Genomic DNA, 57,671 nt, shown 5'->3' with positions numbered 1-57,671 from the left:
ATAACGATTGATGGCCATGCTCTGGTAGGTGGTTTGGGCCTTAAAAGCCTTGCAGAAGCTAAACGCTTGAATGCACTGCTTTACCCATAGAGACATGACATGTTGTTAAGACGCATCCCCCTTTCAACGACGTTATCAGTGCTTAGTGGATTTTTAGCATTTATTGCTATCGCCTCTATTACCGTTGGCCCAATGAACATTAGCTTTGCTGACAGTTTGCGTAGCCTAACGGGAGGCAGTTCTGATCTCGCTCCTCACATTCAGTTGGTCATTAACGAAATCCGATTGCCTCGCACCATTTTGTGTATGTTCATCGGCGCCATTTTGGCAATTTGTGGTGTGGTTATGCAGGGCTTGTTCCGTAACCCATTAGCCGAGCCTGGTATCATTGGTGTGTCTGCTGGCGCTGCTCTTGGTGGTGCATTCGCTATTGTTGTATTTGCTGAATTTAGCCAAAACTATCCGCAACTAATGAACTTAGCGGCTCTGCCTCTTTTTGCTTTCCTTGGAGGTGCACTAACGACTATTCTCGTTTATAAACTCGGCACAAGTAAGTTTGGTACCTCAGTTACAATTATGTTGTTAGCCGGCGTTGCCATCAGCGCGCTCTCGGGGGCTGCGATTGGCTACATGAACTTTATCGCAGATGATCAGATGCTGCGAGATTTGACGCTTTGGTCGATGGGCTCATTAGCTGGTGCAAATTGGTCAGGGATTGCTCTATCTGCTATAACACTCGTCATCCTATTGCTCTGGTTTCAGAAGAAGTCGATGGCGCTGAATGCTCTGTTGTTAGGGGAATCAGAAGCAAGACACTTAGGAGTTCCGGTTCAAAAACTCAAACGTCAGCTTATTTTACTTTCTGCACTGGGTGTTGGTATTACGGTGAGCATCAGTGGTGCAATTGGCTTTATTGGGCTCGTGATTCCTCACTTAGGGCGCATGCTCGCTGGGCCTGACCATCGAACGCTATTACCAATATCTGCCTTAATGGGAGCACTGCTTCTTACTGCCGCAGATATGTTTGCTCGTGTTGCCGTGGCACCAGCTGAATTACCAGTTGGAATCGTGACCGCATTGATTGGCGCGCCCTTTTTCATCTACTTATTGTTCCAGCAAAAAGGGAAGATTTTGTAATGAACCAGATCGTTTTATCGGGGAAAAACATTTCGATGACGTATGGCAACCGTGTGGTGCTCGATGACATCAACATTGATATCCGAGCTGGTGAAGTGACCGCCCTACTCGGCCCCAATGGCGCAGGTAAAAGTACTTTGCTCAAGCTTCTATGCGGTGAGATCTCTTCGAATCATCACATCACCTACTTCGGTAAACAAAAGCATGATTGGGAGCCTGAAAAAAGCGCCAAACATATTGCAATGCTCCCGCAGCACAGCACCTTAACCTTCCCATTTCTAGCCAGAGAAGTCGTAGAGCTGGGGGCAATACCGCTATCACTGTCCAATAAAGAAACCACTAAACTGGCTTTACATTACATGGAACAAACCGACGTATTGCATTTAGCAGAAAGCCTGTACCCGTCTTTATCTGGTGGAGAAAAGCAACGACTGCATCTAGCACGAGTGATGACACAACTACATCAATCTGGCGAAAAACGAATCTTAATGCTTGATGAACCTACCTCAGCGTTGGATCTCGCCCATCAACACAACACGTTAAAAATTGCTCGTGAAACGGCAAAAGCACAGAACGCTGCGGTGGTTGTGGTGTTACATGACTTGAATCTAGCCTCTCAGTACGCAGACCGCCTTGTACTCTTGCATAACGGGAAACTAGTTTGTGATGACACGCCATGGAATGCACTAACGTCAGAGCGCATTGAGCAAGTTTATGGCTATCGCTCTATTGTGACAAAACATCCGACGCTAGACTTCCCTCAAGTGCATGCCGCAGCATAAAGCGTATCTCCTCTAAGCCGTCTCGAAAACACTTTGATACGACAAAGGCCCGCAATATGAGAGTTGCGGGCCTTTGCTTTAATAGTGGCAGAATTTGTTGCTTTAAAGGCTATTACTTGCTCATTTGGATCAATGAACGACCAATCAACCACTCAAGCTCTTTGTCACCACCCGCACCAAACTGGCTTTCAACCATTTTGTATAAGCGGTCAATACCATTAGCAGCAAATTCTTGCGCATTTTCAGCGGTGACAATGTGATGGAATAGCAGTCGTAAAATCGCGAGGAACTCAGCATCTTCCAGCGCTTTAATCCAACTTTGTGAAAATGCATTTAATCCTTTATCAAACTCTAAGTGTTCAATAAACATTTTAAAGATACGGCCATCCAGTGCGGCGGTGAAGTCCGTTTTCTTAGGGAAGTGATGGCTAATACCGGTACGCGATATACCTGTCTGCTGGCTTAGCGTCGTGTACGACATTTTGTCGTAACCTAATCTGAGTAGCTGATCAATAACGGCATCCATGATCTTTTGGATAGTGATTTCGGTATCTTCTTTACTACGCTTTGGCATATTTTAAGCTCTTCTCTTTGTAAATCCATCTAACTCACTATTAAATGAGGCCAGAATGAAATCATTCTTAGCATTATACCCGGCTCGCCGATGCGGTTCGATTAGCGAAAACCTAGAAATCAGGTTGCTAAGCGCTGCACTTGAAAGCGCTTTGGGTATATGTATTGCGACTATTTAATATCATGTCGAGTTCCAAACCATAACGTCTTTACACTGCGTAATGTGTAATTTTCAGTTATGTTTTTGTCAATACATGCTACTCAAAATAAGGCGAAAAGTTAGTCTCATCAAAACCTTGCGCCAATTATTCATCGAAACTATTCAAAGACCAAGAATGATAATTATTAAAAATAATCAATCAAGAAATAGTCTTATAAATTAACCATTAGTTCAACTGGACTGAGCAAAATCTCGTCACTATGTTCGTTAATTGATTTTAAATGTTGATATATATCACATTAACGTTCTTGATGATTTAGTAATCCAATCTTTAACCCTTACTTAACAAGTGCCTATTCTGTTCCTTTTTTAAACAAAAGTCGTCATTTTTGTAGATACAGATCAAATACCTGATAGAATACCCTTAGTATTTACAAGAGGATTCGTTATGAGTGTCGAATTAGAAAAAAACCAAGTATGTGAGGCCTGCGGCTGTGCTGGCGAGATTGGCTTTATCATCAAAGAAGGTGACGAAGTTGCCGACGTAACGGTTTTCGCACAGACAAAAACAGAGCTAGAGTCTGAACTACAAAAATACATCGAGCTCGCTAAATCAGTATGTGTTGATGTTGAATACAATGTTTCAGAAATAACCGAAGAATCGAACCAAGCGACGGCTCGATTCAAATTTGAAGTAAGTGCTGAAAAACTTATCTTTGAATTAAAAACTCGCTCACTCGCGCGTTAATGAAAAAAGCGAGCATGATGCTCGCTTTTTATTTTTCCAATCTCTTAATCTTAAACCGCTCTAAATGAAACAGACAACTTCGGCGCGTTTATTTATCTTTTTTGAACACGACCCACTTTAACGAGCCATTGGTTTCAAAATCGTTCTCAGCGGTACACATCAGTAATACGCCTTCAACATTAATCACGGCCCCTGTGCTGTAGGCTTTATCATCGTAGTAACAGATATGCTGACCTACCTTACCGTCAGCAACTATTAGCGCTTTGTTTTCTGGTGTACTGTATGATTTAGCAAAAACGGAACCCGACAGCAGTACTGCAAAAACACCAGCGGTAAAAATAGATACACTTTTTAACTTCATGAAAATCTCCCTCAAACCTCAATAATACTAACAAGGACCCTTGTGAAGTTCTTGGAAGAATCTCATATTATTCAAATATCTACTGATATTTTTCTCACCTCTACGCTTGAATCTGCTTCACATTCAATCATTTAATTTATCTCATTTTAGTAAGCTTGAAGTTACTTAGCGCAGTAAAGAAGCGCACACTTTTAGCGTGCATCTCTAATTTGAATATTTAAGTTATGAATCAAAAACTGTGAGCAAAAAATGCATAATAGGTTTATTTAAGTATAAGATAAGCACCTGTTGATCTCGGTATTTAACTAACTCTTTGACTATGCGTTTTGTTTCCCTATGCCTTACTTCAATCCTGCTCTGCTCGTCTCCTTTGGCATATGAGCTAGATTACTATTCTAAGTTTGGTCACATCGATAATTACGGCAATCTTGATCTTAGAAACAAGCCTTATACCCAACTACCCTCTGGCCTAGTGGTAAAGGGCAACTTAAACATCTCACAAACCCCTATCAAAACCTTGCCTAAAGGGCTTGATGTTGAAGGCAGTCTGGAAGCAACTAACAGCGCACTCAAAGTTATTCGCTCAGGAACAAAGATAAAAGGCTATGCAAACCTACTAGGTAGTAAGATCGAAAACTGGCCTAAAGGCATCAGACTAGGCGGTTACCTAAATCTGACAGATACACCGTTAAAAGCGCTTCCAGCTAAACTTCGAGTAAAAGGTGATCTAAGTGTTATTCGCACTCCCATTTCTGAACTTCCTGAAGGATTGGTGGTTGATGGTAATCTTTATATTGGAGGATCAGCGCTGAAAGTATTTCCAGACACAATGACGGTGAAAGGGAATATCTATTTAGGTGGTAACAGGATCACCAAATGGCCTAGCAATTTAACCCTTGGTGGCGCCGTCGCACCTTAAAGAGCAGATAAACAAAAGCCCCGGCAGACCGAGGCTTTAAGGCATTCTGAATCAACAGAGTTCAGTGACGAAAGTTACTCTTGGTTATTCACAGGATTGGCATAGCTCGCCACCAAATAAGGTCTTGCGCCTTCAGGTAGCTGATCCAACTTATCCGCGAGATGACGCTTAACTGCTTCCGTAATGATGCTCGAATCTTCATGCCCAGCAGCTAACAAGTTGATTGGGTACAACTTGTAGTTGTTGTGAATTTGGCGGTCGATTTCACCAGCAAGAGATTCCGGCGTTTCAAACTCTTGCTCAATCACATCACCAAACGCAACATGTACACGGCCTTTATAGCCAACGATACCTTGAATGATGCTTTCGATATCTTCAAATTCGCCTTTTTCATAGCGGCCATTTTCTGCTTTTTCGTACAGCTCTTTTGCTTTGGCAATGTCACATGGATCATTTTCATAGGAAATCGAGACAGGAACGATTTTCAGAGAACGCGTGTACTCACCAAAGCTGATCTTTTGTTTACGACCTTCAACATGGAACATTTTTAAAATCGCAGGATCAGTAAAGTCGTTTCCATCTTTAGCACGGCCTTCCTTTTGGGCAATCCAAATTGAATTGCCAGTATCAAGCGAATGTTTGATATAGCTTGAAAGTTGTCCCAATGCTTTCATCATTTCTCTAGGCGCTTTAGCAGAGCGCTTAACGATGAAGCTCTTATTGAGTCGCATCAATTCTGTCGCACATGGCTTCTTCAGCAGGTTATCGCCAATCGCTATACGAACTGTACGGTGCCCACTTTGGTACAAGCCATAATTTACGAGCGCAGGGTCCATCGCAATATCACGGTGGTTAGAAACGAATAGGTATGACGTGTTTTTATCCAGCTTATCCAAACCAGAAAAAGTGACGCCATCCGTTGTCTTATTCAATGTATCTTTCAGATACTTCTTCACTTCAATCTGAATTGCTTCGACAGAATCAAGCTTGCTCCACTTGGCTTTCAGGTAGATGCGCAGGATCGGGCTCATTAGCGTTTTGAACCACGCTGCTTTATTAGCAAAGCGATGTTCTAGGATAGCAGTGATAAATTCATCATCTTGGATTAGACGATCCAGCGCTGCTGGAATTTCTTCGTCGTTGTAAGGACGAATTTCAATATAAGGATCGGTATTGGCTGTCATTGTTCATTACATATCAAAAAAAGCTGGCACATTTTACGCATAGTTTTGCTGACAAGCAGCATTTCAACCCATACTTTTAACATGGTCATACCAGTTAAGCCACCATTTATCATGCTAAAAAATTCTCTCAGCAGGTTGGAATCGTATGGGTTTAACGTTACCCTTAGCGCCAAAAAACACTGGTACTCATAATGAACTACGCAATTGAATTTCACGACGCTAAATACCCCTTTCTTGATGTAGCTGCGCGTAAAAAAGCACTGAAGCACAGTCTATTGTCTGTCATCGAAGGGTTAGCCGTCATTAAATTGGGTAAGCAGGAGTATGCCATTGAACCAGGCCAATATTTTTGGATTCCTCAAGGATGTTTGAGCTCCCTCACCTTTTTACCTAATTCTCGTGTATATCGTTGTGATTTTTCTGTGCGTTTAAATGACGACTTCTCACAACAGGCGGGCTTTGTGAAGCCTTCACCGCTACTAAAAGCGCTCGTCGAGAAGCTAGCAACAACAGCCGAACGCTCGGATCTGCAAACCGATCTACTGACAGTAGTAAGGCATGAAGTATTGACGCTGTCTCCTAAACTAGCGCACTCAACATTAACAAGAACCATCAATCAGTGGACACCTGGCTGTGACATGAATATTTCTAAAGAGCTTTGCTTGGTACTAACACTACGTGAAGCAAGAAAAATGAAACTGTCGGGGAAGAAGGAAGAGCAGATTGTTGACTCTCTTTTTGCTGGTAACACCGAAGAATATGAACAGCTTTGCTTTTTAGTCTTTGGAGAAGCGCTATAACTTGCTCTTTAACAAGCTACGTTTTCAGCATTACGTAGAGTTACGGATACAGAAAGTAGAGATTCAAGTAAAAACAAAAAGGGCGTACATTGATAATGTACGCCCTTTTTTCATTTGCTTGAGGTGTCTAGAAAGGTACTTCTATCTGCATCATCCAGTCAGCGTCATAATATTCGTGCCAACGATAATCAAACCGCATTCTTGGCTGTCCGTCGGATTTATCACCAAAACCAACGCTGAACATCAACCCGTGACTACGAAGCCACTCTTCTGTATCCATTTTACTCTCTTCGTCTCGGAGCTCTTCCGGCATCCAAAAACCAAGACCAAAGTAATTCTTTTCTAAGTTTTGAGTTAGAAGTGGGGTGTCTTCCGGCTTAATCGCCCACTCCTCCCAATAGTTTTCTGTTGGTCCTTCAAGCTTCGCTTCCGCTGCATACCAAATCAATGCTTCAGTACTTAACACGCCGATGGAATCTAAAATTTCTTCACAGATTGGAAGCGTGTTATCTTCAAACACCACGGAACGATCAGAAAAATAGTTACACGCGGAATGAGCTTGTGTCACCACAAGCAGCGCACATGCACTAAATAAAACTACTCTGACCATGAAAATCTGACCTCTCAGTTCCCAGACAATGTTTCTCTGTATAAGCCTTTACTAAGTAATAAATCACGTACGGAAGGTGTTGTATAGGCGCCGATCTCTTCACCCTCGGCCAATGCTTTGCGAATATCTGTGCTTCTGACTTTTACTTTTTCAGGACATGCCATAACAGTCCAACGTTCCGTAATCTCTTCAGCTCTACTAAATTTAGCAAATTTGAAGAAATTATCAGGACCAATGACAAAAGTTATATCGGCAGTTGGGTAAATTTCTTGAATTTTTTCTAACAACGCATAGGTCGTCACACTTTGTCCAGGTTGGTATAAAGCTTGCTCTGCATCAGAACGCTGAACATTAGAAAGCCCCATATCCTTGATGAACGCGTCAACCATTTTGCACCGAGTTGGGTAATCAAGCATGTTCTTGCCCCAAGCGTGTGCAATGCTTGGCTCAAGTAACACAAGATCAAAGTGGCTCAAAGACTCAATAACACTTTTATGCCCTAAACTAGGTGGGTTAAATGCACTACCAAAAATGGCGATTTTTTTCATATCCGGTGATTACCTGGTTGAAGAGAGTTTTCTAATCTGATGATTTCGGTATGATACTACTAATCTTTACAGCTTTTGACCCTAAAGTCGCGTTTAATGAGCCTCAACTGTATGGTTTATCACCATTTGAGCAAATGTGCTTTAGAGTCTGAAATATTTGCAGGAAAAGGAACCCTAAATGGAACAATCCATCCGTGACGAAATGCGCGTACTCCCTTCAATTGATCCGCATTTTGAAATTGAACGCCGTGTCGCTTTTATTAAGCGTAAATTGCAAGAAGCGGGCTGTAAGTCTCTTGTTCTTGGCATCAGCGGTGGCGTTGACTCAACGACATGTGGTCGTTTAGCTCAGTTGGCTGTAGACCAGCTGAACGAAGAAGCGGGCAACAATAGCTACCAATTTATCGCAGTTCGCCTGCCTTATGGGGAGCAAAAAGATGAAGATGAGGCTCAGCTCGCTCTGTCTTTTATCCAGCCAACCCATTCTGTATCGGTGAACATCAAAGCAGGTGTTGACGGGCTTCATTCGGCTTCTCACGTTGCATTAGAAGGCACAGATCTTCTACCAACTGATGCAGCAAAAGTCGACTTCGTAAAAGGCAATGTAAAAGCGCGTGCTCGCATGGTTGCTCAATACGAGATCGCGGGCTACGTAGGCGGCCTTGTTCTTGGTACTGATCACTCAGCAGAAAACATCACTGGTTTCTACACTAAATTTGGTGATGGCGCTTGTGACATGGCACCATTGTTCGGATTAAGTAAGCGCCAAGTTCGTGAAGTAGCTGCTACATTGGGTGCACCTGAGCAACTAGTTAAGAAAGTGCCAACAGCAGACTTAGAAGAGCTTGCTCCACAAAAAGCAGATGAAGATGCCCTAAGCCTAACTTACGAGCAAATCGACGACTTCTTAGAGGGCAAACCTGTTCCACAGCAAGTGAGTGACCGTCTGGTAGCGATTTACAAAGCAACGCAGCACAAACGCCAGCCAATCCCGACGATTTACGACTAAGCGATATTTTCAGCTCTCTTTAAAACTCAAAACGCTGCTAAAAATAGCAGCGTTTTTTTGTCTAGGAACAGTTTTTGTCGAAGGACAAAATTGCTCTCGCCTAGTTGGTTACTGTTACGTCCGTCTCTGGCACAGCACAACACGCCAATACGGTTCCCATTGCACGTTCCTCATCTGTCAACGCAGGCACGTCCGGATGATGTACTTGACCCGACGTAAGCTGAACCTTACACGCGCCGCATAAGCCAGCACGACAGCTATTGCTAACAACCTTCCTTGCGTCTTCAAGCTGATCTAACAACGTTTTCTGATTATTCCCTACAACTTTCGTCCCATTGAAATCGATCGCTATGCTCTTCTCTGGTCTTGAAGTGACTGAAGATACGCCAAACGCTTCTTGATGGTAGTTTTCTTCTGGCAGCCCTTTTCTTAGCAGGAGATTTTTCGCTTTCTCCATAAAACCATCAGGACCACACACAAACACTTGGCGCTGTTCAACATCTTTGATTTGCTTAATGTGTGACAAACTTAAACGCCCTTTCAAACCAAACCAATCAACAGCAGGTTGCGTTAAACAGACTTTTACTTCTAGCCCTGGGTGCTCACGCTTTAACTGCTCCAACTCTGAGCGACAAGGAATATCATTCTCGGTGCGACATTGATGGTAGAAAACCACATTATCCAACTGATTGTGATCCGCTAAGTAACGCACCATTGATAACATTGGTGTTACTCCGCTACCCGCAGAGAGTAACAGCAGAGGCTGCGCTTCATGCGTTTTAAGGTGGAACTGACCGTCAGGTTGTTCTGCCTCTAAAACATCACCGACTTGTAAGTTGTCTAAGAGTGAGTTAGAGACTCTTCCGCCCGCGATACGCTTTACAGAAATAGCATAACGACCCGGGCGAGAAGGACTGGATGATAAGGTATAGCGTCGACCCACTTTCTTACCATCAATATTCACCTCTATTGGCAGGTGTTGTCCTGGCAAGTAATTAGGCAACGAGCCTTTGTTTGGCTCTAACCATAAGGTCACAAAGTCTTGGGCAATTTCTTCACGCTCAACACATGTAAGCTTCATGCGCACTGGCGAGTTATCTGCGTAAAACTCCGGCTCTTTGTACTCCAATACTTCAACTTTATCGCCTTGACGAATAATGCCTTCATTTCGCGCGACAAGATTCTGGCCAAAGAACACACCACCGACATCGTTTGCACGGAACTGTTGCAAGGTTTTGAGCGGCTCTTTGCTCTCACGGAATGTGCCTCTTTGGGTATTCACCGTAGTCAGGATACAGCGCTCGCAAGGTTTGAGAGACTCAAACTCTACCTCACCGATTCGTATGCGCTTCCATGAATCTTCTTCAAATGGTTTAGTATCAGAGACAACTAAGTTAGTACGAAACTGACCCATTGAGTGTAGTTCTGAACTTCTTCGGTTCAGCTCATCAAGTGAAGCTTGACTGATCACTAAAACCGGATAACCATCAGCAAAACTGACGTTTTGACCTAGCTTTTCACGGACACGATTCGATTGCTCACCACTAAATAACAACTCAACGCGCAGCCCCAAAACACGACTAAACCAGTCATCTGCATCATCTGTCGTGGTATAGGCAGTAAATGTATCTTTCCAAACCGTTGCAGGTGTCTCCTGCATTTTGAAATCTTGGTAACGGATTTTAAGTGGCTCCATACCCAAACTACTAAACACCACTCCATCGGACAATAGGGCAGACTTAATGGTTACCATTTGCGGATACTTTCGCGCGGTGATCATCGAGCCATCAGCTTTCGCAATCATAAAGCGACGATCGAAGCTCAATCCTTGCTTCTCAACCCATACGGACGACAGCGATAAACCGCCAACTGACTTAACCGGAAAAACATTAATTTGGGATAAAACGGGTTGCGACATGGCCTTCTTCCTACGGGTGTTTTTTATTTGTTGCGGTATTGTATACTCAAATCACATTAAGTTGCAGAGTCTACTGCCTCTTCATCCATCGCAACTTTCTCGAAACCATATTCTTATAAATTTGGTTTTAGTGACAAGTATTTACTACACTCAATATTCGCGTTTTTTAACACCGTTCTGACCAAATACCGTTTGATAAAGTGTGATACGACACACATAATTCACCCAAGTTATCACTACTCCCATTTATCGATTTGGAGCTTAATTATGGATACAAGAAAACTGGTTCTGATTTTGTTATGTATCTTTCTTCCGCCTGTCGCGGTGTTTATGGAGAAAGGTCTAAATAAAGACTTTTTGATTAATCTAATATTGACGTGTTTCTTCTTTCTACCAGGTACGATCCACGCGCTTTGGTTAACAATGAAGTAACCACTTACACTCTCACTCTTTATAAAATTGAAAAATGGGATGAAATATGAGGGCAATTCCTCTATCATCCTGTCGCCTAAGCGCAAGCGTTTGCTCAAAAGCAAATACGGCGCTTAGGCTCCAATCAGACAACTTTTCAATGGTGGGAGCAATTAATGACAACACTGACTATCACTCGTCCTGACGACTGGCACGTTCACTTACGCGATGGGGAAGCTCTTAAAGACACCGTTCGCGACATCAGCCGCTACAATGGCCGTGCGCTGATTATGCCAAATACCGTCCCACCTGTTACCACAACTGAGCTCGCCCTAGCCTACCGTGACCGAATTATTAAAGAGCAACATGGCGAACAGTTTGAGCCTTTAATGGCGCTTTACCTTACAGATAACACGACACCAGACGAAATACGTAAGGCTAAAGCCACCGGAAACATTGTTGCTGCCAAGCTTTATCCTGCAGGCGCTACCACAAACTCAGATTCCGGTGTGACCAATGCGAAGAACATTTATCACGTTTTAGAAGCGATGGAAGAAGTCGGAATGTTACTTCTGGTTCATGGCGAAGTAACACATCACGATGTTGATATCTTCGACCGAGAGAAAGAATTCCTTGATACTGTCCTCGCTCCTATCGTCAATGACTTCCCTAATCTTAAAATCGTTCTAGAACATATCACCACCGCCGACGCAGCAAACTTCGTTAACAACGCCTCAGACAACGTAGCGGCTACCATCACTGCCCACCACCTTCTTTTCAACCGTAACCACATGCTTGTGAGTGGTATTAAACCTCATTTCTACTGTTTGCCAATTCTTAAGCGCGGAACCCACCAGCAAGCGCTGATCGAAGCAGCAACTAGTGGTAGCAAGAAGTTTTTCCTAGGTACAGACTCAGCGCCACATGCGAAAGGGGCAAAAGAATCGGCTTGCGGTTGTGCTGGTTCTTACACTGCACACGCAGCGCTAGAGCTTTATGCAGAAGTCTTCGAAAAAGAAGACAAGTTGGAAAACTTGGAAGCTTTCGCAAGCTTCAACGGTCCTGATTTTTACGGCATTGCACGTAACACAGATACGGTAACGTTAGAAAAATCCGCTTGGGATGTGCCAGAAACGATGCCATTTGGCAATGATATCGTTGTGCCTATTCGAGCAAATGAACAGATCGAGTGGAAAGTGAAGTAAGTACTTTACTGACATTTCACCTATAAAACAGGGTCATGCTTTTTGTAAAAAGAAGTCATGACCCTTGTTATTATCGTCTCATGTTTTAGATGTGATTATTGACCACGAAGCTTTTCAACCATCGTCCATACCGCAACCACAACCAACCCCGCCACAAAGCCGATAATACCGTTCAATAAAATAGGCAAAATGGCTGTAGCAACCGAATGACCACTAAAGTTCATAATAATCGGCTCTACAAAGTGATGAATGGCTGGCACGTTGTGCACCACAATTCCTCCACCCACCAAAAACATCGCAGCAGTTCCTACAATGGTTAACAACTTCATCAACTTTGGTGCAAAAGCGACCAAGGCCCCTCCGACTTTCGCCACCCAACCTTTACCGTTTGAGCGACTTTCAAGGTAAAGGCCTAAATCATCTAGCTTCACAATCCCAGCGACTAGTCCATAAACTCCAACCGTCATAATCACTGCAATTAAACTGACAACTAAAATTTGCGTAACAAGACTGGCTCCTGTCACGGTACCTAACGCAATCACGATGATTTCTGCTGAAAGGATAAAGTCTGTTCGAATCGCACCAGAAACTTTACGCTTTTCATACTCTTCTATCGACTCGCCAGTATTAACTAGCTCCTCTTTTTCTTCGTGCGGATGCGAGTGAGGAAACACTTTCTCAAGTACTTTCTCTGCCCCTTCAAAGCAGAGAAATAAGCCGCCAATTAGCAATAATGGCATAATAAGCCATGGAATAATCGCGCTAATAAGTAAAGCTGAAGGAACTAAAATCAATTTATTTTTGAATGAGCCTTTTGCAACCGCCCAAACCACTGGAATCTCTCGCTCAGATGCAACACCAGACACTTGTTGAGCGTTTAACGCTAGATCATCTCCCAACACACCTGCGGTTTTCTTTGCAGCCATTTTTGACATTAAGGCGACATCATCAAGCACCGTGGCAATATCGTCCAACAGTGTGAGTAAACTTGCTCCAGCCATTTTTTGTCTCTTATATGAAATTGAGTAAGTAACAAAATGTAACACCAATGAATCACTCATCAAAGTGATGATTTTGCAAAGAATACCACCCCAAATGGTGTTTTATATTGCCGTAAAGATAAGACAGGTCTAGTCTTGTGATACCTTTCAGCAGTCAAAAGAAAAAGTATAGATGAAAAGTGGATACATTTACCCGATCGGTACTCCTGGCCAACCTTGGAAAGAAGAAGAACGTAAAGCTTGGTTAGCAACGCAAGAAGTAAAACGTAGCTACCAAGATGAAGTCGTCAGTAAAATCGATGCCCTACGCGAGCGTTTTGATGTTGAACAATATGGTGCGCTCTCATACAACGAGGCACGCTTCCCTCTGTTTTGTATCAAAACACGCAATTGGGATTCAACTAAACCTGCTGTGTTGGTCACAGGCGGCGTGCACGGTTACGAAACCAGCGGTGTACATGGCGCATTAAAGTTTGTAGAAACAGAAGCAGAGCGCTATGCAGAGCATTTCAATATTGTCGTTGCACCCTGCGTAAGCCCTTGGGGTTACGAGGTGATCAACCGCTGGAATCCAAACGCGATTGATCCAAACCGCTCTTTCTATAAGGATAGCCCTGCCGAAGAGTCCGCTAACCTCATAAAGCTAGTTGCAACTTTAGGCGATGTGTTAATGCACATTGATCTACATGAAACGACAGATTCTGACGAAACTGAGTTCCGTCCAGCCTTAGCTGCTCGTGATGGTATTGAGTACATTGAAGGTATGATCCCAGATGGCTTTTACACGGTGGGAGATAGTGAAAACCCTCAGCCTGACTTCCAAAAAGCGGTCATTGAGTCAGTTGCAAAAGTGACTCACATTGCACCAGCAGATGAAAACGGCGAAATCATTGGTTCACCCGTCGTACAGTTTGGCGTTATCAACTACCCAATGGTAAAGCTGGGCCTATGTGGCGGCGTAACAAATTGCGTTTACGGCACGACAACGGAAGTGTACCCAGACAGCCCAACGGTGACCGACGAAGAATGTAACGATGCGCAAGTCTTCGCTATTGTGGGTGGTCTAGATTACCTAAAAAATAAGCTTGTATAACCCGAACTAACAGCGCCTTGCAATATAAGTTCGTATAACTTTTTAGCACAAAAGCTTGCAATCTTTCATATGAGATACATTTCAACATTAACAAATGACCACATTAATATGGCTACTTCTGAAGAGATTAAAACGCCATGACTTCATGTGGCATGATTGATATTACATATGAGTTGCGTTAAAACGCAAGCACTGGATAAGCTGCATGCTCAATATGCACCTCTGCTGTTAAAGCTGTACTCGCCACCTACAGTGTAAATTAATGAAGTTTTACTAGTTTAGGTCACCCTAAACTAGTAAAACCGATTAAGCAGATTAATAGCAATATATTAAGCCTGATGTTCTTTAACTCTTGTTCGTTGAGGTACTCTCGAACGTTCACTTTTCTAGTAACCTAATCAAAGACAATCGATAATTCTAGTTTCTACGTCATCAACAAATCGCCTAAAGAACACTTCGACCTTCTTTCCCTTATAAAAGGCACACGAAAGATCTTGGGTCACCTCAAATATTAATCTACCCTGCGGCCAGTCGACAAAACAAAGCTGAACAACGAAAAAGTCGACATAGATTTTTATACTTGGAAACATCGCCTTGAATAAACTCTCTTTAGCAGAGAATACCGTAGTTATAAATTCAGCGTAATTAGAAAACAGCGTAGAAAACGCATACTCCTTCGCACACAAAACATTAGGAGAAATAGAGCGCGCAATTTCATGGGGTAACCACTCCTGCCTATCAATACCAAAATACCCCTTTTCATCGGTGGCAACTATCGCCACGGCACATGTAGCACTATGACTAATGGAACCATAATAGCCTTCCGGCCATAGAGGCTCTCTATGAGCTCCAATTTGGGGCAGCTCTACGTTTGACGCCTCAAGTAAACACATTGCCATTTGTACGCATGCGCGACCAGCCATAAACTCACACTGCCTAGACTGAACGGCTCGGTGTAAGTTCGAAGGCAAACTCACACCTAGTGCCATTAAGTTACTTCTAAACTTGGTGGAATAGTCAATGTTCAAAGACACTTTTACGATGTTCTTGGCGATCCATTCCGTTTCAAACTTCAAGTTAAGTGCGTTGGCTGCCAGAGTAGATTTCATCTCAACCAAAAGTGCTCACCTCAATAATAGAACTGGTGTATAAATATCTAACATGACGAGCTTTCCAAATGCGCCAAACCATAAGAAATGCGTATTCTTTCAGTTGTCCAAGGTTGCCCCTCCATCAACTCGCAAGTCATGCATCGTGATATGGTTTGCTGCATCCGAAAGTAAAAACAAAATAGTGTTAGCAATGTCCTCTGGTCGAGCCAACTTTGCAAGTGGGATGCCCAACCTAAACTGACTTGAATCACCCGCGATCACTTCAGCCTCAGCATAATTTTCAGTCCACAACTGTCTTTGCATTGGCGTATCTGTTGAACCTGGGCTGACAATGTTGCAGCGAATACCAAACTGAGCAAGTTCGATTCCCATGCATTTCACCATCATATGAAGCGCTGCTTTTGAGGCTCCATAAGCACCAATCGCGTTCCTTGGTGTATTAGCTGCATTAGAACCAATAATCACCATGCTTCCAGAGCCTTGAGATTTCATCCCCTTGGCAAGGGTTTGCATTAATGCGAGGACACCAAAAGTATTTATCTCAAAAGTCTGCTTCACCACATCGATAGACAACTCATGGAGAGCTCCAACATGTAGCACTCCAGCGCAACAGACTAAATGGTCAAATGCAGCTTGTTGCTGCCAAGACTCCACTATCTCAACAATTCCGCTTTGATTGTTTAGATCTAACCAACGGCATTCAAACTGCGTAGGGTATCTTTGAGCCAAAACTTGCGTATTTTTATTCAAGAGGTCTATTTGCTTATCTGCCACGAGCACTCGAGCACCTGCGTTCAGTAAATGTTCTAAAGTTGACAAACCAATGCCAGTTGCCGCTCCAACAAGCAATATTCTTTGATTATCTAATGACATCATGATTTCCACTAAAAACAATGAGTCTACTTCTTAGAAAGTAAACTCTTTTAATGTTGGGGACTTAAAAAATTGACATACTAGGCAAGTGACATTCACTGGCCGTTACTATGGCAATACTGTCAATAATACGTTTTAGGTTAGTGTTGCCTGAAGTACGGCCTGGCTGATGAGGACTTCTTTCATTTTCTGTCCAATGCTAGAAACCTGTTCAGCGTTGTAACGAGCAGTCTGATAAGTAACAATTAAGCGCAAACTACGCGCTTCGTTGACCACGTTTTCCATAATTTCAAAGTGTAAACCAAAAAGTGACTCAGTTTTATTTGGGAGGATTTGCTGGTACGAAACCGATTCACCCTGAGGATTTTGTAGTGAGCCATACAATGCATTATCAGCATGAATCTGAGCATACACATCAAACAATAATCCGTTGTTGGGCTCAAAACCAAGCTCGCGTTGAACCATATCAATCGGCACTGTTGCGTGGGGCAAAGAGTCATTGATGATTTCAGTTACATGTTCAATCAGCCTCACAAAAGATTGCTCAGGGTCAAATACCACTCGGTGAGCGACCATTGTGGTGTAGTAGCCGACTGAGCCGAAGTATTTTGCATCATCGCGTCCTGATGCAGATGTACCAATCACCAAGTCCTTTAAGTCTCCTGCGTCCTGCAGAGCATGTGCAATAGCAGAATAAATAACACTGAAAATAGACGAGTTGCACTCTCTAGCTAAGGCAGAGACAGCCTGATGAGCGAGTGAACCTAAATCGACTTCTATCCAATTTGCTTCAATTGCATTAATAACAGACGCCTTTTGCTCAGGTTTATGTTCGGTCAGGCAGAGGCCTTGAGTAGCGTCTTGCAAATGCTCCACCCAGTAACGCAGATCTTCTGGACTTGCGCCACGATTCTTCTGCGCGACAGCATAATCATGGACGCTAAGCGCCGGTTTTGTCCAAACGGGTTCTAAGCCTTGAACTCTCGACATGTATGCATTTGAAAGCTCAGACATCAAACTATTTAATGACCACTCATCGATGATCATATGATGAATCAGAAAAGACAATATCTGCTTTCCTGTTTGCTTATCTCTAAAGAATCGTACGCGCAGAGGAAGCTCTTTAGATACATCAAACACATAAGCCGCTTCAGAAGCCAAGTTCGCATTACCAGCGTCTGTGCTTCCCCAAAACCAAGAGTAATTTGGCAAGTCTTTCTCATCAATTATACGCTGCCCTACGCCACTCTCGTCATCAACAAACAAACTCCTGAGGCCAGTGTGGCGAATCAATAAATCTGAAAATGCGAGCTCAAATGACTCCTCGTCCACTTCTCCATCAAATCGCATTGCGAATGGCAAATTAAAAATCGCACACTTGCCAGTAGCAACATGTGCGTCCCATAAGAATTGTTGTGCGAATGACAATGGATAGCAACTTGATACCGTTGCCTCCTGCATTTCGAGTTCTTCTGAAGGCGTTGACAGCGGCGACTGATGAGGCACCGAAGCACACTGAGCAAGAGCTTTCACGCTCGGAAATTTAAAGAAGTCATTAAAGCTAACTTCGATACCATGATTATTCATTAGGTTCCCAATAATTCTAGTTGCCAACAGTGAGTGCCCACCAATTTCAAAAAAGTCGTCATCTAATTCAACATCAGGGTCATCGAGACTATCCCTAAATTCAGCTAATATTATTTCTTCAATATTACTTTCAGAGTCATCATGGTAATAAAACTGAGCGATATCTATACCTTTCGGATTAAAACCAGCACAATAAGAGTGGTTATTCAAAGCTTCGTAGTTAACACTTAATAAATTAATGATAGTTGTATTGTTAATATGTGGTTCTAATATCGGATGAGTAACAATAAACAAATACTTCTCTTGCTCAGTTTGTAAAATAACTACTCTAAATGGCGACTGAGACTCTGGGTCCCACTCGCGCATTTTCATTGCTTTGATCAACTCTGGCAACTGCTTACTGGCTAAATCTAAAGTGTCAATGAACTGGCTTTCTTCCGATAGATGCCACTTCTCTAACTCAAAGTCTTCAGATAATCCGTATCGAAGGTTTAATCGCATATCGACTAAAACAAGCTTGTGTAACGCTCGTTCAATTAGAACGTTTTTGCTTTTTTTATCAATAATATAGCAAAAAACCCTCCATTCAATACTCTGTGAATCTTGAAGCTGTCGCATCCAAACTTGCTCTTCATATTCGCCGATTGGAAGTAGGACTTTAGGCTCTTTAGTGACGTTGTTCATATAAAATCTAACTCTTACTTGGCCGCTTGACATGTTAGCGACCTGATTTTTTAGGATTATGTGTTAATTTGCTTACACATCGACAATAATGGTGATAGGATTGATTATCATTTAGATTTGCATTTCACGTCAAGCCAATAATTATATTGAGTTGAAAAGGGAGTTTTTTGTCAGCTAATCCGAGTTAACTGACGAATTAATCCGTTAAATTTTAAGTTGTAAAGTGGCTCTGACAACATTTTGAGAATTAAGTTGTGATCGTATTGTTTATTAAAGAAAACCTTGGTTATGATTTATTGAAATTGGACTTCATCTCAGTAAAAAGTATCCATTATGCGTATTCCTCCCCACTTTTATTCCAACTAGAAACTAATTGCAACTCTTTGCCTTTTTGTTTCGGGGCACGTTTTTCATGAATACTCGGATAATTATCACATTTACTTTATTGTGCTTAACTTCAATTTTCGTCGGCGCAAACCAACTAGATTGGTCGTTATTGCTGACCATGGATGACAAAGCTTGGCTACCGATTACTGCTAGCAGATTACCAAGGCTAATCGCACTAATTCTTACCGGATCTGGTCTCGCAATATGTGGTGTTATTCTTCAACATATTGTTAGAAATCGTTTTGTTGAGCCGGGCACCACAGGCGGTATCGATGCGGCAAAGCTCGGTATTTTGGTATCTATCGTCATGCTTCCATCCTCAGACAAGCTTGAACGTATGCTCTTCGCCGTACTATTTTGCTTCGCCGCTGGCCTTATCTACATTGCCATCGTACGAAAAATTAAATTCAGTAACTCTGCGTTAATACCTGTGATTGGGCTTATGTTTGGTAGTGTACTAAGTGCCATAGCGGAGTTTTATGCTTATCAAAACAACATCTTACAGAGTATGTCCGGTTGGTTAATGGGAGATCTCTCCAAAGTGGTCCAAGAACACTATGAAATAATTTTCTTGATTTTACCCATCACCCTACTGACTTACTTATATGCACATAAGTTTACTGTGATGGGAATGGGCGAAGATGTTGCGTCCAACTTAGGAATTAATATTGCGTTCACTGCCGCCTTGGGTCTAATGCTAGTTTCCGTGACAGTTGCTATAACAGTGGTGACCGTAGGTGCCATTCATTTTATCGGTTTAGTCATACCTAACCTAGTCGCACTAAAATATGGCGATCACCTTAAAAATACCCTACCAATCGTTGCACTAGGCGGCGCTTCGTTACTTATTTTTTGCGATGTCATAGGCAGAGTTGTTGCCTTTCCTTTTGAAGTCCCAATTGGATTAACAGCCAGTGCTATCGGGGGAGTTATGTTTCTTGTGTTTCTTTTGAAAGGAGCACGAGTATGAGATCACATTACTCAAACATGCGAGTGAGCATTATACTCGTTTGCATACTATCTATCGCCTTTATCTTTACAAGCTCTGGGTGGGATTTTGATTACGTCATCCCCAAGAGACTGATTAAACTTGGTGCCATAGTTATTGGGGGCAGCTGCGTGGCCATCTCTGCTGTTATTTTCCAAGCTTTGGCTGGTAATCGTATTCTTACGCCATCCATTATGGGATATGAGTCGGTTTATCTGGTTTGGCAAACCCTACTCTTATTACTAGCGGGCACTTCTGGCATCGCTACATTAGGCGTTGTCGGTAATTTCGCTGTCTCTGCAATACTCATTCTGTTGTATTCCTTAGCGATTCAATCTTGGGTACTCAATAGATTTAAACATGACATGCACCAAGTTCTGCTGATTGGCTTTGTTTTGACAATGGTGCTGACAACTCTTGCTCAATTTATCCAGCTCAGAATAAGCCCTGGAGAATTCTCTATCCTTCAAGGATTCAGCTATACCTCGTTTGAGCGAGCGAAACCTTCTACGTTACTTTTTTCCAGTATTGCGTTAAGCGTTTTGGCACTCTTTGCTAACAGATGGTCACGCGAGCTAGATGTGATAGGTCTAGGTCGAGACCAAGCGATGTCATTAGGACTAAATGATAAGCAATATGTACCAAAGTTCTTTGCTGTAATCGCCATTTTGGTAGCAATTTCGACGAGCTTGATTGGCCCAACGGCTTTTATGGGAATTTTTATTGCCAATATTGCTTATTCCATTACTAGCGCACCGAACTACAGACACATATTGCTCGTTGCTTGTGCTATTGCAATTGTCATGTTCTTGTCTGGTCAACTTCTGGTAGAGCACTTATTTAACTTTAAAACCACCGTCTCTATTTTGGTGAATGTCCTTTGTGGGGGATATTTCCTAGCCATCACGATAAGAGCAAGAAGCCAAATATGAAAACTGTTACTCGCCTGTTTAAAGACAACTCACTGACAAAAAGGAAATACCCCATGTTTAAGAGCCCCCTACGTTTGAGTATCGTGCTTGCTTGCTGCGCTCTAGGAACCTTATCAGGTTGCGAGCCGGAAATAACTAAAATTGAAGATACTCAGCCATTAGAAAAGCTCATCGTGATTGAACACAATCTCGGAGCAACTACTATTTCTCATCGCCCTCAACGAGTGGCAGCATTAGATATGAACGAAGTGGACTTTTTAGATCAGCTAAATGTTCCAATCTCAGGAATGGTGAAAGACTTTGTTCCTCACTTTCTAGCGAAATACAAAGACACACCTGAGATAGCGGATCTTGGTGCGATAGTTCAGCCTAATATGGAAAAGATCTATGCCCTAAAACCAGATCTCGTATTGATGACTCCGCTACATGCTAATCAGTATGAAGAACTCTCTCAACTCGCTCCGACTTTACATTTTGACATCAGCTACCGTAATAGTCGTGACCATCACGTCGATACCATTAAGAAACACCTTGTAGAGCTTGGTGAGATCTTTGAAAAGCAAGAGCTAGCCCAACAGAAAGTTGCCGAAATCGATGCAAAAGTCGCAGAAGTGCGCGCTGTTACGAAAGAGCGTTCAGAAAAAGCTTTGGTTGTCATGCATAACAATGGTGCTTTCAGCTCATTTGGCGTTGAGTCTCGTTATGGCTTCGTTTTCGATGTTCTGGGGGTAAAAGCAGCGAGTGAAAAAGTGGAGACAGGTTTGCATGGTCAGCCAATTTCTAGCGAGTTCATTAGCCAAGCTGATCCAGACATTCTTTACATCATTGATCGAACAGCAGTAATGGAAGGAAAGCCTGTCATTGATGCGGAACACTTAGCAAACCCGCTACTCCGTCAAACCAAAGCATGGAAAAACGACAACGTCGTTTTTGTTGATGCCGATGCTTGGTACATCACTTCAGCAAGCATCACATCTCTGAAAATCATAATTGATGACATCCTAAAAGGTTACCAAAGCTAAATCTAATAACAATGAGTTGGATCTTAAGTAATTCAACACTCAACCGACGTCAGAACGGATGTGAGCTAGCCCAAACAAAGAAAAGGAATCTATAATGACTCATGACTATCATCAGATAGCGATGGACTCTTCACAGAAAAACAAACCAAGCCCGTGTCATATCGCCCTCTTTATTTCACTTCAATTTAGTACTTTTGTCGTACCAATTAGTATCGCTCAAGCTGAAGAAGTCGTAGATGAATCAATGACAGTTTATGGTGAAGCAAACAGAGTTTATGCCGCTGGCAAAGTTTCTCACGCGAGTAATATGGGAATGCTTGGCGACAAAAACTTCATGGAAACGCCTTTCAATACGATTGGATACACAGAAAAACACATTCAAGACCAACAAGCACGCGATATCTCAGATGTAATCTCAGCTTCTGATCCCTCTGTTTTCACCAGCGGTGAAACCGGCTTAAACAAAGAAAGTTTCAAAGTAAGAGGTTTCAACTCAGACATTAGCGACGTTATGTTTAATGGATTGTATGGTATCGCTCCTTATTACCGAACCTCTCCTGAAATGTATCAACGTATTGATGTACTTAAAGGTCCTGCTTCTTTGCTCAACGGTATGCCACCGAATGGATCTGTTGGTGGCACCATCAACTTAGTGACAAAAAGAGCACAAGAAACACCAATCACATCTTTCACCGGCAGCTACTTATCGGACACTCAATTCGGAGGACATATCGATATTGGACGTCGCTTTGGTACAAATGAAGAATTTGGTATTCGTTTCAACGGTGCATTTAAAGATGGAGACACCGCGATAAACAACCAAAGCAACAAAACTCAACTTGCATCATTAAGCCTTGATTGGCGTAATGACATTGCTTTCCTTGAAGCAGATTTTTACTACAGTACAGAGCGAGTTGAAGGTGCAAACCGTGGGTTAAGCATCGCTTCTGGTCTCAAAATCCCATCACCTCCTCCATCTGACACATTATTGACGCCAAGTTGGGCCTACAATAATAGCGAAGATAAAGGGATGATGATTCGCGGGGAGCTAAACGTTAGTGACTCTGTAACTGTATACAGCGCATTGGGTGGTAGCCGTACAGATTTTCATTCAAATGTACCGCAACGAATCAAAATCATCGATAACGAGGGTAACCTAGAGGTATCTCTCGGATCAGTTAAGCTTGAGAACAAACGAACTTCAGGTGAGATAGGTGTTCGTAGCAACTTTGACATTGGCCCAGTAGAACACCACCTTGTACTGAATAGTACTTACTTTAGAGAAGATAAAAATGATTCTCCAACAGGTAATAATAATCCAGCCCCTTGGAACTCGAATATTTATGATCCTGTTTGGGGACCAGAAAATTCAGTTTACGACAACTACTATGGTTTACCTGTCGATTCAACTCAGGTCAGCTATGGCATTGCCGATACGTTATCTTTTGTTGATGGGAAATATCAAATCACGCTCGGCTTGCGTTACCAGAGCATTGATTATGAATCTGGAATAATAATGAACGGAATGTCGCTTCCTACCACCAAGTTTAAGGAAAGTACTTACACTCCCGCACTTGCAGCATTATACAAAGTTTCGAGCTCAGTTTCGCTTTATGGTAACTACACCGAAGGCTTAACGAATGGGAAAACAGCAGGCTCTAGCGCTGCAAACGCAGGAGAGGCTTTTGAACCCCAAAAAACCAAACAGACTGAAGCAGGCGTGAAGCTTGACCTGGACGGCTTTGCTCATACGTTCAGTTTATTTGAGATTAAAAAGCCAAATGGGTACCAAGATCCGGATACCAACATTTTTTCTTTCGGTGGTGAACAGCGCAATCGCGGTATTGAATGGGGGTTCTACGGCACACTATCAAAGGACTATACGCTCATCGGTGGTATCGCCTATACAGATGCAGAGATTACAAAAGCAACAGATGTGACAGAGGAGGGGAAACAAGCAACTAAGCTACCCGATTTACAAGCTAAACTCGCATTAGAATGGAACCTCCCTGCGATGCGTGATCTCACGCTTATCGGCCAAGCGAACTATATGTCTGAACAGTACATTGATGCACAAAACACTCAGGCATTACCTGCACAGACTATTCTTGATCTTGGCGCACGCTACAACTCAAAAATTGCTGAAACAAGCGTGGTTTGGCGCCTTAGCGTAAACAATGTACTGGATGAAGATTACTGGACAACCACCCACTATGCGGACCTAGCTCTAGGCGCACCACGCACAGTGATGCTGTCAGCTACTGCGGATTTCTAATCCCTCTCACCGCCCCCTTAGGCTTCCATCTTAGGGGGTTCACTCCTCCACTTGGCTATTTACGAGAATTCACAATGAACCAAAGCAAGTATTTATCTCCTAGCAATAACACAATATTGCCCTTAACTTCTTATCAAAGCTGGCAGTTATCGACCCAAAGGCAACGTAGTGAACAGCAAGCCATCACCAACTTTATCTATCAAGAATTCGAATACAATGATACATCAAAGGAAGCACTAGAACGTTGTCTCGTAACACTTATAAACCATCACCCTATGCTGCATGCCAGAATCAGTGATGATTTTTACTTACATATTGCTAAAAATAACTACACTAAAGCGTTCAATGTGAACGAGTTAAGCGAGGTATCGGAAGAAGAAATAGAAAAGCAACTGGCACTTACTCGTACCGCGCTAATCAAAAGTAATTCACAAGCGATTCTCTGCATCTCAATTAGTCTATTGCCACTAAATAGAATTCGGCTTCATGCTCGCTTCAACTCTGTCGTTGTTGATACGCAAAGTGTTTCGATATTTTTTGAACAACTGGATCAAATGTTAGCAGGAAACCTACCCTCATTTTCCTGCCAAACAGAAGCTCTCACTGCACATCACGATTTGGTCACTAGCGAGTTAACAAGCATGACTTTTAGTTCTTCCGAATGGGAAGAACATATATTAAAACTACCTAAGTCCGTAAACCTCCCAACAGTTTGTGAACCAGACAAATTGTCTGAGACAGGCATAAGCAGACGAACTGTGAGTATTCCGTCTGAAAAGTGGCAACAGCTAGCAACAAGAAGCAAAAATCATAGCGTAACACCAGAGCTAACGCTGGCGACCATTTTTGCTGCAGTTTTATCTCAATGGGGGCATCAAGAGACTTTCATGTTAAGGTTTGATACTAGCCCCAAAAATAGAACAAAGGGGATTATCGGCCAATTCACGCAGCCTCTACTTGCCAACTTATCTGGTTTCGGTCATAGTTTTCTTTCTCTTGTTCGAGAAAACCAAAAACACTTCAAACACACGTACCCTCGTCAACTGAAACCTATTTTTTCACTTGTTCATCAGCTATCTCGGCTTTCAGACGCTCATCGCGCCCCCGCCAATATCGCTTTCTCTAGCCAGCTTACAGAAACCAATCGAAGAGAGTTGTGGGGGTGCCGCCAATCAGCCAATACTTGGCTATCGTTACATGCGGAGTTAAAGAAAGACGAACTTGTTCTGTATTGGGATAGCCATGATGCACTATTCCCAAAAAATATGATCCAAGAAATGTTGGTTAGCTACACAGGTCTCCTTGACTCTCTCAGTCAAAGAGACAGTGATTGGACACACTCCCTACCAATCTTGCTACCAGAAAATCAAATTTCTACTCGTAATGCGTTCAACTCATCTGAAGCCCACAAATTGCCAGAAGGCTTACTTCATCATGGTTTTTGGAAAAACGTTGAGACCTTCCCAAACGCAATAGCGGTTATTCATGGTCATGAGTCTCTCAGCTATCAGACTTTAGCAAGCTATGCGCAAAGCTGCGCAGGGGCGCTAGCAAAGGCTGGAGTTGCACCTGGGGATAGGGTTGCTGTGAGTATGAACAAAGGAGTCGGCCAAATCGTCGCTGTATTAGGCATATTATACGCTGGTGCTGTTTATGTGCCAGTTTCACTCGATCAGCCACAAGAAAGGCGCGAGGGTATTTACCAATGCGCTGGTATAAACGTAGTTCTTACAGATAAGTCTGATGCAAAGGACTCAATGCTATCTAGCCAATTATCGTATTTAGATTGGCAAGCAACAATTAAGAGCATACCAATGACCGCTTCACCAGAAATTGAGCCGAATAAGCCTGCTTATATTATCTATACCTCAGGCTCAACTGGCACACCGAAGGGAGTTGTCATCTCTCACCAAGGCGCCCTAAATACCTGTATAGCCCTCAATCAGCGTTACCAAATCAATAGCAATGATCGAGTATTAGCTCTTTCTGCTCTCCATTTTGATCTCTCTGTATATGACATTTTTGGTCTACTCTCTGCCGGAGGTGCAATAGTACTAGTGAATGAGTCTGAAAGAAGAGACCCAAGAGCTTGGTGTCGAGTCATAGAGAAGAATAACGTCACCATGTGGAACAGCGTACCTGCACTTTTCGATATGTTATTGACTTATGCGTCTAGCTTTAGGTCCTCTGCGCCTTCTGAACTGCGCTTAACAATGCTTTCTGGAGATTGGATCGGATTAGACTTACCAGACCGCTATCGTCAGTATCGACCTGACGGGAAATTTATCGCGATGGGAGGAGCCACTGAAGCATCAATATGGTCGAATGTCTTTGATGTCCAACATGTACCACCAGAATGGCGTTCTATTCCTTATGGCTACCCTCTTCCGCGACAACAATATCGTGTAGTTGATGACTTCGGACGCGATTGCCCAGATTGGGTTGCTGGAGAACTTTGGATTGGTGGAGATGGCGTCGCTCTTGGTTATTTTGACGATAAGCTAAAAACTCAAGCGCAGTTTTTACATATTGATGGCTGTGCTTGGTATAGAACTGGGGACATGGGTTGTTATTGGCCTGATGGCACCCTTGAGTTTTTGGGACGCAGAGATAAACAGGTAAAAATAGGTGGATATCGAATTGAACTGGGTGAAATCGAAGTTGCACTCAACAACATTCCCCAAGTACAACGTGCGATCGCCATCGCTGTAGGTAAGCAAGATAAGACTCTCGCAGCATTTATCGTCCTTGATCCTGAACAAGAAAACGCCAAGCGACTAGACACAAATGAAGTACAAAACCTACTGAGCGATCAACTACCTAACTATATGATTCCTCATAGAATAGTGTTTCTAGACGCATTGCCGTTAACGGCAAACGGCAAAGTCGACCACAAAACTCTCTCTCAAATGACAAGCCGTAAAAAGAACAAATCGTCTGCTGTAGATCAACCACTTGTCACATCCAGTGAACATAAGTTAGCCGAAATTTGGCGCAAGGTACTCGGCGTGCATGAGTTCTGCAAGTCGAGTGATTTTTTCCAAATGGGAGGAGACGCCTACGCAGCAATTGAAGTACTTAAACATTGCCACCAAGCGGGTTATCCAATCAAATTATCTGTATTGTATCGCTATCCTTCGCTTGAAACTCTCGCTCTCATTATGGATAAGTGTAAATCAACAACGCCTCAAGGAATTTCATGATGAGTCCATTAATCGCGATTGCTTCTTCTGGCACGCATCAGGATACACACTATATTGTTTGCCCCTTTGCAGGCGGTGGCAGTGGCAGCTTTAGGGCTTGGCGGAATCTGAATCTATCCAAAGAATCCGTATCAATCATGCTTTACCCTGGCAGAGAAACCAGAATTGATGACGCTACTCTTGAAAGTATCGAATCATTAGCCGAAGAAATGGTTCAAGCCCTGTTGGCAAGCCGTATCCCCATAGAAAACACAATCATTGTTGGTCACAGTATGGGAGCGCAAGTCGCTTACGAGGCAAGCAGAAAACTCTTGCTCCAAGGTCACTCCCCTAGAGGTCTTATCATCTCTGGTTGCCAAGCACCTCATATTAAAGGTCGAAGACTACTCGGCGAATGTGATGATACAACCTTCATTACTAATCTAATCGAAATGGGAGGATGCGATATAAGTCTTGCTGATAACCCGCAATGGTGGCCAATATTTCTTCCGGCTTTACGAGCAGACTTTACCGCCACAGAGCAGTATCTTTTTTCATCACCACCACATAGAGATGCGCGGCTTTTTGTCCCCACTCTTTTGGTTTCGGGAGATAAAGATCAAGAAGCCTACTATTCAGAAGTGGAGGAATGGAAGCTTTGGTGCAATAACGTGATTGAGCATCTTGTTGTCAAAGGAGGCCATTTCTATGTTACTGAGCACCCAGAAATGATGCTTGATTGTTTGAGAGCCTTATCAATTGAAGTTGCAGAGTAATAGTTTACTTAACCAACTGGTCATCTTTAAGGTGGCCCATAAAGAGGACCTGCGTTTAAAATGCATGTCCTCTTTTTTGTCAAAGATCGCTAGTTTGCCACTGGAGTACCATAAGTCTGGAAAGCAGATTTTTCTGGCAGTCGATAAACGTTCTGCCCCAAAGCTTGGTTTACGATTGAAGCATTTCTGTATGCGCCAATACCTAGATCTGGTCCACCAACACCATGTTGGAAAGTCTCCGGGTTTTGAACAAAGACACGTCCAATACCTTGGTCACAACGCTGAGCAACAAAGTTAGGCTCAACTATCAAATCACCATATTCATCAGTGGCTAGCACCAAGCCTTTTAACTCGTCCAGCCATTTAGGCCACTGATGCGCATACCCAGTTGCACAAATAACTGCATTAGTATCAAGAGAAAAAGCTCGGTCTTGCTGTGATTGATAACACCTCACTTTGATTGACTGAGAGCGTTCGGTTACTTCGACCTCATTTACTTGGCTATTAGAGTACAAGCTTAATCCAGGCTCATGACCTCCAATGGATCGCTCATACAGAAGATCAAAAATCTCTGCGATAGTGTATCCACTTATGCCTTTATAGAGCTGCCCCTGCCCTTCAACGATTTGACGACGTTTTTCGCGAGAAAGAGTTTGAAAGTAGTCCATATATGCTGGTGTAAAGCACTCTTGTCCCAACTTAGACGCTTCCATGGGATGGAAACCAGCAGAACGAGTGACCCAGTTAATCCTTACTCCGGCATCAATTTGCTCAGGACTTAAATCACGATATAAGTTGAGTACGCATTCCGCGGCACTTTGCCCAGATCCTACTACCGTAACACTATTAAACTTTGCTAATTGCTCACGCATATGAGCAAACTCCGCAGAGTGTTGAATCAAAGTATGATTTGCATTTTTGGCCCAATTGGGCAACCAAGGAACAGTTCCAACACCTATCGCTAAATCTCGACTATACCTCGTCCTAACTTGCCCGCTGTTCAATTGACTTTGAATTACAAAACACTCGTGCTCTTCTGAGTATCTTACATCCACCACATTTTCACCATATGAGCAGTTTTCTAGCTGTCCTGCGGCCCATTGGCAATAATGGTTGTATTCGCTCCGTGGAACAAGAAAAGTTTCATAATAGTAAAACTGGTACAAGCGATCGTGTTGCTTAAGATAGTTTAAGTAACTCAGAGGATGAGTGGGATCTGCCATAGTGACAAGGTCGGCCAAAAAAGGAACTTGTAAGGTCGCTCCTGGAAGCAACATACCACTATGCCAATTAAACTCTTGCCTGCGCTCAATAAACTCAACGTCGAGCTCAGAATGATGAGAGCTCAAAGCGGCAAGCCCTAGGTTAAATGGCCCTATGCCAACACCAACGATATCTTTTATTGTTATATTCACTTTTTCTCCTTGATATGAGATAAAAATATTCTAACGTTCTAAAAACCTAAGCAGCAGGCTCAACTAGGTTCTTCTTACTAGTCTCCATCTTTCTTTGGTAAACTCATTTCACGTCTATAATTGAACAAAACGATCAGAGCGCAGCCTACAATCCTTGTTGCAGAGCGAGTGCTGTTACATCGTTTGCGTCTTTGCAACGTATGAGCTGCTTCACTGGCAACTCCACCGGCAAGGCTTTTTTTAGTTCGTTACTGATCTCTTTTAGATGATTAGGCCGAAGTCCCAACTGAGCGAAAAGCATATTTTCATCGATATCGTCGTCTGCTTTCCGACCAATAACTCTGCAGTAGATATCAAAAATAATCTGCTTTGTTGAATCAACAGTACTGGCTTCCTTGGGAGGTGAGTCCAATAGTTCTATGACTCTTGATTCATCAGGTGATAATTGTTTATTCAATACGACTTCAAATTTAGAAGTTTGAATCATGTGATTAAAAATCATGTCAATACGATCCAATATCAGTTTCACTAACTCATCCACAACCGCTTCACTGGCATAATCGATACTAAACATGATTGAGCCCCCTGCCTGTGCGACAAAGCGTACGTCGATAGCTACTTGGGGAGTTTGTGTTAAACCACGTTGAAGTGTCATCGGTGCATTGTCACTTAACGCAGGCCAAGACAAACCATTGGTGATGACGATAGGAAGTGTCGGCCCTGGCCTGCATCTATCAAATAACGTACGCGCTAAATCCACACCAGAAAATGAGAGGTGCTCTAGGCCTTCTAACATATCTGCTTGCAATGCCTGTGCTCGTTGAAGAAATTCGTTTTGACTAGTATCCCACTGCAAAGCAATAAAAGTCGATTCACTTGCATAAGATGTACTTATCATCGGTAATACTGGAACGGCCACACACAGCTTGCCATCACTGACAAGAGAAGACAGTGCTTCCATCGCAGCTGACATCATCACCGTATTCTTGTATAACCCGTGTTTCCCGCCTACTCGGACTAGCTTTTCCATTGTATCTTTACCAATTTCGAGACTCTGCCTCTTATATCTAGACGAAGAGATCGACTCGAGCGATTTATGCCAAGGGAAGCGCATTATCCCTTCAACAGTAGACAGTTTATTCATCCAATATTTTTCGTCCTTGGCGCGTTGAGTTATCACGTCTTCACCGTTAGGTTCATTATCAATGCGGGGAATGGATGGTGCCTCTCCCTCAAATAGTTCCACCAACAAAGATGCGATAGAGCGAGCATCAAGAATCAATGCATCAAAACGAGCAAAAACGTGAGTTTTAGCGTCAGGGAGAGTAAAAGTCGTGATATTCCATAACGGCTGTTCTAAATCAAAGATTTCATGGCTATATCTATATCTAAAACGTCCCAGTTCCTCCTCCACCATATCTGTTTTCAACTGACTTAAATCCACATGATTTAAGTTAAGTTGTGGGCATTTACTTACACGTAACTTGAGTGACTTGCTATCAATAAACTTCCTCAGGCTTGGATAGTTGGCCACCATTTTCGACAATCGACGACGAATACACACTGCTGAAAGCACACCTCGGTACTCCAACATCTCTTGCATTGCAACGCCTCCAAGAGGCATTTGTGTCGTCCTACCTAGTAAATAGGCTCGCTGCATCGGGGTCAGCTCTGCTGTTAAACACGTTTGGCAAATCAGTTTCGTTTGTAAGTTTTCCAACGGGGCAACCAATAAGCTCGGGTCAGAAATAACACTTTTCGTCAAAGCGACAAAGTGCTCGAACATCGGCGACGTCCATTCCTTTGGCAAGGCTTCGTGCCGAACATCCCAATTGATCATGATACCGCCATCAATACTCACAACCTGGGAGTCAAGCGCGACTTGAGAGCCTTGCGAAATAGTCCAGTTCATCTTGCCAAAATGCTTGTGGACTCGACGGGAGAATAGGTCACCACTAGGTAAATCAATTGCCGATGTAAAAACGATCGGTGCAAGCTGCGCACTGCCATGATGTACCGAAAGATCTCGCATTACATTCACACCATCATAACGACTATGCCCAAGTAGCGACGACATTTTAATAGCGACTAGGTGGCAAAAATCAATGAGAGTTTTAGAACCATTCATATCTACACTGAGAACGACAAAATTAACGAAGTCCCCTACTAAATCATTTGTGCCTTCAACAATTGGGGGACGCCAAAATGTAGGGACGTTAATTCTAAACGCGGTATCTCCGGTTGCTTTACCTAATGCTCTTGCAAACAAACCCAGCATCAGATTTGCGGGTGTTATCAAGTGTTGTCGGGCAACAGATAAAAGAGCTTTTCGCTGCTCAGGTTCAAGCCGAGCTGAATAATGATGGCTTTCAAATTGACTGGGATTGTAGTCTGGTAGTGGCAATGAAGGCGCTGGAGCAATACTTGCTAACTGAGATTTCCACCACTGCCTATCAGCCTTTCGTTGTAACTTTAGGTCTGGATCGGTTTTCGCTAAATCATGCCAAGTGAAAAAGGTCAAATGATCGATGAATTTTAAAGGAACGCCCTCGTAAAGCTTTGCAAAATCTTCAATTAAAATACGACAGCTATCTGGGTCTATAGCAATCATATCGGTATCGATATGTAATCGAAATGCACCATCTGATAGTAAACTCACGGAGAACTTTGCCGCTTGACCTTGAGTCAAATCAAGCATCTGATGGGCCCACTTATCTCTCTTACGACTCAATGCTTGATTCTGCTCATCTTTAGATAGCAGGCTAAAGTCGTCGATTTCTAACAGGCTATGGTTGGGCACATCTACGATAGAACCAAGGCCGAATTCATCAACTTTAAGTCTTAGCATTTCATGTCTGTGGTACAAACTTACTAGAGCTAAATTGAGCTTCTCTAAGTTGATGTTCTCGCCATCGAATTCGGTGTAAAGGTGGGATGCAACACCGCCAAGTTTGGCATTAGCTTCTCTTCCAAACCAACATGCGGCCTGCATTGGTGTTAAATCACTCATCAGCTTTCACTTTGTTGACAATTCATCGGTTAGGTGCCATTATTTTGCAAACGATAATCATTTGCAACAAAAAGCTTATTATTATTAATTAGATAAATTAAAAACGTTACTTGAGGCTATCTCTCAAGCAAAGCTAAAACAATAAGAATTTGGTCAATGTGACATAAGATGCAACGTTTATATAAACACATTGACTTTAAATAATTGGGAAGTGTCGACGCCAGTTTGTATCCGTAACGTCAACCATCCTCTGTTCGCTAAGACTTTTTCTCATACAACGAAACCGCTGTTGGTTATCTTGAAAAACTTACTTCTAAAGACAAAACGTAGCTCAACGGAAAAATTTGAAATATCAGAAAAATACTCGAAAAATATAATAATTCTTTGAAGGCCATTTACATTTCTATCAAAGAAAATAATAACAGAAAGTAATATAAAAACCGAAAAAACGATGGTATTAGACTGAAATTTTTCAAACTAAATACTAACTTTAAATAGTTTCAAGCTTAGACACATGAAACAACTAAGCTCCAAGTATTACCCGGTAGACAGTTTTAAAAATAAAATAGAGAAGGATTCTACTCAGGGTACGAATTACTCACAAAGTGTAAGTGTACATGGTAGTGACCTGTACCTTAGCCCATTAAAAAGACTCAACAGGCAACGTAATGAAACTATCCAATGAAGATCTAGATAGGCTCAATGAATTCTGGCTATACTGCATGGAAAATCAATACTTTAATGTAGGCTATCCTGAATCTGCAAGTTTTGATTACTCGATACTAGACAAGTTCATGAAATTCTCCATTAATAACTGTGGTGATTGGAGGGAAGAGAGTAATTACAAACTCAATTCATTTGAATTTGAGAAAGATGTGATGCGTTTTTTTTCCCAACTATTTAAGATATCTCATCAAGAAAGCTGGGGGTATATCTCAAATGGAGGCACTGAAGGTAACTTATTTTCATGTTATTTAGCTCGCGAGCTATTTCCAACCGGCTATATTTATTATTCTGAAGAAACACATTACTCGGTCGATAAGATCGCTAAATTACTCAATATTAAATCTAGAAAAATCCCTTCATTGTCCAATGGGGAGATAGATTATCATCAACTTGTCAAACGAATAAAAAAAGACAAACAGAATAACCCTATTATTTTTGCCAATATAGGAACCACTATGCGTGGTGCAACAGATGATATTAAGCGCATTCAGCACGATATCGCAGCAATAGGTTTAGAGAGAGAGAACTACTATATTCACGCAGATGCCGCATTAAGTGGAATGATCATGCCATTTGTTGAAAAACCACATCCCCACTCCTTTGAAGATGGTATTGATTCAATCAGCGTCTCTGGCCATAAGATGATAGGCTCCCCGATCCCATGTGGAATCGTGCTTGCCAAGCGGCATATGGTTGATCAGATTTCAGTCGAGGTTGATTACATTTCTTCACGCGATCAAACCATCAGCGGCTCAAGAAACGGTCATAGTGCCCTATTCATGTGGACTGCAATCAAAAGTCATTCATTTTCAGACTGGCAAGACAAAGTACAGCTTTGCTTAGACATGGCTGCATATACAGTGCAGCGCTTCCAAGAAGCAGGGATAAATGCTTGGCGTAACAAAAATTCCAATACTGTTGTATTTCCTTGCCCATCAGAGCCCATCTGGCGAAAGCACTCATTAGCTAATTCTGGTGATGTCGCTCATATTATCACCATGCCACATCTAGATAGTACAGAGAAACTTGACACGTTGATTGAAGACGTCATTTTCGATCTGCTACCTGACTATGGCATTCGCAACGCCTGCGGCCAAAATTAGTTCAAAACATAATCCATCAACGTCCACTTCCATAGGCTTTATATGAAAAACGATAAGAGCTCAATATGCTCTACCACGTTCTCCTTATTTTCGCTTGATTGGCTAAGTAAGGTGACAAGATGATAAGTAAAATCAGCCAACATTACGTTACGCCTAGCTTAATGCCAGCCTTAAAGCCATCGATTAAAAAGCTTGCTTTGGGAACGTTTTGTGAAGTACTTGCCGCTGTGGCAAAAGTTGGTGCACTGCTATGTTTGATAAACCTTATCGATAGATTTGCAAACCAATGGATTTACGGTGCCATAGGACTTTGGGCGGCTAGCGCACTTGCCTCATCAGTGGGCTCGTGGTTAGTTCATGATGCCGAGTCGCAGTTTTCCACTCGATTACGTCGCCAAGTTGCTCAGCACTTGACGCGCTTGCCAAGCAAGACCATCTCTCAATATGGTGATAATCAACTGCGTCGCATAGTTTCCGAAGACATCAACACGCTTCACCACATGGTTGCGCATTTGCCTTCAGAACTCGTGACATTCATTGTCGTACCCGCAACTTCTATTTTTATCATGTTGAATCTCACAGGTCCGGTAGCGATGCTTACTCTGCTCCCTGGCCTAATTGCATCATTGTACTACCTACTCTTTTTACCTAGGTTCGCCGCTAAACATGGCACAGAGCGCATGACAATAATGGGTGATATCGTTACCGCAGTAAACGACTACACAAGAGGTATCCGAGTAAATCGAATTTACGGCACGCAAGCAGGAGCACTCGACAGCTATAATGATGCCACAAGACGCTTTACTCACGGCATAGTGAAATGGGTTGGTAGCGTTGCCCTTCCAGCTGCAATTGCTACCGCATTACTTCAAGCGGTTTCGACTTTCGCAATTGCCTATACCATTGGCTATGAATTAAGTCCCGTGGCAATGGCGTCGCTATTCTTTTTTGGTTTGGCCGTCGTATCACCCGCACTGAAGCTTGGCCATGGATTGGACTACGTTAACGCAGGAAAGAATGCTGCAAAGAACATCAGCGACTTTTTACAGCAACCACAAATAGAAAGTGGCAGTTTGAGCGCGGGAGAAAAACCGCTATCACTACAAGCATCAAATATCGTAGTGGCTAATGGAACTGTTAATATTATTGATAACTTCTCCCACAACTTCCCACGGGGTTCATTTACAGCCATCATGGGGCCTAGCGGAGCAGGAAAAAGTACGTTACTACGTCTATTAGCAGGTCAAGAAACACCTCTTTCAGGCTTCGTTACCTTAGGAGGCCATCAACTGTCTAAACTCTCTGAGATATCCCGATACTCCGCCATACGCTATGTACCTCAAGATATCGGTGTACTCAAAACTACCATTAGGCAGAATTTGAAACTATCAACGCCAAGTTCAAGTGACGACGAGCTGAACCAAGCACTGCAACAAGCTCAATTAAAGATTGACCTCAATTCTGATGCAAGCGTGCTTTCAGGAGGCGAGCAACAACGTGTCGCAATAGCTAACACATTTCTAACTCAAGCCAACGTTCTATTACTGGATGAACCAACCAGTGCTCTCGATAAAAATACGGCCTTCACTGTGATCAGAAATCTCGCGAAGTTTGCTAAAGCACAAGACAAGATATTGATCATAATTACTCACGACTCAGAACTCGCGAAACTTGCAGACACTACATTGATGCTCAACAGAAAGGCTCAACGACAGGATGAAGAAGTATGACGGCTCACAATACCCTCTATTCCAATTCGACAATTCCACAAAGTGCAAAGCACCGTCTATATCGAGTCGCTATAGGTTGGGGACTAGTTGCATTATTTGAGGCAACGGCTTACACATTTCTTGCAATATCTATTGTCGAACAAGCTCCACCAATGAACGTCATAATAGCTGCTGTTCTAACTGTGATAGTTACCGTTATTGTAACTCGTTCTGGATTTCTCTCTGGTGCGAAACTGGCTGGGGATCTTTATTCATCAGTAGGTCATTCGCTCAGTAAAGCAAAGTTAGCTTGGTTTAATGATCAGCATAGAACTCAGCTCACTCAACTAGCAGAACGAGGAATACCTGGCTTTATGGCCATTCCTGCTCATCAGCTACAAACATTTTTACACGCTCCAATGTTACCCATATTTTTAGTTATCGGTATCGGGGTTGTTGGAGGAGGTGAGATCGCACTACTCAGTGCCGTATTGTTACTAGTTGCAGTGCTCGTTCAGTACAAGGCGCAAAGATACCTAAGTCGCTCAGATAGCGACCGACATGACGCAGAGCTTCAAGCGACTAAATCAACACTTGAACTCATAGATCACCTTGAGTTACTTCGCTCAACAGCGGGGCCTGAGCGCTCAATCGAGCGTATTGAACAGAGTTGGCACGCACAAGAAGAAGCTCATTCAACCATTAATCGTAACGCTTCTATCGCAACCTTAGTATCAGGATTGGCAACGATTTTACCCCTTGCAGGTATCGCCATCTATCTCGTCTTAGAGCCGATTACTCAACCCTTATTAGTCTTGGCTTTATTGATATTGATTACCCGTGCAGCTGCACCTTTGGGTGAACTCGCGTTGGCAGGCTTTGCGATTAACGACGTAAAATCCTCAATTAAAAATTACGCTCAGTTAACGAATGTCCCTGTTCTGCCTGAGCCTAATCCTCAATTTGCAACCTCCCCCAAAAACCATAAGTTCGAACTGAACCTTGTGGGCCATTTAGATCTCTTTGAAGATGCTAGCACGGAGATCAAACAAGGTGATACCGTCGTCATCAATGGAGTCAGTGGCAGTGGCAAAAGCACTTTACTGGGCCTGTTTCTAAGGTTTGATGATCCTGACCAAGGTCTTATTTCGCTCGGAGGGATAGATCTAAAGAATATCCCTTATGATGTGCTCACCCAGCATATAGCCTATGTTGCTCAAGATCCGGTCATTTATACTGGCACATTGGCGGATAACATTCGGTTAGGTAACCCCAATGCAAGTGATTATGAAGTTGAGAGCTTTGCAAGACACGCACAATTGGACGAACTTATTGACTCATCTCCTAAAAGAATACATCAAACAGTAGGACAAAGAGGCTCAGGGTTGTCAGGAGGTGAAAGACAGAGAGTCGCAATTGCGCGAGCTCTCATTAAAAAGGCGCCAATCCTCATTTTCGACGAAGCGACGGCAGCATTAGACGAAGCAACCGAAAAAAGTATTGCTCAACATATTCAAACATTGAACTCGACCGTGATTATTGTGACGCATAGCGATCAGAATATATGGTCGCCGACATTGGAACTCACAATTGAAAACGGAAGAGTCAAGGTTAAAAAGAACTGTGCCACTTCCTTAACAAGCAAAGATACATCGGCATACCAGGGGCTAAGTATAGCCATCGACACCTAAACATCCCAAAAATCAAAATCATTATAACGCTCCCCAACACTTATAGAGTTTATCTCTCGGGATTGATGCTGCTCTCCGCTCAACTATGGAGTCAGCATCATCACGATGAAACCATTTTGACTTTAATAAGTGATTGAAAATTTACGGATAGTACCTATGAATACTCTAAGAAACGTCATTAACATAAAGTCAGCGGCAACTTTACCAAGCCTAAAAAAAATATTAAATAAAACAAACTGTAGTCTACAGCTCCAAGAGTTCATCACTACGCAAAGGCAAGAGATTACCAATATTCTTTCTGGTGGCGATACTAGGCTGCTCGTTATCATGGGACCATGCTCAATACACGATCCGGTAGCCGCAATAGAATACGCACATCGATTAGCTGAAGAACAAAAACGCTATCAAAGCAGCTTGAAGCTTGTCATGCGCACCTATTTTGAAAAACCTAGGACTCGAGGTGGATGGAAAGGTTTTATTGTCGACCCAGATCTCAATGGTGATTTTAATTTGCATAAGGGTATTAATCAAAGTCGCAAACTTATGCAGTCAATTCTTGAGCTTGGAGTGCCAACTGCGCATGAGTTTCTCGATCCGAATATCGCACACTACATAGCAGACTTAGTGTGCTGGGGAGCCATTGGAGCTCGTACAACCGAATCGCAACCTCATCGGCAATTAGCTTCGGGGCTACTGTGTCCTATTGGCTTCAAAAACGGAACCGATGGAAATATAGACATATCAATAGATGCGATACATACGGCACAAGATTGCCATTCAGTGATTGCACAAACCTCTGACAACCAAACAATAGCAATAAAAACTCGGGGCAACAACAATTGCCATGTCATACTTCGCGGAGGGACTACTCCGAACTATTCCACTCAACATATAAAGCAGACCTCTTTTCAACTTACGCGTAGCAAACTTCCACTTAAACTAGTGGTTGACTGTAGTCATGGAAACAGTGAAAAGATAGCAAAAAACCAATTGGTAGTAGTGAAGGACATCGCCAACCAGATCTCATTGGGTGAAACAAATATCGCGGGGGTCATGTGCGAAAGCTTCTTGGTGGGAGGCAATCAAACAATCGATGCTGATCTGCTCACTTACGGACAGTCCATAACAGATGAGTGCTTAAGCTGGCAGGATTCTTTACTGTTTCTAGAGCACTTAAATAACGCTGTATTACAACATAAAAGTTCTCATTTAACCAAAACTGAACACTCCTAAATTCAATTAACTATTTGCAACGTGTTAATAGTACAAATAGTTATTGATTGGCTTGTTTCATACACAAACGCTGCCCGTAAATCCCCCCATGTAACCAAATGCAAACGATATAATTATTGTTAAAATAAGGACGATAATGCTATGCAAGGACATAATGATAACAATTATCATTTGATATTGATTATCAATATCAATTATACTTCTTCCTGTTCATTTACTTAAGTAGTTGCTCCCTAATTCTATTTGGCAAAGACACCCAATCTGCATTGTCATGACTATTGGGCAATAGCCTCACTCCTAATCAAATATTCCTCTATTAGAGGAACACTTGTTCTAATAAAGGCAATTAGAGGTACAAGTTGATGACTTCCATTACATTAGTGAATTAATAAGGACTGTTTATGAAACGAGAAGTAGTAGGCTTTTCCAAAATGGCCAACGAGATGTTGGATAAAGAACTCAAAAATTCCCCGTTCTTTTTCTCATCTCCACAAAACTCGATGCTTTGTGTCGGTATCAAAACAAGCTTGACTCGCGCCATACCTTTCTCGAAACTGGCAAGCACCGCTGAAGAATTACTAGAAAGAGCTAAAACACCAGAAAACGACAACCCGGTGTTATTTGCTACCGTTCCATTCGATGAAAATACACCTACCCAACTTTGCATTCCTAAAACGCTTTATGTTTCAAGCAGTAACCGCGGCCAGAACAATGATAAAAGTGCACCACAAATAGCAAAAGTCGTCTCACCACCAACTGGGGATGAGTATAAAAATGGCGTTTCACATTTACTTGAGCTTTTTAACACCACTGAGCTGTCAAAAGTTGTGCTTTCTCGCTCGGTGAAAATAACTACCAATAAAAACATTAACCCATGTTCGCTTATACGTAACTTACTGTCCATAAACACCGACGGCTATACGTTTTGCTCCCAAATATCGGAGAGTTCTAAACTGATGGGCGCAAGCCCTGAGTTACTTGTCTCTAAAAAAGGGCATCACGTGGTGTCCAATCCGCTAGCGGGATCGCGACCTAAATCGTCTTGCGAGATCGAAAATAAAGCAGCATATGCTTCTTTGTTAGATACACAGAAAGATCTCAATGAACACAGCTTCGTGGTTGAAGAAGTAGAAAAGGTACTTAACCAGTATTGTCACAACCTATACACCCCTATGGTTCCCTCTGTAATCGAAACAGAAACCATGCTGCACTTGTCTACTCTGCTACAAGGGCAAGCTAACGAACCTAATGTCAACTCGTTAAAAATCGCCGCGGACCTCCATCCAACTCCAGCGGTATGCGGATACCCTAGACAAACAGCTTATGCTGCTATCAAAGAAATTGAAAAGTTCGAGCGAGGCTATTTCACTGGAATGGTCGGATGGTGTGATGCAAGAGGTAACGGTGAATGGGTAGTAACTATTCGATGTGCTGAAGTCAGCCAACGAGCTATGTCGCTTTATGCTGGTGCAGGGATAGTTCATGAGTCCTCCCCGCAAAGTGAGCTTGACGAAACTGGCGCCAAGATGAACACCATTTTACGCGCTGCAGGAATACAAGTTGATGACCGACTCACAGTATAAGGGAAGAGGCAAATAATGATGAACCATGAATACACACCTTGGCCAGATGACATAAGCAGTAAATATCGAGACCTAGGATATTGGCAAGATCAAACTTTGTATGACCATCTCCATACTATCGCGTCTTCTTCACCCGACGCGCTTGCAATCTGTTGTGGAGACAACACCTATAGCTACAAAGAGTTATTGGAACGAATCCATCAACTAGCAGGAGGGTTCATCAAGTTAGGTCTTCAGCCTGGCGATAATGTCGTTTTACAAATCAATAATACGGCTGAATTTTATTTCTCGTTTTTCGCTCTAACCTTCAAAGGGATCAAGCCCGTTCTCGCTCTGCCTGCACATCGCTATTTAGAGTTGAGCTATTTTTGCGATCACGCAAGAGCAAGAGCCTATATATTTTCCGAGCATGCATCAGGAGAAACCGCGCAAAACATCGCTTCTCAACTACTTGAGAACTGCACTACTGTAGACTTCGCAATTACGACTGGGGAAGCTGGGAAAGGGCATGTTCACTCACTTAAAAATTTGATTGCGGAGCCCTGTGCAAAGCAAACTACTACTGCAGATAACGTTGCCTTTTTTCAATTGTCAGGAGGGACAACAGGTACACCAAAGCTAATTCCAAGAACCCATAATGACTACGCTTATAGTATTTTGGGAAGTAACAGTATCTGTCAATTTAATCAAGACACTCGCTATTTGTGCACGCTACCAGCCGCTCATAACTTTCCATTAAGCTCTCCCGGTGCTTTAGGAACACTATTTGCTGGAGGTTGCGTAATACTCAGCCTAGATGGCTCACCTGAACTCAACTTTTCTTTGATTGAACAGCACAAAGTCAATACATGCGCCCTCGTCCCTCCCCTAGCCTTACTGTGGATGCAATACGCACAGAGTGCGACACAAGATATTTCGAGTTTAAATCTCATTCAAGTAGGTGGAGCAAAGCTTAGCGAGAGTGCTGCTCGGAAACTTCCATCTGCTCTTGGATGTAATTTGCAGCAAGTATTTGGAATGGCCGAAGGACTAGTTAACTATACCCGCCTAGACGACCCTGTCGACGTCATAACAAGAACACAAGGCCGTCCTATATCGGAACATGATGAAATACTAATCGTTGATGAAGAGGGAACTCCGGTTTCACTCGGAGAAGAAGGACTATTGATGACCCGAGGCCCTTACACAATAAGAGGTTATTACAAAGCTCCGGAGCATAACCAACACTCGTTTACCGTAGACGGTTTTTATGCCACGGGAGATCTTGTCCGCCAAACCGCCGAAGGTAATATCATTGTAACAGGAAGAGAAAAAGATCAAATTAACAGAGGTGGAGAAAAAATCGCCACTGAAGAAATTGAGAATATATTACTTAAACATGATGATATTCATGATGCCGCTTTAATAGGCGTTCCTGATAAATGTTTAGGAGAAAAAAGTTGCGCTGTAATCGTCTGCAATACGAGCGCTAACCTTAAGCCCGTTGCGATTAAGAAATTTTTATACTCACAAGGAGTTGCAGAATATAAAATCCCTGATTACATCAAGTTTTGCCAACAATTGCCGAAAACCTCTGTCGGTAAAATCAATAAAAAGGCTTTAAGAGCAGAATATAGCACTTAGGTGCATCCCCTTGCATCGCTGCAGGGGGATCTCATTTATATTACTGCACCTTGAGCTTGAACTTGAGCTGCTTCCCACCAGTCTCTAATGGTATTTTTTGCCACCATTTCAGAAAGCGCGATATCTAAACCTTGCTTTTTCCAACGACTATGCAACGTCATTACACGAATGGAGTCTAACCCGAGAAAGATAAGATTTTCGTCTACATCTACTTCATCTAAATCAACTTCAAGAATATCCGCAACCTCCTTTCTCATTATTTCAAGACTGAGAGCGCTAGAAGGCAAAGAGATGTCTGAACTGACGCTTGTGACAAAGTCATCGACAGATTTAATACAGCCACTTCGACCAGAAATGTATTTAAGCGTGTACATATGATCTTCTTTCGAAAAGTCTGCAATCGCGTTACCAATAACAAATGGTTTGACATCTAGCATAAAGGCATCGAGTGCTGTTGAGAGGACTCCGATATGGCCATAAACCCCAACAATAATAAGTTGGTCTCTTTGCTCCTCTCTCATCCATTGAAGTAATGGCGTTTTCTTAAACGCGCTATAGCGCCACTTGGTGTATTGAATATCACCAGATTGCGGCGATACTTCTGGCACTATCTCCGTATCTTGAGTTAGGCCTGAGCCCCAAAAATCCGTTAGGAGTGCCCTTTCTTTTGGGTCTTGATTAGCAGGCTGAGCCGTATAAACAACAGGGATGCCTGCGGCTCTAGCATTCTCTGTAACTTTTTTAACATTTTGTATAAGTTCAGGAATAGGAGACAATCTTGTATCAAAAAAGTTGAGGAAGTAAGCCTGTAAATCATGAACTAAGACAACCGACTTCTTAGGCTCTATCACCCAATCCACTTTATTGACGGGAAATGATTCTGGTTGAAGTACTTGGTATGGGGCGATCTTGGGAATGGCCATCTCACTATCCTTATTAAGAATTATCACATTAAACCCATGAGCATTTACATATTAGCTCAAACATCTATTGAAAATGAAAATCATTAACATTTAATATAAACAAATGAGAATATGAAATCAATTGATTGTTGCTGTTCTTTGGAATAGCTATATCAATAAAAAGAGCTTTGCTAACGTTATTGCGTTGTCATTTCCACCAAAATTATGCAAAGAGGCTCCCACCTCACCTTCTAATCAAGTGTTAACTTAATGATGTTCATCGTTTAGTGAGAAAGATGAACATAGAAAAGTAATTTTGGAAATAGTGACCGACAGCCATTCTCAAAGCAGAAGATGCTAGTATTCCGTTTAAAGGGTCAGCCATAAATAATACAGTATCTTCGGCGTGATATTTTACACATGGCGAAAAATGTCCAGTGATATGGGCTAGCCAGATAATACACTCAAAGTATTGGAAGAAGATGCGCGGCTAAAAGTTGCTGATTTAAAAGGAGGGAGATACTGAAAGACCCAAAACATCAATGATAAACGTAGAATTCCGAGTATAACACAATAAGTATTTAAGGTATCTAAACTCAGATAACCTGTTGATTAATAATCATTAATTAAGAACCTCAGTAATAGACTTCCACCTATCAAACTCATAAACGGTGAGCTAGATACCTCATACTCTAGTAATGACTGTCTATATAGGGATACTTCTAGCGACCACTTGGCGTGAAAACAACTAACAACACAGTAGTTGCCACACTGAGCACACCAGCACAGAACATCACAATTCCAAATCCAGCTGCCATCACGTTCCGATAAGCTAAGAGCCACCCTTCTTGATTTGAAGGAAGCTCATTTCTGACTATTGCACTTTGAGCAGTCCCAACAGCATTTAGCATATTGTTGGAACTGACCACCTCCGACATCTGTTGAATTGCATAGATGCTCATGATACTACCTAATACCGTAATACCCAGTGTCGTGCCTATCTGACGCAAAGCGTTCATGGTTGCCGATGCAATCCCGGCACATTCTGCGGGAGCATACCCCATGACCATCATACCCGTCGCAAGAACAGAGATCCTATCCCGAGGCCAAGAGCAGTCAGAATACTACCGACAATAAGGTAAGGCGTGTAGGCAGTAAACAGTGACATTGAGAATAGAGAAATACCAATTAAAGCGTATCCGCCAACCAATAGTTTTCTAGTGAAATACGTTGTGTCATGTGGCCGAAGATCAATGATGTTACCCCCATTACCACAAATTGAGGCATCAGATGCCACCCAGCTTCCAGTGGCGTATCGCCTTGCGCTTGTTGTAGATACAGTGACAGAAAGAAAAGACTTGCATAGGCCGAAAATCCTAACGCGAAAGAAGCCACGTTTGCTACGGCCAGAGATATGTTGCGAAAAAGAAGAATAGGAAACAGTGACCTCAATTAAGCTTTCTGGTCTTTTCAACCTCACGTTCATCCATCATATCTATTTCCGTGATGATAAATTCGTATATACTCCCCCTCCCTTAGTTGATCTTTAATCAAGTTTATGTGTTGTTTCATTGTGTATATTGCAACTTCATTTAGTTAAAGGACACAACTGTATAGCCGAAGTGGATTCTTAAACAACACATTAAGCTTCAGGCGATATCTATCTCGAGATTTTATTCAATTCCCTTATCATCGCGTAATTTTCGCTACCTTTATTTAGCCTAGACCTTTCAGACTTAGTGCCTTTAATTCAATATGGAACGGCCTCTGAAAAAATTTTTGTAGAAGTCTCCTTTATGCCAGTACTTGTTTGAACTAAAGAATTCTTGACAATTAGCCATTAATATATACTTTCCTAAAAGACTATCCCTTCTCTTCACATCACTGAGCGTCGTAGCACACTTTAAAGACTCTGCTCTGTCATAAGTACCATAATCTAATATCTATATCCTCTTTAAGCGTACTTAAGTAATAGGTTTATGCCCTGGGCTAAGACCTCTTCGGCATAAAACTAAGTTCACCAGTGAATGTATTCGCTCCAAGCTTCACGCACTAAATTAGTCCCATCGAATGGGGTAAATAAATTTTCAAAAAATGTAGGCTGGTTATTTTGTTCTGTTACCCAAATCATGAGAGCGTCAGCCCTCCATTGTTAAACAAGTAGTGAAAGATGGAGAAATAACATCTTTGAAGTGAAAGATAGATTAAATAGCTCAAAATTCATGATATCGTTTTCCAACTCATGAACTTGCCCTGTTGCGTTCGCGAGATGATTTCTTAGCTTAGTCGAACATTGTAAAATCACTCTAGATTTCAGTTGATGTATCGGCTTAAATTACATAATCGCTCAGCTATAACAATCGATTCTTGTATTGCTCCGGTGTCATGCCGGAGTATTTCTTGAACATCGCGATAAAAGGGCTAGCTTGGTTATAACCTAACGTCAGAGCGACTTCTTTTACGGTCTGCCCTTTACGCAGCAACTCCATAGAATGTAAATATCGCACACGTAAGCGCCACTCAGTAAAGCTCATTCCTAACTCACTCTGGCAATGTCTCGCTAACGTGCGTTCTGTGGTATGCACTTTTGCCGCCCACTCCGCCAAACTGATCTCATCCGTCGGCGATTCTTCTACTGCTTTTAAAATCGGTTCAAGATACTTATTGTCGGTAGTCGGTAAAAAGTGATGTTCGACTTCTTGCTTTGCAAGCTGGTCCAATAACACTTGTACCAAGCGCTTGTCTTCATCAGTTTGCGCCACATTAATGTCTCGCTGACGAAAGTCCTCAATAATAGATGACACGATTGGAGTCACTTTGATCAAGCTCGTTTTAGTTGGAAAATGCGCCGTCAATTCAGGGGCAATATTCAAAGAACAATATTCGATTGGCTTACGGTTGTAGCTAGTGTGACGAATTCCGGCGGGAACCCAAATAGCAAGATGTGGAGGTGCTAGAAATCTTGTGTCTTCTGCATCCATCTCCAGAATCCCACCGCTGATCAGTTGCACTTGCCCCCAAGGGTGGCTATGAATTCGTGTTTCTGTATTAGAGAGAAACGCTTCGAAATTCATAAATACATCTGATGGCGCACGATCGATTGATAAGGAGGGATGAAGATTTCTGGCGCTCTTTTTCAAAATTGTCTTCCTATCGCTTACGATGTCTTTTAAGAGATACTTTTTATTATAAAGACCTGCCAGACTAGCGCCATCAATAATTGTGCTATAGGGTTCTCATGATTTATTTACTTCCGTTTTTCACCGTTATGATTTGGGGTGGTAACTCAATTGTGAACAAGATGGCTGCGAGCGCCATTGAACCAAGTGCGATGAGTTTCTACCGTTGGTTTGTCGCAATGGTACTCCTAACGCCATTTTGCCTGCCTGCAATCATCAAACAACGACACATTATTCGACCTTACTTAGCTAAGTTGGCGTTTCTTGCGTTACTTGGTATGGTTCTCAACCAGTCACTTGGATACTATGCCGGTTTAACAACAACGGCCTCTAATATGGCCCTGATCACCTCTTTAGTTCCTTTGATCAGCGTGTTTTTAAGTGTCCCATTGCTCGGTAAATCTATATCAATGTTAAGTATCGTCGGTGGTGTCATTTCGCTCGGCGGCTTAGCATTTATGCTTGGTCACGGTGATATCACTTACTTTTTACATCAAGACTTAACGCAAGGTGACAGCTTAATGCTCGTTGCTGCCATGGTATACGCGGCTTATTGTGTTCTGCTAAAACGCTGGAAAATGCCATTCAGTAGTTTGACTCTGGTTTACATGCAGGGCTTCTTTTCTGTTTTGATGCTCACACCACTTTGGCTCTCTAGTGAACAACTGTTACCAAGCCAAGACGCGCTACCATTAATCGCTTATGCTGGTATTGCTGCTTCCATTTTCGCGCCGCTGATGTGGGTAAAAGCGATTGATTCAATTGGTGCTGATTCAAGTGCTATGTTCATGAACCTAATGCCTGTGGTTTCCGTCATACTTGCTTCAACACTAATTGGTGAGAAAATTTACGCTTACCATATTATTGGTGGGTTGTTAGTCATCTCTGGCGTTATCCTGTCGCAAATAAAAGTAAGACAGAGAGAACTATTGTCCAATTCTGAGATTGCCTCTACCGCCAATTAACATCTACACCTCAAGCCACAGAACTACGCTGTGGCTTGTCACTTCCAGCGTTCGAATAAAAGTTAATATTTTGTTTCATTCGCTATTCCCGAAAATTCATCTTGCTGCTAAATTGGGAAAACAATAACCCATCAAGGAAAGACAGATGAGCAGTGGTCAAAGAGACATTACCCTTCGCTTTTTAGCAGAACCCAGCGACGTAAATTTTGGCGGAAAAGTGCACGGCGGCGCCGTAATGAAATGGATCGACTTGGCAGCGTACGCCTGTTCTGCAGCGTGGAGTGGTAAATATTGCATTACCGTATATGCTGGCGGCATTCGGTTTGTTGCTCCGATTCATGTCGGCAACTTAGTCGAAGTTAGCGCGAAAGTCATTTATACCGGACGAAGCTCAATGCACATTGCGATTGACGTGCAAGCTAGTGATCCAAAGCAAATGAAAAACAGACTCACCACTCACTGTATCGTTATCATGGTTGCTGTAGATGAAAACGGAAAACCAACCGATGTACCGAAATGGATTCCAGAGTCAGATGAAGACAAAGCCTTAGAGCAATCCGCTATCCGTCTTATGAACATGCGTAAAGAGATTGGGGAAGAAATGGAAGCACACGTTAAATATCTCAAGTAACTGGCATCCGTTAAGAACGCTATTAAGTACCTCAACGTTACCCAGACCCAGAGTGTGGAGCAACATCATGGTTTTGCCATTTGTTTCACGCTCGCCCTTCTCTGTCATAAATCCTTCACCTAGCTTTGCTTAAATCCATCCATTATTTTAGAGTTGGATAGAGTTTGGATCTTGAGACTAAAAGAAACGACCTTAAGTGAAGAGACGTTGACCAATTTAAAAGCGGTCGAGTACCAGTGGGTGAGAACCATGTACGTCGAGGGGTATAACGAAACAGAAATTAATCATTACATTCAAACTTGCTTTGGCGGTGACGTTACCTTTGCTAATCTATTTCGTCGCGTCGCACTGCAGCAAGAAAGTTTGTACACGCTGCTTCAATACGTTGGATGCGCACCTTCCAGCCGAGAGTTTTAATCTCTTCCTTCCCTACCTCAATTTAGCTTTTTACTAAGCTCTAGTTATTTATGTGAAGTGCTACGCAGGGCATTATTCAAGCCCTGTGTAATCCATTGCAAAGCCGCTAATCTCTATCTACTTATTGCAAAATTGCCTTTAACAGGCATAAAAAAACCTGAGTCTAAACTCAGGTTATGGTTACAAAAACTGTTAGTGATTGAATCGTAAGGAACTAAGCTAACAGCCAGCTATGCGTAACGCCAATAAAAGCCAAGATATTACTGATCGGCGGCCAAACCAAAATTGTAATATCCGTGCTAAGTATAAGGGCGACCATGTGGTCGCCCTTTTCTAGTTATTCTTATCAATCTCAGACCACAAGAGATTATCCTTTTACACCGCCAGCGGTTAGACCACCAACCAACCAGCGCTGCGCAAGTAAGAATACGGCAGTGATTGGCACTGCTGAAAGTACAGCAGCTGCGGCAAAGTCACCCCACAAGTAGTTTTGTGGATATAGGTATTGCTGCATACCCACTGCAAGTGTGTACGAGTCTACATCAGAAAGCAGTAGTGACGCTACAGGAACTTCACCAATTACCATGATGAACGACAATATGAAGACTACCGCTAGGATTGGCACAGACAGTGGCAGCAATACCAAACGGAATGCTTGCCATGGTGTAGCACCATCAAGAGCCGCTGCTTCTTCTAGAGACGAGTCAATACTTTCGAAGTAGCCTTTAATGGTCCAAACGTGCAGTGCGATACCGCCTAAGTAAGCGAAGATCAGACCGCCATGCGTGTTCAGACCAAGGAAAGGAATGTACTGACCCAGTTTGTCGAACAACGCGTACAGAGCAACCAGTGCCAACACCGCAGGGAACATCTGGAAGATCATCATCGCTTTAAGAATGGTGTTCTTACCTTTGAACTTCATACGAGCAAACGCGTAAGCCGATGTGGTTGATAGCGCCACGATTAGGATTGCAGAAATACCACCCACTTTTACCGAGTTCCACAACCATGTCATTACTGGGAATGGTGGCGGTGTAACTGTACCGTCTGGATTAGTCACCGAGAAACCTAATGCCAATTTCCAGTGATCAAGTGTTGGGTTGTCTGGGATCAGGCTACCCGTTGCAAAGTTACCTTCACGGAATGAAATCGCGATGATCATCAGTAAAGGGAAAATAATCAGTGCCAAGAATGCCCACATTGCAATATGAGTAGCCCAAACACGATACTTTAATGACTTACCTTGTACCATTGCCATTGTAATTTCTCCTTAGTCCTGAGCTACTTTAGTTACGCGTAGGTTGATAAGTGCCAATGCGCCAACCAATAGGAAGATAAGCGTTGCTACTGCACTTGCTAGACCGAAGTCTTGACCACCAGCACCTTCGAATGCGATTCGGTAGGTGTAACTTACTAGCAGGTCGGTGTAACCCGCAGGCTCTGATGTACCAATCATGTTTGGACCACCGCCAGTCAACAACTGGATAAGTACGAAGTTGTTGAAGTTAAATGCAAAACTCGCGATCAACAATGGTGTTAACGGCTTCAACATCATTGGTAGTGTGATACGTGTGAAGTTCGTGACAAAGTTCGCACCATCAATTGCTGATGCTTCATATAAATCGTCTGGAATCGCTTTTAGTAAGCCCATACACAAAATCATCATGTAAGGGAAACCAAGCCAAGTGTTCACAATTAAGATCATGGTTTTCGCCATGAACGGGTCAGAGAACCAAGCCGGGCTAATTCCGAATAAGCCTTCCAACAACATGTTGATCTCACCAAAGCTTTGGTTAAACAAACCTTTAAAGATCAAGATAGAAATAAACGCCGGAACTGCATAAGGCAGGATTAGCAACAAACGGTAAACTGAGCGACCTTTAAGTGCTTCCCACTGAACCACACTGGCAAGGACAAGACCAATAACAAGCGTAAACAATACGGTTAGCGCAGAGAAAACAATGGTCCAGATAAAGATACTGATAAACGGCTCTTTGATACCATCATCTTTCCAAACACGCTCAAAGTTGTGGGTACCAATGTTCACCACGAAACCTGGTGACACTGTGCTGCCAACAAATTGACCGTTTTCATCGACAGGCTGGTAGTAACCTACTTCCATATTTGGACGTAGCGTTTCTTCAGTCCGGTTGTTGTAAAGCGTTTCACCATCTTCTTGTAATGTGTACAAAGGCACAACTGCAGCAAATTTGCGCAGCCCACTCATACGGATATCATCACCGCTTGGCAAATGTAAATCGACACTGCTCAACGCACTGCGGTTCTTAACAATCGCCTTGATTGATTCTTTTTCACCCGTCACTTCTTCAATTGGTGAAAGATCAAACTCCGATGCTGAAAGGTTATCAAGCTGAAAAGTCGGGCTTGCAAGTAGCTCACCATCTTTTTCAACCACAAGTTGATGGCCTTGCTCCGTTTTATACAAAGTGAACGGGTAGCTATCACCACTTTGGTAAGTTCGGTCCAAAAGTACGTTCTGAGCGCGATCAAAAGAGAGTTGGTTCTTCGCGCTATAGTTGGTAAACGCCAAACCTATGGTGTACGCCAAAGGAAAAAGAATGAAAAGGATCATCCCTGCTATACCAGGGTAGATGTAACGGTGTGCGTACGTCTTTTTGCTACCAAAGATGAACAACGCTAAAGCGGTAAGAATGAGCGTAAGTAGTGCAAACGCAATCTCACCGCGAGAATACATAAGGATTGTTGCGTAGCCATTGATGATGCCGACTGTGCCTAAAAGTGACCATTTCATGAACACTTTTTTGCTGCTCGGAAGGCTGGCTTCTGGTGCTGTCATAGCATTTGTACCTTGAACTGACTGCATAGGGAACCTGCTAGCGAATATAGAATAAATATAGAAAAGTAAGGAGGAGTTGCCTCCTCCTTAAAAAGGTCTTACTTAATTATTTAGTCATTTGTTTTTCTGCATCTGCAAGAGCTGCATCGACAGTTTGACGACCGTCAACTACGTTGATGATTGCGTTCTTAGCCGCACCCCAGAATGCGTTCATTTGAGGGATATTTGGCATGATTTCGCCGTTCATCGCATTGTCCATTGTTGCTGCGATACGAGTATCTGAATCAAGCTCACGTTGGAACGAGTTAAGTGCTACCGCACCTAGAGGCTTATCGTTGTTAACCATACGTAGGCCATCGTTTGTTAGTAGGTAGTTCTCAATGAACTCAACTGCTAGGTCTTTGTTTGGAGACGCAGTGCTGATACCAGCCGTTAGAACACCAACGAATGGCTTAGAAGATTGACCTTGGAACTTAGGTAGCGTAGTCACGCCGTAGTTAACGCCAGACTTCTCAATGTTGCCCCAAGACCATGGACCGTTAATCGTCATCGCTGTTTTGCCTTGGTTGAACGCAGACTCAGACACGGAGTAATCCATATCCGCAGAGATTACGCCTTTATCAACTAAGCCTTTTACGAAGCTCATTGCGTCTTTAACGCCTTCTTTCGCGATACCAGCGTCTTTAACATCGTAACCTTCAGAAGTGTATTTGAACGCGTAGCCGCCATCAGCCGCCATTAATGGCCAAGTGAAGTACGGTTCTTTTAGGTTCCACATGATTGCAGACTTGCCGTCTTTTTTAAGTTTTGCATCTAATGCTGCAACCTCTTCCCAAGACTTTGGTGGGTTTGGAACTAGGTCTTTGTTGTAGATTAGAGATAGAGACTCAACCGCAACTGGATAGCCGATCAATTTGCCGTCGTAACGTACTGCATCCCAAGCGAAATCAACGATACCTTCTTGAATATTCTTAGAAGGTTTAATTTCTGCTAGCAGGCCAGCTTCTGCGTAACCACCGAAACGGTCGTGAGCCCAGAATACGATATCAGGACCGTCGCCAGTCGCTGCAGTTTGAGGGAATTTGTCTTGAAGGCCATCTGGGTGAGCCACAGTCACTTTAATGCCTGTGTCTTCTTCAAATTTCTTACCAACTTCAGCAAGGCCGTTGTAGCCTTTATCACCGTTGATCCAGATAGTAAGTTGTCCTTCTTCGATGGCAGCATTAGCACCAAAAGAACCCAAAGCAACAAGAGTACCTAGTGCTACAGCGCTTAACTTTTTCATGTTCGTATCCTTTTTATATTTTTGATGTAGGGCTAGTCCATTGAGGTTCAGCCGTATTTCGACATATATCATCTGAAATAATCCAATATGTCTCATCCTCCTAATCCCTACGCCCTTACAATTATGACGTATTTTCGTGATCTAAATCGCCAAGGGTAAGAGACTCAAATCACAAAATGGATAGTTCCTGTGATCGGTTTCAACTTTAGGTGGTGCAATAATGTGATTTCCGACCAACTGCTTTCTTCCTCCTCCTTTTTTACTCCTCCCTTTCTACTCCCCCTACAATTATTTCTATTAGGAGGATGTCGCACTACGCACAATCTTAGAAACTGCAGTCATCCAAGAGTGGATGGTAAGAACCCTTTCCCAGCAGTGCCTACGTATTAGGAAAAAGATTTGCTGGTTTTGCATTGCCAGACGAGTGGAATGTCATTATTAGTGTTGTTTGTGGTAATTATTTCACGGGGGAGACAATACGAATAATGTGGGGGAGAGAAACTCGTACTTGGCTATGATGGGTAGCACTTCTATTCAGGACATTTTATTGAAGTGCTACCCTACTTTTCTTACCAACCGCAAGAACTTACCGATTCCTACTGTTACTGCTCGCTAGATAATTCATATAATGATGAGCGGTGAATAATAAAAAATTGATCGAGGACGAGCTACATGGCGAGTGTCACGTTAAAAAATGTTTGTAAAGCGTATGGCGACGTACTGATTTCTAAGAACGTAGACCTAACAATCAACGAAGGTGAATTTGTTGTTTTCGTAGGTCCATCAGGTTGTGGTAAATCTACCCTTTTACGTTGTATTGCCGGTCTTGAAGACATTACTTCAGGTGATTTGTATATTGGTGACCAGCGCATGAATGACGTCGAACCATCCAAACGTGGTGTTGGTATGGTATTCCAGTCTTACGCTCTTTACCCGCACCTTAACTTATATGACAACATGTCATTTGGCTTGAAACTAGCAAAAGCAGACAAAGCAGAAATCGACAAGCGTGTTGAACAAGCAGCAGAAATCCTACAACTAGGCCACTTGCTTGAGCGCCAACCAAAAGCACTTTCTGGTGGACAGCGTCAACGTGTGGCGATTGGCCGAACATTGGTATCGCAGCCAAATGTATTCCTTCTAGACGAGCCACTATCAAACTTGGATGCGGCACTGCGTGTAAACATGCGTGCACAAATTACTAAGCTACAACGCCAACTTGGTTGTACCATGATCTACGTAACGCACGATCAGGTAGAAGCGATGACAATGGCAGATAAAATCGTTGTACTAGACGGCGGTTATGTATCGCAAGTTGGTAAGCCGCTTGAGCTTTACCATTACCCACAAAACCGCTTTGTAGCTGGCTTTATCGGTTCTCCGAAAATGAACTTCATGAGCGTGTTCATTGATGAAGTAGAAGCAGAGCGCGTCAAAGTTCAACTATCTAACGGCGTATCTTTCTGGATTCCAGTGGATGGTACAACAGTTAACCGCGGCGACCGAATGTCTTTAGGCATTCGCCCTGAGCACCTATTATCCGCTTCTGAAGCTGATGCAAGTATTCACGGTGAAGTGATGATTGTTGAGAAGCTAGGTAACGAAACTCAAGTATACCTAAATCTAGAAGGCGCGGACGCCGACGTTATTTTCCGTCAGCCGGACACGCTTGCAGTCGACACTGGCGATAAAATCGAGATCGGTATTCCAGCTCATCGTTGTCACCTGTTCCACAGTGATGGTCGCGCATGCCGCCGCCTATACAAAGAAAACGGCGTAGAAGTCGAATAGTTCATTCGTCCTTACTCAAAAATCCCTCTCACTTGAGAGGGATTTTTTTATCTTAATAAATATCAGCAATTCGATACTAAATCATTAATCGTGAACGAATCAAATCACCCGTTTCTTCTACCCTCACATAAACCATTGTCTTTGTACTGATACTTCATTTTTAATACTTTTCCTCATCCCTCATAAGTAAGTACCAGCTTTTTCCTAACCCGCCAAACTTAGCCAAAGGGCTAAATATCATTCTTATTTCCACTTACCTCAACAACGCAAATTTTTACACTTATCAACGAAATTACACGTGACAAAAAACTCAGCAGCATTCCACAGAATGCTCTGTGCACTAACTACTAATAACGTTCACGACACGGCAATTGGGGAAGACACCCAAGGGCGGTAGCGTGTCAGAAGGGAAACTGAGTCATGAAACAAAAAGGACTTATCCGCTCTCATGAGATGGAGTTCGCTTTTTTATATCGCATCTCAGATCTTGCTGTCATCGTCTCTTTTATGCTGCTTTTAGTGTTCAAAGACATGAATACTGCGATGGGGAAAGATTACGTCATATTGGCTTTCGTTGGAGGCATCTCTTTTCTATTTATGGCAGAAAGCGGCAATCTGTATCGCTCTTGGCGAACCAGTTCGTTTAAAGAGCAGATGTTTATTGTCTGTGTTGCTTGGGCGGTGACTTCTGCACTTATCTTTGTTGTGCTGTATTTTTCTGAAGTCCATACCTTATTTGATAACACAATTTTAGCGCTGTGGTTTGCGATTACGCCCGCTCTGCTTTTGGCATGGCGAGTAACATTCCGTACCGGATTAGCCTATTTGAGAAAAAAAGGATTCAACACTCGCACTGCAATCATCATCGGCCAAACTCCTCACGGCATTACCCTAGCTAACGAAATTCAAAACCACACAGAACACGGCGTGCTTTTTGATGGCTTTTACGACGAACGATCTTCCGACAGATTGCCAAATTCTGATTATCCTATTAAAGGAGCTGTTGACCACGCCCTTGAGCGAGCTAAAAAAGGGGAAGTAGATTACGTCTATATCGCGATGCCAATGCACGCAAAAGAGCGCATTGCGTCACTTCTTAACCAATTCTCAGATACCACCGCAAATACGTATCTGATTCCCGACTTCTTCACTTATAACCTTTTACATTCTCGTTGGGCGCAGATCGGCCAAGTTCAAACACTAAGTGTCTTTGATACACCTTTTGCTGGAATTTCTTCTTGGGTAAAACGGTTTGAAGACATCTTGTTTTCGAGCATTATTTTGGTCTTAATCGCCCCTATTCTATTCGTCATTGCGATTGGCATTAAGGCAACGTCTAAAGGCCCTGTCATCTTTAAACAACATCGGTACGGTCTTGATGGACGCAAGATTGAAGTCTGGAAGTTCCGTTCAATGACAACCATGGATCAAGGTTCCAACGTGAAACAGGCGACAAAGAACGATCCTCGTATTACGCCTTTTGGCGGATTTCTACGTCGCACCTCTTTGGACGAACTACCTCAATTTATCAATGTACTGCAAGGGACCATGTCTATTGTCGGCCCACGCCCTCATGCCGTGGCACACAATGAAGAATACCGTCAGATCGTGGATCGCTACATGCTACGTCACAAAGTAAAACCAGGCATTACTGGCTGGGCGCAGATTAATGGTTATCGCGGCGAAACCGACACCTTAGAAAAAATGGAAAAGAGAGTCGAGTTTGATTTGGATTACATCCACCATTGGTCGGTTTGGATGGACATCAAAATCATCTTTATGACCGTTTTCAAAGGCTTCACTGGTGCTAACGCTTACTAAGGTTGAGATTATGAAGAAACTGACAATGGCAATAGCATTGAGTCTGTTTTCTACTGACTTGCTCGCAGAACCGATGGCTTACCAAACCGAGTCTGGTATAGAGTTGATTCCCCTCGTAAAAACTTTCTACGAGGGAGATGACAACATCAATAAAGCGGAAAAATCCGGCAATGTAGAGTCAGTCAATATTTGGGGTATAGAACCAAGCTTACTAGCACGTATAGAACGGAATCGCTATCGCGCAGATATTTTATATAAGTTAAAAGCTGGCTTTTCATCTGACGATCGCAACGACTTCGACGACCACACTTTTCAGTTTTCCAACTTTTTCGAATTTAATCATCGCCATCGTTTAGTGGTTGATTACCGTTTTCGCGCCCAGCATGAAGTTCGAGGAGAAGATATTACCGAAGGTAATGGTAGCGCAATCGACTCACCAATAGAGTTCAACCGTAACGATGTAAAAACCAATTATGTCTTTGGATCTAACGGTGCCAAAGGCAGACTCGAATTCGGTTTAGGCTATAGTGATAAAACCTATCAAAACTATCGTGACGGCTTGCCTGGTCGCCCAAACGCTAAAACTAAATACAACGATTTTCGAGCTCCCAATGCACATTTGGAGTTCTATTTAAGAGCGACGCCAAGAACCTATTGGTTAGTCGGAACAAACCAAATCGTAACCGAGTATCAGCACCGAAATTCTGCGCAGCCATCGAAAGATAACAACACCAGTTTCTATTACACCGGTGCCGAATGGGAAGTCACAGGAAAAACCAAAGGCATCGCTCGACTCGGTTATCAAATCAAAGATTTTGACAGCGCTCAACGAGAGACATTTAAAGGCTTTAGTTGGGATATCGGCTTTGAATGGTTGCCTCAAGAACAAACTCTAGTCAGCGTGAAAACCACTCAAGCGGCGGTTAACCCCGATCAAGATGGCGATTACAACCTACAAACTCGTTACCGACTGAACCTGAAGCACGATTGGAATAGTTACCTTGCAACTCGCTTAGGTGCTGTTTATCAACAAGATGATTACACGGGAATCTCCAGAAACGACGATCGATACACTCTATCTTTTGGTATCGATTATCAGATCAAACGTTGGATACAGCTGCAAGCCGATTGGCAATACCAAGATAAAAACTCTAGCCGATCGGGTTATAGCTTCGAACAAAACATTTGGACTTTAAGCGCACAGTTTTCTCTGTAAAAAGGATTATTAATGAAGGCATTCATCAAATTCATGAGTGTAGCGTTGTTGCTATTTAGCACTTTGGTCAACGCTGACTCAAACGAGGAAGATTACTTACTCGATACTGGCGATACCATTTCCGTGCAGGTCTATGGTGAAGAAGATCTTACGATTAAAAATATTCTAATAACGTCAGATGGCTACTTTGATTACCCCTACCTTGGCCGAATTAAAGCAATCAAAAAAACACCAAAACAACTCAAGTACGAAATAGAAACGGGCTTAAAAGGCGAT

Annotated in this window: 48 protein-coding genes (2 of these 48 cut by a window edge); 29 read left to right on the top strand and 19 right to left on the bottom strand. The window is 42.7% G+C overall.

What is annotated here, in order from left to right:
• The 3 genes in view from J4N40_RS24355 to J4N40_RS24345 are tightly spaced (at most 9 nt apart) and all read left to right on the top strand, a layout consistent with a single transcriptional unit that may run on beyond the window.
• Positions 1-90, top strand: the final stretch of a protein-coding gene (locus J4N40_RS24355) for a heme/hemin ABC transporter substrate-binding protein (RefSeq protein WP_005375320.1). It extends 780 nt beyond the left edge of the window; 90 of the gene's 870 nt are visible here — the last part of the coding sequence; its start codon lies beyond the left edge, outside the window; the stop codon is at positions 88-90.
• 9 nt (positions 91-99) lie between these two features.
• Positions 100-1,137: a FecCD family ABC transporter permease gene (locus tag J4N40_RS24350; protein WP_053350537.1), complete on the top strand. Its 1,038-nt coding sequence runs from the start codon at positions 100-102 to the stop codon at positions 1,135-1,137.
• A complete protein-coding gene (locus J4N40_RS24345) occupies positions 1,137-1,919 on the top strand; it encodes a heme ABC transporter ATP-binding protein (RefSeq protein ID WP_005385036.1) in 783 nt (260 codons plus the stop codon). Before J4N40_RS24350 ends, J4N40_RS24345 begins: the two co-directional genes overlap by 1 nt.
• A 112-nt stretch (positions 1,920-2,031) precedes the next feature.
• Here the strand turns inward: J4N40_RS24345 and J4N40_RS24340 are convergent, their stop codons facing one another.
• Positions 2,032-2,493: a TetR/AcrR family transcriptional regulator gene (locus tag J4N40_RS24340; RefSeq protein ID WP_005385033.1), complete on the bottom strand. Its 462-nt coding sequence runs from the start codon at positions 2,491-2,493 to the stop codon at positions 2,032-2,034.
• A 607-nt stretch (positions 2,494-3,100) separates the two neighbouring features.
• On the opposite strand from J4N40_RS24340, the gene J4N40_RS24335 reads away from it, so the two are divergent.
• Positions 3,101-3,400, top strand: coding sequence for a YfcZ/YiiS family protein (locus J4N40_RS24335; protein WP_042521564.1), 300 nt, complete (start codon positions 3,101-3,103; stop codon positions 3,398-3,400).
• Between the two features lie 88 nt (positions 3,401-3,488).
• Here the strand turns inward: J4N40_RS24335 and J4N40_RS24330 are convergent, their stop codons facing one another.
• On the bottom strand, positions 3,489-3,761 hold the full coding sequence (locus tag J4N40_RS24330) for a YnjH family protein (RefSeq protein ID WP_047101743.1): 273 nt from the start codon (positions 3,759-3,761) through the stop codon (positions 3,489-3,491).
• Between the two features lie 319 nt (positions 3,762-4,080).
• On the opposite strand from J4N40_RS24330, the gene J4N40_RS24325 reads away from it, so the two are divergent.
• Positions 4,081-4,680 (top strand): leucine-rich repeat domain-containing protein, encoded by a 600-nt coding sequence (locus tag J4N40_RS24325; RefSeq protein WP_250654574.1) that lies wholly within the window; start codon positions 4,081-4,083, stop codon positions 4,678-4,680.
• A 74-nt stretch (positions 4,681-4,754) separates the two neighbouring features.
• Here J4N40_RS24325 and J4N40_RS24320 read toward each other — a convergent pair whose 3' ends face one another.
• A complete protein-coding gene (locus J4N40_RS24320; RefSeq protein ID WP_053350090.1) occupies positions 4,755-5,864 on the bottom strand; it encodes a 1-acyl-sn-glycerol-3-phosphate acyltransferase in 1,110 nt (369 codons plus the stop codon).
• A 191-nt stretch (positions 5,865-6,055) separates the two neighbouring features.
• On the opposite strand from J4N40_RS24320, the gene J4N40_RS24315 reads away from it, so the two are divergent.
• Positions 6,056-6,664, top strand: coding sequence for a cupin domain-containing protein (locus J4N40_RS24315; RefSeq protein ID WP_005375302.1), 609 nt, complete (start codon positions 6,056-6,058; stop codon positions 6,662-6,664).
• Positions 6,665-6,791: 127 nt separating this feature from the next.
• Here J4N40_RS24315 and J4N40_RS24310 read toward each other — a convergent pair whose 3' ends face one another.
• Positions 6,792-7,274, bottom strand: a complete 483-nt coding sequence (locus tag J4N40_RS24310; RefSeq protein ID WP_017635276.1) for a hypothetical protein — start codon at positions 7,272-7,274, stop codon at positions 6,792-6,794.
• 14 nt (positions 7,275-7,288) lie between these two features.
• Positions 7,289-7,822: a nicotinate-nicotinamide nucleotide adenylyltransferase gene (locus J4N40_RS24305; RefSeq protein ID WP_005375300.1), complete on the bottom strand. Its 534-nt coding sequence runs from the start codon at positions 7,820-7,822 to the stop codon at positions 7,289-7,291.
• 178 nt (positions 7,823-8,000) lie between these two features.
• Between J4N40_RS24305 and nadE the strand changes: the two genes are divergently transcribed.
• Positions 8,001-8,831 carry an NAD(+) synthase gene (gene nadE, locus J4N40_RS24300; RefSeq protein WP_005375299.1) on the top strand — a complete coding sequence of 277 codons (831 nt, stop codon included), beginning with the start codon at positions 8,001-8,003 and terminating at the stop codon, positions 8,829-8,831.
• A gap of 100 nt (positions 8,832-8,931) precedes the next feature.
• Here nadE and J4N40_RS24295 read toward each other — a convergent pair whose 3' ends face one another.
• Positions 8,932-10,749, bottom strand: a complete 1,818-nt coding sequence (locus J4N40_RS24295) for a hybrid-cluster NAD(P)-dependent oxidoreductase (RefSeq protein ID WP_171345490.1) — start codon at positions 10,747-10,749, stop codon at positions 8,932-8,934.
• Positions 10,750-11,016: 267 nt separating this feature from the next.
• Between J4N40_RS24295 and J4N40_RS24290 the strand changes: the two genes are divergently transcribed.
• Together J4N40_RS24290 and pyrC are read left to right on the top strand one after the other, a co-directional pair.
• Positions 11,017-11,181, top strand: coding sequence for a YqaE/Pmp3 family membrane protein (locus tag J4N40_RS24290; RefSeq protein ID WP_005375297.1), 165 nt, complete (start codon positions 11,017-11,019; stop codon positions 11,179-11,181).
• Positions 11,182-11,336: 155 nt separating this feature from the next.
• Entirely contained in the window at positions 11,337-12,365 is a 1,029-nt protein-coding gene (gene pyrC / locus J4N40_RS24285) for a dihydroorotase (RefSeq protein ID WP_250654573.1), read from the top strand.
• A 95-nt stretch (positions 12,366-12,460) separates the two neighbouring features.
• Here pyrC and J4N40_RS24280 read toward each other — a convergent pair whose 3' ends face one another.
• Positions 12,461-13,366 (bottom strand): DUF808 domain-containing protein, encoded by a 906-nt coding sequence (locus J4N40_RS24280; RefSeq protein ID WP_017821242.1) that lies wholly within the window; start codon positions 13,364-13,366, stop codon positions 12,461-12,463.
• 172 nt (positions 13,367-13,538) lie between these two features.
• On the opposite strand from J4N40_RS24280, the gene J4N40_RS24275 reads away from it, so the two are divergent.
• Positions 13,539-14,459, top strand: a complete 921-nt coding sequence (locus J4N40_RS24275; RefSeq protein WP_085569334.1) for a M14 family metallopeptidase — start codon at positions 13,539-13,541, stop codon at positions 14,457-14,459.
• A 398-nt stretch (positions 14,460-14,857) separates the two neighbouring features.
• Here J4N40_RS24275 and J4N40_RS24270 read toward each other — a convergent pair whose 3' ends face one another.
• The 3 genes from J4N40_RS24270 to J4N40_RS24260 all read right to left on the bottom strand — a co-directional run bounded on the left by J4N40_RS24270 (position 14,858) and on the right by J4N40_RS24260 (position 18,715).
• Positions 14,858-15,568, bottom strand: a complete 711-nt coding sequence (locus J4N40_RS24270) for a 4'-phosphopantetheinyl transferase family protein (protein WP_052767693.1) — start codon at positions 15,566-15,568, stop codon at positions 14,858-14,860.
• 99 nt (positions 15,569-15,667) lie between these two features.
• A complete protein-coding gene (locus J4N40_RS24265) occupies positions 15,668-16,444 on the bottom strand; it encodes a 2,3-dihydro-2,3-dihydroxybenzoate dehydrogenase (RefSeq protein WP_115386762.1) in 777 nt (258 codons plus the stop codon).
• A 135-nt stretch (positions 16,445-16,579) separates the two neighbouring features.
• Entirely contained in the window at positions 16,580-18,715 is a 2,136-nt protein-coding gene (locus tag J4N40_RS24260; RefSeq protein ID WP_085569335.1) for a condensation domain-containing protein, read from the bottom strand.
• Between the two features lie 412 nt (positions 18,716-19,127).
• Here J4N40_RS24260 and J4N40_RS24255 point away from each other — a divergent pair, with 412 nt between their 5' ends.
• The 6 genes from J4N40_RS24255 to J4N40_RS24230 all read left to right on the top strand — a co-directional run bounded on the left by J4N40_RS24255 (position 19,128) and on the right by J4N40_RS24230 (position 28,277).
• Positions 19,128-20,072 carry an iron ABC transporter permease gene (locus J4N40_RS24255; RefSeq protein ID WP_047101759.1) on the top strand — a complete coding sequence of 315 codons (945 nt, stop codon included), beginning with the start codon at positions 19,128-19,130 and terminating at the stop codon, positions 20,070-20,072.
• Entirely contained in the window at positions 20,069-21,022 is a 954-nt protein-coding gene (locus J4N40_RS24250; protein WP_047101760.1) for an iron chelate uptake ABC transporter family permease subunit, read from the top strand. The genes J4N40_RS24255 and J4N40_RS24250 overlap by 4 nt, the downstream gene beginning before the upstream one ends.
• A 53-nt stretch (positions 21,023-21,075) precedes the next feature.
• Positions 21,076-22,044, top strand: coding sequence for a siderophore ABC transporter substrate-binding protein (locus tag J4N40_RS24245; RefSeq protein WP_031778891.1), 969 nt, complete (start codon positions 21,076-21,078; stop codon positions 22,042-22,044).
• A gap of 94 nt (positions 22,045-22,138) precedes the next feature.
• Positions 22,139-24,319 carry a TonB-dependent receptor gene (locus J4N40_RS24240; RefSeq protein WP_115386763.1) on the top strand — a complete coding sequence of 727 codons (2,181 nt, stop codon included), beginning with the start codon at positions 22,139-22,141 and terminating at the stop codon, positions 24,317-24,319.
• 74 nt (positions 24,320-24,393) lie between these two features.
• Entirely contained in the window at positions 24,394-27,522 is a 3,129-nt protein-coding gene (locus J4N40_RS24235; protein ID WP_047101763.1) for a non-ribosomal peptide synthetase, read from the top strand.
• Positions 27,519-28,277 (top strand): thioesterase II family protein, encoded by a 759-nt coding sequence (locus J4N40_RS24230; RefSeq protein ID WP_235429172.1) that lies wholly within the window; start codon positions 27,519-27,521, stop codon positions 28,275-28,277. The genes J4N40_RS24235 and J4N40_RS24230 overlap by 4 nt, the downstream gene beginning before the upstream one ends.
• An 89-nt stretch (positions 28,278-28,366) precedes the next feature.
• On the opposite strand, the gene angU is transcribed toward J4N40_RS24230, so the two are convergent.
• Entirely contained in the window at positions 28,367-29,692 is a 1,326-nt protein-coding gene (angU, locus tag J4N40_RS24225; RefSeq protein WP_047101766.1) for an anguibactin biosynthesis histamine N-monooxygenase AngU, read from the bottom strand.
• A 145-nt stretch (positions 29,693-29,837) separates the two neighbouring features.
• Positions 29,838-32,702 carry a condensation domain-containing protein gene (locus J4N40_RS24220; RefSeq protein ID WP_047101768.1) on the bottom strand — a complete coding sequence of 955 codons (2,865 nt, stop codon included), beginning with the start codon at positions 32,700-32,702 and terminating at the stop codon, positions 29,838-29,840.
• 668 nt (positions 32,703-33,370) lie between these two features.
• Here J4N40_RS24220 and J4N40_RS24215 point away from each other — a divergent pair.
• From J4N40_RS24215 to J4N40_RS24190, 6 genes are all read left to right on the top strand, one after another.
• On the top strand, positions 33,371-34,531 hold the full coding sequence (locus J4N40_RS24215) for a histidine decarboxylase (protein ID WP_047101770.1): 1,161 nt from the start codon (positions 33,371-33,373) through the stop codon (positions 34,529-34,531).
• A 119-nt stretch (positions 34,532-34,650) separates the two neighbouring features.
• Positions 34,651-36,261 (top strand): ATP-binding cassette domain-containing protein, encoded by a 1,611-nt coding sequence (locus tag J4N40_RS24210; protein ID WP_115386765.1) that lies wholly within the window; start codon positions 34,651-34,653, stop codon positions 36,259-36,261.
• Positions 36,258-37,931, top strand: a complete 1,674-nt coding sequence (locus J4N40_RS24205; protein ID WP_047101774.1) for an ATP-binding cassette domain-containing protein — start codon at positions 36,258-36,260, stop codon at positions 37,929-37,931. The genes J4N40_RS24210 and J4N40_RS24205 overlap by 4 nt, the downstream gene beginning before the upstream one ends.
• A gap of 156 nt (positions 37,932-38,087) precedes the next feature.
• Entirely contained in the window at positions 38,088-39,164 is a 1,077-nt protein-coding gene (locus tag J4N40_RS24200) for a 3-deoxy-7-phosphoheptulonate synthase (protein ID WP_047101776.1), read from the top strand.
• Positions 39,165-39,559: 395 nt separating this feature from the next.
• On the top strand, positions 39,560-40,747 hold the full coding sequence (locus tag J4N40_RS24195) for an isochorismate synthase (protein ID WP_171345589.1): 1,188 nt from the start codon (positions 39,560-39,562) through the stop codon (positions 40,745-40,747).
• A gap of 18 nt (positions 40,748-40,765) precedes the next feature.
• Positions 40,766-42,370, top strand: a complete 1,605-nt coding sequence (locus J4N40_RS24190) for a (2,3-dihydroxybenzoyl)adenylate synthase (RefSeq protein WP_047101857.1) — start codon at positions 40,766-40,768, stop codon at positions 42,368-42,370.
• A 35-nt stretch (positions 42,371-42,405) separates the two neighbouring features.
• Here J4N40_RS24190 and J4N40_RS24185 read toward each other — a convergent pair whose 3' ends face one another.
• The 4 genes from J4N40_RS24185 to J4N40_RS24170 all read right to left on the bottom strand — a co-directional run bounded on the left by J4N40_RS24185 (position 42,406) and on the right by J4N40_RS24170 (position 46,412).
• The gene (locus tag J4N40_RS24185) at positions 42,406-43,293 is read right to left on the bottom strand and encodes an isochorismatase (RefSeq protein ID WP_047101780.1); all 888 of its coding nucleotides are present in this window, start codon (positions 43,291-43,293) and stop codon (positions 42,406-42,408) included.
• 701 nt (positions 43,294-43,994) lie between these two features.
• The gene (locus J4N40_RS24180; RefSeq protein ID WP_139831997.1) at positions 43,995-44,336 is read right to left on the bottom strand and encodes an MFS transporter; all 342 of its coding nucleotides are present in this window, start codon (positions 44,334-44,336) and stop codon (positions 43,995-43,997) included.
• A 124-nt stretch (positions 44,337-44,460) separates the two neighbouring features.
• Positions 44,461-44,667 (bottom strand): MFS transporter, encoded by a 207-nt coding sequence (locus tag J4N40_RS24175; protein ID WP_139831998.1) that lies wholly within the window; start codon positions 44,665-44,667, stop codon positions 44,461-44,463.
• A 956-nt stretch (positions 44,668-45,623) separates the two neighbouring features.
• Complete coding sequence (locus J4N40_RS24170; RefSeq protein WP_005385013.1) at positions 45,624-46,412, bottom strand: AraC family transcriptional regulator; 789 nt, start codon at positions 46,410-46,412, stop codon at positions 45,624-45,626.
• 98 nt (positions 46,413-46,510) lie between these two features.
• Between J4N40_RS24170 and J4N40_RS24165 the strand changes: the two genes are divergently transcribed.
• The 3 genes from J4N40_RS24165 (at position 46,511) to J4N40_RS24155 (ending at position 48,464) form a co-directional block, all read left to right on the top strand.
• Complete coding sequence (locus J4N40_RS24165; RefSeq protein ID WP_250654572.1) at positions 46,511-47,416, top strand: DMT family transporter; 906 nt, start codon at positions 46,511-46,513, stop codon at positions 47,414-47,416.
• A 145-nt stretch (positions 47,417-47,561) separates the two neighbouring features.
• Entirely contained in the window at positions 47,562-48,047 is a 486-nt protein-coding gene (locus J4N40_RS24160; protein ID WP_151515372.1) for an acyl-CoA thioesterase, read from the top strand.
• 171 nt (positions 48,048-48,218) lie between these two features.
• Entirely contained in the window at positions 48,219-48,464 is a 246-nt protein-coding gene (locus tag J4N40_RS24155; protein WP_005375277.1) for a hypothetical protein, read from the top strand.
• A gap of 367 nt (positions 48,465-48,831) precedes the next feature.
• Here the strand turns inward: J4N40_RS24155 and malG are convergent, their stop codons facing one another.
• The 3 genes from malG to malE all read right to left on the bottom strand — a co-directional run bounded on the left by malG (position 48,832) and on the right by malE (position 52,567).
• Positions 48,832-49,722: a maltose ABC transporter permease MalG gene (malG, locus tag J4N40_RS24150; protein WP_005375275.1), complete on the bottom strand. Its 891-nt coding sequence runs from the start codon at positions 49,720-49,722 to the stop codon at positions 48,832-48,834.
• A 12-nt stretch (positions 49,723-49,734) separates the two neighbouring features.
• Complete coding sequence (malF, locus tag J4N40_RS24145) at positions 49,735-51,309, bottom strand: maltose ABC transporter permease MalF (protein ID WP_005375273.1); 1,575 nt, start codon at positions 51,307-51,309, stop codon at positions 49,735-49,737.
• Between the two features lie 79 nt (positions 51,310-51,388).
• Positions 51,389-52,567, bottom strand: coding sequence for a maltose/maltodextrin ABC transporter substrate-binding protein MalE (gene malE / locus J4N40_RS24140; protein WP_005375272.1), 1,179 nt, complete (start codon positions 52,565-52,567; stop codon positions 51,389-51,391).
• 672 nt (positions 52,568-53,239) lie between these two features.
• On the opposite strand from malE, the gene malK reads away from it, so the two are divergent.
• From malK to J4N40_RS24120, 4 genes are all read left to right on the top strand, one after another.
• Positions 53,240-54,358, top strand: coding sequence for a maltose/maltodextrin ABC transporter ATP-binding protein MalK (gene malK, locus J4N40_RS24135; protein WP_005375271.1), 1,119 nt, complete (start codon positions 53,240-53,242; stop codon positions 54,356-54,358).
• Positions 54,359-54,778: 420 nt separating this feature from the next.
• Entirely contained in the window at positions 54,779-56,179 is a 1,401-nt protein-coding gene (locus J4N40_RS24130) for an undecaprenyl-phosphate glucose phosphotransferase (protein WP_042521578.1), read from the top strand.
• A 10-nt stretch (positions 56,180-56,189) separates the two neighbouring features.
• Positions 56,190-57,395 carry an outer membrane beta-barrel protein gene (locus J4N40_RS24125; protein WP_017821252.1) on the top strand — a complete coding sequence of 402 codons (1,206 nt, stop codon included), beginning with the start codon at positions 56,190-56,192 and terminating at the stop codon, positions 57,393-57,395.
• A 12-nt stretch (positions 57,396-57,407) separates the two neighbouring features.
• A protein-coding gene (locus tag J4N40_RS24120) for a polysaccharide biosynthesis/export family protein (protein WP_005375265.1) crosses the window boundary here: on the top strand, positions 57,408-57,671 show its start. It continues 270 nt past the right edge of the window; 264 of the gene's 534 nt are visible here — the first part of the coding sequence; its start codon is at positions 57,408-57,410; its stop codon lies off the right edge, out of view.

The sequence above is a fragment of the Vibrio sp. SCSIO 43097 genome, assembly GCF_023650755.1.
Taxonomy (GTDB): Bacteria; Pseudomonadota; Gammaproteobacteria; order Enterobacterales; family Vibrionaceae; genus Vibrio; species Vibrio alginolyticus.
The sequence above is the reverse complement of the archived record's forward strand: the minus strand, read 5'-3'. Positions and strand labels throughout refer to the sequence as shown.

Coding starts and splice junctions, on each gene's coding strand:
- J4N40_RS24350 (WP_053350537.1), top strand. CDS start 100: ATGTTGTTAAGACGCATCCCCCTTTCAACGACGTTATCAGTGCTTAGT.
- J4N40_RS24345 (WP_005385036.1), top strand. CDS start 1,137: ATGAACCAGATCGTTTTATCGGGGAAAAACATTTCGATGACGTATGGC.
- J4N40_RS24340 (WP_005385033.1), bottom strand. CDS start 2,493: ATGCCAAAGCGTAGTAAAGAAGATACCGAAATCACTATCCAAAAGATC.
- J4N40_RS24335 (WP_042521564.1), top strand. CDS start 3,101: ATGAGTGTCGAATTAGAAAAAAACCAAGTATGTGAGGCCTGCGGCTGT.
- J4N40_RS24330 (WP_047101743.1), bottom strand. CDS start 3,761: ATGAAGTTAAAAAGTGTATCTATTTTTACCGCTGGTGTTTTTGCAGTA.
- J4N40_RS24325 (WP_250654574.1), top strand. CDS start 4,081: ATGCGTTTTGTTTCCCTATGCCTTACTTCAATCCTGCTCTGCTCGTCT.
- J4N40_RS24320 (WP_053350090.1), bottom strand. CDS start 5,864: ATGACAGCCAATACCGATCCTTATATTGAAATTCGTCCTTACAACGAC.
- J4N40_RS24315 (WP_005375302.1), top strand. CDS start 6,056: ATGAACTACGCAATTGAATTTCACGACGCTAAATACCCCTTTCTTGAT.
- J4N40_RS24310 (WP_017635276.1), bottom strand. CDS start 7,274: ATGGTCAGAGTAGTTTTATTTAGTGCATGTGCGCTGCTTGTGGTGACA.
- J4N40_RS24305 (WP_005375300.1), bottom strand. CDS start 7,822: ATGAAAAAAATCGCCATTTTTGGTAGTGCATTTAACCCACCTAGTTTA.
- nadE (WP_005375299.1), top strand. CDS start 8,001: ATGGAACAATCCATCCGTGACGAAATGCGCGTACTCCCTTCAATTGAT.
- J4N40_RS24295 (WP_171345490.1), bottom strand. CDS start 10,749: ATGTCGCAACCCGTTTTATCCCAAATTAATGTTTTTCCGGTTAAGTCA.
- J4N40_RS24290 (WP_005375297.1), top strand. CDS start 11,017: ATGGATACAAGAAAACTGGTTCTGATTTTGTTATGTATCTTTCTTCCG.
- pyrC (WP_250654573.1), top strand. CDS start 11,337: ATGACAACACTGACTATCACTCGTCCTGACGACTGGCACGTTCACTTA.
- J4N40_RS24280 (WP_017821242.1), bottom strand. CDS start 13,366: ATGGCTGGAGCAAGTTTACTCACACTGTTGGACGATATTGCCACGGTG.
- J4N40_RS24275 (WP_085569334.1), top strand. CDS start 13,539: ATGAAAAGTGGATACATTTACCCGATCGGTACTCCTGGCCAACCTTGG.
- J4N40_RS24270 (WP_052767693.1), bottom strand. CDS start 15,568: ATGAAATCTACTCTGGCAGCCAACGCACTTAACTTGAAGTTTGAAACG.
- J4N40_RS24265 (WP_115386762.1), bottom strand. CDS start 16,444: ATGTCATTAGATAATCAAAGAATATTGCTTGTTGGAGCGGCAACTGGC.
- J4N40_RS24260 (WP_085569335.1), bottom strand. CDS start 18,715: ATGAACAACGTCACTAAAGAGCCTAAAGTCCTACTTCCAATCGGCGAA.
- J4N40_RS24255 (WP_047101759.1), top strand. CDS start 19,128: ATGAATACTCGGATAATTATCACATTTACTTTATTGTGCTTAACTTCA.
- J4N40_RS24250 (WP_047101760.1), top strand. CDS start 20,069: ATGAGATCACATTACTCAAACATGCGAGTGAGCATTATACTCGTTTGC.
- J4N40_RS24245 (WP_031778891.1), top strand. CDS start 21,076: ATGTTTAAGAGCCCCCTACGTTTGAGTATCGTGCTTGCTTGCTGCGCT.
- J4N40_RS24240 (WP_115386763.1), top strand. CDS start 22,139: ATGACTCATGACTATCATCAGATAGCGATGGACTCTTCACAGAAAAAC.
- J4N40_RS24235 (WP_047101763.1), top strand. CDS start 24,394: ATGAACCAAAGCAAGTATTTATCTCCTAGCAATAACACAATATTGCCC.
- J4N40_RS24230 (WP_235429172.1), top strand. CDS start 27,519: ATGATGAGTCCATTAATCGCGATTGCTTCTTCTGGCACGCATCAGGAT.
- J4N40_RS24220 (WP_047101768.1), bottom strand. CDS start 32,702: ATGAGTGATTTAACACCAATGCAGGCCGCATGTTGGTTTGGAAGAGAA.
- J4N40_RS24215 (WP_047101770.1), top strand. CDS start 33,371: ATGAAACTATCCAATGAAGATCTAGATAGGCTCAATGAATTCTGGCTA.
- J4N40_RS24210 (WP_115386765.1), top strand. CDS start 34,651: ATGATAAGTAAAATCAGCCAACATTACGTTACGCCTAGCTTAATGCCA.
- J4N40_RS24205 (WP_047101774.1), top strand. CDS start 36,258: ATGACGGCTCACAATACCCTCTATTCCAATTCGACAATTCCACAAAGT.
- J4N40_RS24200 (WP_047101776.1), top strand. CDS start 38,088: ATGAATACTCTAAGAAACGTCATTAACATAAAGTCAGCGGCAACTTTA.
- J4N40_RS24190 (WP_047101857.1), top strand. CDS start 40,766: ATGAACCATGAATACACACCTTGGCCAGATGACATAAGCAGTAAATAT.
- J4N40_RS24185 (WP_047101780.1), bottom strand. CDS start 43,293: ATGGCCATTCCCAAGATCGCCCCATACCAAGTACTTCAACCAGAATCA.
- J4N40_RS24180 (WP_139831997.1), bottom strand. CDS start 44,336: ATGGGGTATGCTCCCGCAGAATGTGCCGGGATTGCATCGGCAACCATG.
- J4N40_RS24165 (WP_250654572.1), top strand. CDS start 46,511: ATGATTTATTTACTTCCGTTTTTCACCGTTATGATTTGGGGTGGTAAC.
- J4N40_RS24160 (WP_151515372.1), top strand. CDS start 47,562: ATGAGCAGTGGTCAAAGAGACATTACCCTTCGCTTTTTAGCAGAACCC.
- malG (WP_005375275.1), bottom strand. CDS start 49,722: ATGGCAATGGTACAAGGTAAGTCATTAAAGTATCGTGTTTGGGCTACT.
- malF (WP_005375273.1), bottom strand. CDS start 51,309: ATGCAGTCAGTTCAAGGTACAAATGCTATGACAGCACCAGAAGCCAGC.
- malE (WP_005375272.1), bottom strand. CDS start 52,567: ATGAAAAAGTTAAGCGCTGTAGCACTAGGTACTCTTGTTGCTTTGGGT.
- malK (WP_005375271.1), top strand. CDS start 53,240: ATGGCGAGTGTCACGTTAAAAAATGTTTGTAAAGCGTATGGCGACGTA.
- J4N40_RS24130 (WP_042521578.1), top strand. CDS start 54,779: ATGAAACAAAAAGGACTTATCCGCTCTCATGAGATGGAGTTCGCTTTT.
- J4N40_RS24125 (WP_017821252.1), top strand. CDS start 56,190: ATGAAGAAACTGACAATGGCAATAGCATTGAGTCTGTTTTCTACTGAC.